The 56,691-nt window shown below is 65.7% G+C and carries 54 protein-coding genes (2 of these 54 cut by a window edge); 12 read left to right on the plus strand and 42 right to left on the minus strand.

What is annotated here, in order from left to right:
• The 3 genes from VK98_RS08130 to dsdA all read right to left on the minus strand — a co-directional run.
• On the minus strand, positions 1–24 hold the start of the coding sequence (locus VK98_RS08130) for a glutathione S-transferase family protein (RefSeq protein WP_048413556.1). Its footprint begins 675 nt before the window's first position; the window shows 24 of its 699 coding nt (coding positions 1–24); the start codon lies at positions 22–24; its stop codon lies off the left edge, out of view.
• A 98-nt stretch (positions 25–122) separates the two neighbouring features.
• Positions 123–1,049, minus strand: a complete 927-nt coding sequence (dsdC, locus tag VK98_RS08135; RefSeq protein ID WP_048413682.1) for a DNA-binding transcriptional regulator DsdC — start codon at positions 1,047–1,049, stop codon at positions 123–125.
• A 14-nt stretch (positions 1,050–1,063) separates the two neighbouring features.
• Positions 1,064–2,422, minus strand: coding sequence for a D-serine ammonia-lyase (dsdA, locus tag VK98_RS08140; RefSeq protein WP_048413557.1), 1,359 nt, complete (start codon positions 2,420–2,422; stop codon positions 1,064–1,066).
• Between the two features lie 171 nt (positions 2,423–2,593).
• On the opposite strand from dsdA, the gene VK98_RS08145 reads away from it, so the two are divergent.
• On the plus strand, positions 2,594–3,547 hold the full coding sequence (locus tag VK98_RS08145; RefSeq protein ID WP_048413558.1) for a bile acid:sodium symporter family protein: 954 nt from the start codon (positions 2,594–2,596) through the stop codon (positions 3,545–3,547).
• A 21-nt stretch (positions 3,548–3,568) separates the two neighbouring features.
• On the opposite strand, the gene VK98_RS08150 is transcribed toward VK98_RS08145, so the two are convergent.
• The 23 genes from VK98_RS08150 to gatC all read right to left on the minus strand — a co-directional run bounded on the left by VK98_RS08150 (position 3,569) and on the right by gatC (position 26,548).
• Complete coding sequence (locus tag VK98_RS08150; RefSeq protein WP_048413559.1) at positions 3,569–3,853, minus strand: type II toxin-antitoxin system RelE/ParE family toxin; 285 nt, start codon at positions 3,851–3,853, stop codon at positions 3,569–3,571.
• Complete coding sequence (locus VK98_RS08155) at positions 3,854–4,084, minus strand: CopG family ribbon-helix-helix protein (protein WP_048413560.1); 231 nt, start codon at positions 4,082–4,084, stop codon at positions 3,854–3,856.
• A 75-nt stretch (positions 4,085–4,159) separates the two neighbouring features.
• The gene (gene moaC / locus VK98_RS08160; RefSeq protein WP_048413561.1) at positions 4,160–4,639 is read right to left on the minus strand and encodes a cyclic pyranopterin monophosphate synthase MoaC; all 480 of its coding nucleotides are present in this window, start codon (positions 4,637–4,639) and stop codon (positions 4,160–4,162) included.
• Between the two features lie 170 nt (positions 4,640–4,809).
• Positions 4,810–4,992 carry a hypothetical protein gene (locus VK98_RS08165; protein ID WP_048413562.1) on the minus strand — a complete coding sequence of 61 codons (183 nt, stop codon included), beginning with the start codon at positions 4,990–4,992 and terminating at the stop codon, positions 4,810–4,812.
• Positions 4,993–4,995: 3 nt separating this feature from the next.
• Complete coding sequence (gene lpxC / locus VK98_RS08170; protein ID WP_048413683.1) at positions 4,996–5,907, minus strand: UDP-3-O-acyl-N-acetylglucosamine deacetylase; 912 nt, start codon at positions 5,905–5,907, stop codon at positions 4,996–4,998.
• A gap of 111 nt (positions 5,908–6,018) precedes the next feature.
• Positions 6,019–7,209 carry a cell division protein FtsZ gene (gene ftsZ / locus VK98_RS08175; protein WP_048413563.1) on the minus strand — a complete coding sequence of 397 codons (1,191 nt, stop codon included), beginning with the start codon at positions 7,207–7,209 and terminating at the stop codon, positions 6,019–6,021.
• Between the two features lie 88 nt (positions 7,210–7,297).
• Positions 7,298–8,509: a cell division protein FtsA gene (gene ftsA / locus VK98_RS08180; RefSeq protein ID WP_197081372.1), complete on the minus strand. Its 1,212-nt coding sequence runs from the start codon at positions 8,507–8,509 to the stop codon at positions 7,298–7,300.
• Positions 8,510–8,555: 46 nt separating this feature from the next.
• On the minus strand, positions 8,556–9,281 hold the full coding sequence (locus VK98_RS08185; RefSeq protein WP_048413564.1) for a cell division protein FtsQ/DivIB: 726 nt from the start codon (positions 9,279–9,281) through the stop codon (positions 8,556–8,558).
• Positions 9,271–10,182 carry a D-alanine--D-alanine ligase gene (locus tag VK98_RS08190; protein ID WP_048413684.1) on the minus strand — a complete coding sequence of 304 codons (912 nt, stop codon included), beginning with the start codon at positions 10,180–10,182 and terminating at the stop codon, positions 9,271–9,273. The genes VK98_RS08185 and VK98_RS08190 overlap by 11 nt, the downstream gene beginning before the upstream one ends.
• Before the next feature lie 23 nt (positions 10,183–10,205).
• Complete coding sequence (gene murC / locus VK98_RS08195; RefSeq protein WP_048413565.1) at positions 10,206–11,597, minus strand: UDP-N-acetylmuramate--L-alanine ligase; 1,392 nt, start codon at positions 11,595–11,597, stop codon at positions 10,206–10,208.
• A gap of 37 nt (positions 11,598–11,634) precedes the next feature.
• Entirely contained in the window at positions 11,635–12,717 is a 1,083-nt protein-coding gene (gene murG / locus VK98_RS08200; protein WP_048413566.1) for an undecaprenyldiphospho-muramoylpentapeptide beta-N-acetylglucosaminyltransferase, read from the minus strand.
• Positions 12,718–12,846: 129 nt separating this feature from the next.
• The gene (gene ftsW / locus VK98_RS08205; protein ID WP_048413567.1) at positions 12,847–14,004 is read right to left on the minus strand and encodes a putative lipid II flippase FtsW; all 1,158 of its coding nucleotides are present in this window, start codon (positions 14,002–14,004) and stop codon (positions 12,847–12,849) included.
• On the minus strand, positions 14,001–15,380 hold the full coding sequence (murD, locus tag VK98_RS08210) for a UDP-N-acetylmuramoyl-L-alanine--D-glutamate ligase (RefSeq protein WP_048413568.1): 1,380 nt from the start codon (positions 15,378–15,380) through the stop codon (positions 14,001–14,003). Before murD ends, ftsW begins: the two co-directional genes overlap by 4 nt.
• 8 nt (positions 15,381–15,388) lie before the next feature.
• Complete coding sequence (mraY, locus tag VK98_RS08215) at positions 15,389–16,474, minus strand: phospho-N-acetylmuramoyl-pentapeptide-transferase (RefSeq protein ID WP_048413569.1); 1,086 nt, start codon at positions 16,472–16,474, stop codon at positions 15,389–15,391.
• Between the two features lies 1 nt (position 16,475).
• The gene (gene murF / locus VK98_RS08220; RefSeq protein WP_048413570.1) at positions 16,476–17,837 is read right to left on the minus strand and encodes a UDP-N-acetylmuramoyl-tripeptide--D-alanyl-D-alanine ligase; all 1,362 of its coding nucleotides are present in this window, start codon (positions 17,835–17,837) and stop codon (positions 16,476–16,478) included.
• Positions 17,834–19,312: a UDP-N-acetylmuramoyl-L-alanyl-D-glutamate--2,6-diaminopimelate ligase gene (locus VK98_RS08225; RefSeq protein ID WP_048413571.1), complete on the minus strand. Its 1,479-nt coding sequence runs from the start codon at positions 19,310–19,312 to the stop codon at positions 17,834–17,836. Before VK98_RS08225 ends, murF begins: the two co-directional genes overlap by 4 nt.
• A gap of 7 nt (positions 19,313–19,319) precedes the next feature.
• Positions 19,320–21,068 carry a penicillin-binding protein 2 gene (locus VK98_RS08230; protein ID WP_048413572.1) on the minus strand — a complete coding sequence of 583 codons (1,749 nt, stop codon included), beginning with the start codon at positions 21,066–21,068 and terminating at the stop codon, positions 19,320–19,322.
• On the minus strand, positions 21,068–21,340 hold the full coding sequence (gene ftsL / locus VK98_RS08235) for a cell division protein FtsL (RefSeq protein WP_019102080.1): 273 nt from the start codon (positions 21,338–21,340) through the stop codon (positions 21,068–21,070). The genes VK98_RS08230 and ftsL overlap by 1 nt, the downstream gene beginning before the upstream one ends.
• Positions 21,337–22,299 carry a 16S rRNA (cytosine(1402)-N(4))-methyltransferase RsmH gene (rsmH, locus tag VK98_RS08240; protein WP_048413573.1) on the minus strand — a complete coding sequence of 321 codons (963 nt, stop codon included), beginning with the start codon at positions 22,297–22,299 and terminating at the stop codon, positions 21,337–21,339. The genes ftsL and rsmH overlap by 4 nt, the downstream gene beginning before the upstream one ends.
• Entirely contained in the window at positions 22,296–22,742 is a 447-nt protein-coding gene (gene mraZ / locus VK98_RS08245; RefSeq protein ID WP_048413574.1) for a division/cell wall cluster transcriptional repressor MraZ, read from the minus strand. Before mraZ ends, rsmH begins: the two co-directional genes overlap by 4 nt.
• A 375-nt stretch (positions 22,743–23,117) precedes the next feature.
• The gene (gene gatB / locus VK98_RS08250; protein WP_048413575.1) at positions 23,118–24,545 is read right to left on the minus strand and encodes an Asp-tRNA(Asn)/Glu-tRNA(Gln) amidotransferase subunit GatB; all 1,428 of its coding nucleotides are present in this window, start codon (positions 24,543–24,545) and stop codon (positions 23,118–23,120) included.
• A 151-nt stretch (positions 24,546–24,696) separates the two neighbouring features.
• A complete protein-coding gene (gene gatA, locus VK98_RS08255; protein ID WP_048413576.1) occupies positions 24,697–26,148 on the minus strand; it encodes an Asp-tRNA(Asn)/Glu-tRNA(Gln) amidotransferase subunit GatA in 1,452 nt (483 codons plus the stop codon).
• 112 nt (positions 26,149–26,260) lie between these two features.
• On the minus strand, positions 26,261–26,548 hold the full coding sequence (gatC, locus tag VK98_RS08260) for an Asp-tRNA(Asn)/Glu-tRNA(Gln) amidotransferase subunit GatC (protein ID WP_048408435.1): 288 nt from the start codon (positions 26,546–26,548) through the stop codon (positions 26,261–26,263).
• A gap of 365 nt (positions 26,549–26,913) precedes the next feature.
• Between gatC and VK98_RS08265 the strand changes: the two genes are divergently transcribed.
• The 6 genes from VK98_RS08265 (at position 26,914) to VK98_RS08290 (ending at position 35,598) form a co-directional block, all read left to right on the plus strand.
• Positions 26,914–27,957, plus strand: coding sequence for a rod shape-determining protein (locus VK98_RS08265; RefSeq protein ID WP_043592385.1), 1,044 nt, complete (start codon positions 26,914–26,916; stop codon positions 27,955–27,957).
• A gap of 139 nt (positions 27,958–28,096) precedes the next feature.
• On the plus strand, positions 28,097–29,002 hold the full coding sequence (gene mreC / locus VK98_RS08270) for a rod shape-determining protein MreC (protein WP_048413577.1): 906 nt from the start codon (positions 28,097–28,099) through the stop codon (positions 29,000–29,002).
• 7 nt (positions 29,003–29,009) lie between these two features.
• On the plus strand, positions 29,010–29,513 hold the full coding sequence (gene mreD, locus VK98_RS08275) for a rod shape-determining protein MreD (protein ID WP_048413578.1): 504 nt from the start codon (positions 29,010–29,012) through the stop codon (positions 29,511–29,513).
• A 15-nt stretch (positions 29,514–29,528) separates the two neighbouring features.
• The gene (gene mrdA / locus VK98_RS08280) at positions 29,529–31,469 is read left to right on the plus strand and encodes a penicillin-binding protein 2 (RefSeq protein ID WP_048413579.1); all 1,941 of its coding nucleotides are present in this window, start codon (positions 29,529–29,531) and stop codon (positions 31,467–31,469) included.
• On the plus strand, positions 31,450–32,544 hold the full coding sequence (rodA, locus tag VK98_RS08285; protein WP_048413685.1) for a rod shape-determining protein RodA: 1,095 nt from the start codon (positions 31,450–31,452) through the stop codon (positions 32,542–32,544). Before mrdA ends, rodA begins: the two co-directional genes overlap by 20 nt.
• Positions 32,545–32,862: 318 nt before the next feature.
• Positions 32,863–35,598, plus strand: a complete 2,736-nt coding sequence (locus VK98_RS08290; protein ID WP_048413580.1) for a pitrilysin family protein — start codon at positions 32,863–32,865, stop codon at positions 35,596–35,598.
• A gap of 22 nt (positions 35,599–35,620) precedes the next feature.
• On the opposite strand, the gene dinB is transcribed toward VK98_RS08290, so the two are convergent.
• The 3 genes from dinB to VK98_RS08305 form a co-directional block, all read right to left on the minus strand.
• Complete coding sequence (dinB, locus tag VK98_RS08295; protein WP_048413581.1) at positions 35,621–36,760, minus strand: DNA polymerase IV; 1,140 nt, start codon at positions 36,758–36,760, stop codon at positions 35,621–35,623.
• 13 nt (positions 36,761–36,773) lie between these two features.
• On the minus strand, positions 36,774–37,079 hold the full coding sequence (locus VK98_RS08300; protein WP_048413582.1) for a SelT/SelW/SelH family protein: 306 nt from the start codon (positions 37,077–37,079) through the stop codon (positions 36,774–36,776).
• A gap of 336 nt (positions 37,080–37,415) precedes the next feature.
• The gene (locus VK98_RS08305) at positions 37,416–37,889 is read right to left on the minus strand and encodes a copper chaperone PCu(A)C (RefSeq protein WP_048413583.1); all 474 of its coding nucleotides are present in this window, start codon (positions 37,887–37,889) and stop codon (positions 37,416–37,418) included.
• Positions 37,890–38,065: 176 nt separating this feature from the next.
• On the opposite strand from VK98_RS08305, the gene VK98_RS08310 reads away from it, so the two are divergent.
• The 4 genes from VK98_RS08310 to VK98_RS08325 all read left to right on the plus strand — a co-directional run bounded on the left by VK98_RS08310 (position 38,066) and on the right by VK98_RS08325 (position 40,706).
• On the plus strand, positions 38,066–38,710 hold the full coding sequence (locus VK98_RS08310) for a MarC family NAAT transporter (protein WP_048413584.1): 645 nt from the start codon (positions 38,066–38,068) through the stop codon (positions 38,708–38,710).
• 21 nt (positions 38,711–38,731) lie between these two features.
• Positions 38,732–39,565, plus strand: a complete 834-nt coding sequence (locus tag VK98_RS08315; protein ID WP_048413585.1) for an AraC family transcriptional regulator — start codon at positions 38,732–38,734, stop codon at positions 39,563–39,565.
• 128 nt (positions 39,566–39,693) lie between these two features.
• Positions 39,694–40,398: an AzlC family ABC transporter permease gene (locus tag VK98_RS08320; protein WP_048413586.1), complete on the plus strand. Its 705-nt coding sequence runs from the start codon at positions 39,694–39,696 to the stop codon at positions 40,396–40,398.
• Positions 40,395–40,706, plus strand: coding sequence for an AzlD domain-containing protein (locus VK98_RS08325; RefSeq protein ID WP_048413587.1), 312 nt, complete (start codon positions 40,395–40,397; stop codon positions 40,704–40,706). The genes VK98_RS08320 and VK98_RS08325 overlap by 4 nt, the downstream gene beginning before the upstream one ends.
• A gap of 215 nt (positions 40,707–40,921) precedes the next feature.
• On the opposite strand, the gene VK98_RS08330 is transcribed toward VK98_RS08325, so the two are convergent.
• The 3 genes from VK98_RS08330 to VK98_RS08340 all read right to left on the minus strand — a co-directional run bounded on the left by VK98_RS08330 (position 40,922) and on the right by VK98_RS08340 (position 45,554).
• Positions 40,922–42,235: a sodium-dependent transporter gene (locus tag VK98_RS08330; RefSeq protein WP_048413588.1), complete on the minus strand. Its 1,314-nt coding sequence runs from the start codon at positions 42,233–42,235 to the stop codon at positions 40,922–40,924.
• 216 nt (positions 42,236–42,451) lie between these two features.
• Positions 42,452–43,828, minus strand: coding sequence for an amino acid permease (locus VK98_RS08335; RefSeq protein WP_048413589.1), 1,377 nt, complete (start codon positions 43,826–43,828; stop codon positions 42,452–42,454).
• Positions 43,829–44,177: 349 nt separating this feature from the next.
• Positions 44,178–45,554, minus strand: coding sequence for an amino acid permease (locus VK98_RS08340; RefSeq protein ID WP_231589231.1), 1,377 nt, complete (start codon positions 45,552–45,554; stop codon positions 44,178–44,180).
• A 512-nt stretch (positions 45,555–46,066) separates the two neighbouring features.
• Here VK98_RS08340 and VK98_RS23270 point away from each other — a divergent pair.
• Positions 46,067–46,795 (plus strand): glycine zipper 2TM domain-containing protein, encoded by a 729-nt coding sequence (locus VK98_RS23270; RefSeq protein WP_082158831.1) that lies wholly within the window; start codon positions 46,067–46,069, stop codon positions 46,793–46,795.
• Between the two features lie 121 nt (positions 46,796–46,916).
• Here the strand turns inward: VK98_RS23270 and VK98_RS08350 are convergent, their stop codons facing one another.
• The 10 genes from VK98_RS08350 to bioB all read right to left on the minus strand — a co-directional run.
• A complete protein-coding gene (locus VK98_RS08350; RefSeq protein ID WP_048413591.1) occupies positions 46,917–47,774 on the minus strand; it encodes a sterol desaturase family protein in 858 nt (285 codons plus the stop codon).
• Positions 47,775–47,881: 107 nt separating this feature from the next.
• Positions 47,882–48,535: a glutathione S-transferase family protein gene (locus VK98_RS08355; protein ID WP_048413592.1), complete on the minus strand. Its 654-nt coding sequence runs from the start codon at positions 48,533–48,535 to the stop codon at positions 47,882–47,884.
• A 170-nt stretch (positions 48,536–48,705) separates the two neighbouring features.
• Entirely contained in the window at positions 48,706–49,605 is a 900-nt protein-coding gene (locus tag VK98_RS08360) for a patatin-like phospholipase family protein (RefSeq protein WP_048413593.1), read from the minus strand.
• A complete protein-coding gene (locus tag VK98_RS08365; protein ID WP_048413594.1) occupies positions 49,602–50,165 on the minus strand; it encodes a GNAT family N-acetyltransferase in 564 nt (187 codons plus the stop codon). The genes VK98_RS08360 and VK98_RS08365 overlap by 4 nt, the downstream gene beginning before the upstream one ends.
• 4 nt (positions 50,166–50,169) lie before the next feature.
• Positions 50,170–51,072 carry a malonyl-ACP O-methyltransferase BioC gene (gene bioC / locus VK98_RS08370; RefSeq protein ID WP_048413595.1) on the minus strand — a complete coding sequence of 301 codons (903 nt, stop codon included), beginning with the start codon at positions 51,070–51,072 and terminating at the stop codon, positions 50,170–50,172.
• Positions 51,069–51,833 carry a pimeloyl-ACP methyl ester esterase BioH gene (bioH, locus tag VK98_RS08375; RefSeq protein WP_048413596.1) on the minus strand — a complete coding sequence of 255 codons (765 nt, stop codon included), beginning with the start codon at positions 51,831–51,833 and terminating at the stop codon, positions 51,069–51,071. Before bioH ends, bioC begins: the two co-directional genes overlap by 4 nt.
• Positions 51,834–51,857: 24 nt before the next feature.
• Positions 51,858–52,487, minus strand: a complete 630-nt coding sequence (locus tag VK98_RS08380) for a class I SAM-dependent methyltransferase (RefSeq protein ID WP_048413597.1) — start codon at positions 52,485–52,487, stop codon at positions 51,858–51,860.
• The gene (locus VK98_RS08385; protein ID WP_082158833.1) at positions 52,477–55,326 is read right to left on the minus strand and encodes an EAL domain-containing protein; all 2,850 of its coding nucleotides are present in this window, start codon (positions 55,324–55,326) and stop codon (positions 52,477–52,479) included. The genes VK98_RS08380 and VK98_RS08385 overlap by 11 nt, the downstream gene beginning before the upstream one ends.
• Positions 55,327–55,398: 72 nt before the next feature.
• Positions 55,399–56,553 (minus strand): 8-amino-7-oxononanoate synthase, encoded by a 1,155-nt coding sequence (gene bioF, locus VK98_RS08390; protein WP_048413599.1) that lies wholly within the window; start codon positions 56,551–56,553, stop codon positions 55,399–55,401.
• A 116-nt stretch (positions 56,554–56,669) separates the two neighbouring features.
• Positions 56,670–56,691: the 3' end of a biotin synthase BioB gene (bioB, locus tag VK98_RS08395; RefSeq protein WP_048413600.1), read on the minus strand. It continues 962 nt past the right edge of the window; the window shows 22 of its 984 coding nt (coding positions 963–984); its start codon lies off the right edge, out of view; it ends in the stop codon at positions 56,670–56,672.

Below are 56,691 nucleotides of genomic sequence, written 5' to 3' on the forward strand. Positions count from 1 at the left end.
GCCGAACTGATACAGGGTGATCATCAAGCGCCTCCCGCGGTCGACATGACATTGAACTTGAGCAGACTAGCACGCCGCCGGGAAGGCGCGCGAGGGGGCGGGCGCGAAAAGGGGAAGGACGCCTAATCCGCCGCGCAAACCCGCAGCCAGTCCATCACCGCCCGTACCCGCGGCGACGGCGCTTGCGACGCGCGCACCAGGTAATACGCCTGCGGCCCCAGCGGCTCGAACGGCCCCAGCGGCAGAATCAGTTCGCCGCGCTCCAACTGCCTTTGCACCAGTCGCCGCCGGCCCAGCGCCACGCCGGCATGATGCGCGGCCGCCTGCGCGCATAGGTCGGAACGGTCGAAGCTGATGCCCCGCGGCGGCAAGGCCACGTTCTGCCGCCGCGCCCACTCGCGCCATTCTGCGTCGTGCGCCGCCCGCTCCCAGGCCTGGGCGTCGTGCAGCAGCAGGCATGCGGCCAGGGCCGCCGGATTGCCGCGCAGCTTATGCCGGTCCGCGTACTCCGGGCTGCACACCGGCGCCACTTGCTCGTCCATCAGGCATTGCGCGTCCAGTCCGGGAAAATCGCCGGCTGTGTAGTACAGCGCCAGGTCTATGTTCCAGGCGCGGAAATCCACCATCTCGTTGCCGCTGCGAACGTCCAGCGCGATGCGCGGGTGGCGCTCGGCGAAATCCGCCAGCCGCGGCGCCAGCCAGCATTGCGCCAGCGACGGCCGCGCGTACAGCGCCACCGCGCCGGCCGGCTCGGCGTCGTCCCGTGGATTCAGGGCCGCCTCCAATTGCGTCTGGCCGGCCAGCCAGGCCTGGTGGATGCGCTCGCCGTCCTCGCTCAGCCTCAGGCTGCGGGTCAGCCGCAGAAACAAGCGGGTGCCCAACGCCCGTTCCAGCCGGGCGATGCGATGACTGACCGCGCTGGCGCTCAGGCACAGTTCCTCGGCGGCGCGGGCGAAGCTCAGATGCCGCGCCGCCGCCGCGAAGGTGTGCAGATTGGACCATTGCGCGCCGTCCAGCCGGACGCCGGCGCGCGGGGGAAGATTCAGCATGCCGCCATTATCGTTCACGTCGACAGCCGCCGCCGGCCTTCCGCCAGATAGGCGTCCATTTCCGCCGGCGGCACCATGCCGCCGCCGGTGCCCCATACCAGATGCGCGGCGCGCGCCAGCCGCTCCGGGCTCAAGCCCATGCGCTGGCGATAACCCTGGGATTCGCTCAGCACCCGCAGCGGGCCCGGCATGCCGGCCAGCGCCGACGGCTCCAGCCGCAATCCCTGCTCGCGCTCCAGCAAGGCCAGCAAGCGGTACAGCTCGCCGTCGTCCACCGTGTAATAACCGTCGATCAGCCGCTGCATCGCGCGGCCGACGAAGCCGGACGGACGGCCCACCGCCAGGCCGTCGGCGGCGGTCAGATTGTCGATGCTGAAGTCCTGCACCGCCACCGCGTCATGCAGCCCGGTGTAGACGCCCAGCAGCATGCAGGGCGCGTGGGTGGGTTCGGCGAACAGGCAATGCACCGCGTCGCCGAACGCCAGCTTGAGGCCGAAGGCCACCCCGCCCGGCCCGCCGCCGACGCCGCAAGGCAGGTACACCAGCAGCGGATGCTCGGCGTCCACCCGAACGCCCTGTGCCGCCAACTGACCACGCAGGCGCTCCGCCGCCACCGCGTAACCCAGGAACAGATTCTTCGAATTCTCGTCGTCGACGAAGTGACAGCGCGGGTCGGACGCCGCCTGCTTGCGGCCCTCGGCCACCGCCACGCTGTAATCGGACGGATACTCGACCACCTCGACGCCATGGCTGCGTAACAAATCCTTCTTCCATTGCCGCGCGTCCGCCGACATATGCACGCTGGCCTGGAAGCCCAGCTTGGCGCTGATGATGCCGATGGACAGACCCAGATTGCCGGTGGAGCCCACCGCCACCCGGTAGCCGCCGAAAAAGGCGCGCGCCTCGGCGCTGTCCAGCCCGGCATAATCGTCGCCCATCCGCAGCAGGCCATGACTCAGCGCCAAGTCTTCCGCGTGCTTCAGCACCTCGTAGATGCCGCCGCGCGCCTTGATGGAGCCGGAAATCGGCAGCAGATTGTCCGCCTTCAGCCACAGGCTGCCGCTCGCCTCCAGCCCAGCCTGGGCCCATAAGGCCGCGCGCATTTCCGGCAGCGGCAGCAGCGGCGATTCGATGATGCCGCCGCTGGCGGCCGCGTCCGGGAACACCCGCGCCAGATAGGGCGCGAAGCGGCGCAGCCGCGCGTCGGCGTCCTCAACGTCGGCCCGGCTCAAGCCCACGTCGGCCAACGCTTCCGCCGCCGGCGCCAGCGCCGGGTTGAACCACGCCAAGGGCCGCAAGGCCATCAAGGGCGTCAATAAGGGGTGGCTGGCCTGCCAATCGGCCACGGTCTTGCCGGCAATCGTCGCTTGCATCGCGAGCTCCAAGGAATCGAAGCCCTGATTAAACCGCGCCTCGCCGCCGCTGGCAAAAGACGATTACGCAGCCGACGGCTGACGTCAGATCAGCCATGCGAGCGCGTGGACTTGCCAGATACCGGGCCGCATCGCCTATGATGGGCGCATCATCCGCCATCAGGAGCCACCGTGCTCGCCAAAATCACCCGCCTATTCCCGCTATGGGCCGTGCTGCTGTCCGCCGTCGCCTACCGACAACCCGCCGCCTTCACCCCCTTGCTGCCACATACCGGCCTGCTGCTGGCGGTGATCATGTTCGCCATGGGGCTCACCTTGACGCTGGACGATTTCAAACGGGTGCTGAGCCGGCCGGCGCCGGTGCTGGCCGGCCTGGGCCTGCATTACCTAGTAATGCCGCTGGCGGCCTGGGCGCTGGCGCGGCTGTTCCAGATGCCGGCGCAGCTGGCCATAGGCATGATTCTGGTCGGCAGCGTCGCCAGCGGCACCGCGTCCAATGTGATCATCTATCTGTCGCGCGGCGATGTGGCGCTGTCGGTCACCATCTCTTCGCTGTCCACGCTGGTCGGAGTGTTGGCCACGCCGCTGCTGACCCGGCTGTACGTGGACGCGGCAATCAAGGTGGAAGTGGCGGCGATGCTGCTGAGCATTCTGCAGATCGTGATCCTGCCGATAGGCCTGGGCCTGCTGGCCCACCGTTTCTTCGCATCCCTGGTCCGCCGGCTGGAACCGCTGCTGCCGCTATTGTCGATGCTGGCCATCGTCGCGCTGATCGCCGCCATCGTCGCCGGCAGCAAGAACCACATCGCCACCGTGGGCGCGCTGACCATTCTGGCGGTGATGCTGCACAACGCCATCGGCCTGTTGGGCGGGTATTGGGGGGGACGCTTGCTGGGCTTCGACGAATCGGTGTGCCGCACGCTGGCGATCGAGGTAGGCATGCAGAACTCCGGCCTGGCCGCCCAGCTGGGCAAGGCCTATTTCAGCCCGCTGGCGGCGCTGCCGGGCGCGCTGTTCTCGGTCTGGCACAATATTTCCGGCTCGCTCTTGGCCGGCTATTGGCGGGACAAGCCGGTCGAGCGCCGGCATCAGGAGGCGCGGGCCGGCGCAAAACAAACGTCGTAAATTTCAGGCCAGCGTCAATGCTTACCAACGTTTGGGCGGCCGACGGCGAGTATGAAAAATACGGAGAATTTGCACCTGGTCGTCCTTGACGCGATACGGGATCAGGTAGGGGAAGCCCTCCAACACCAGCTCACGCGTGCCGGGCACTCGTCCAGGCCGGCCAGTTGAGGGGAAATCCATCAGATGGTTGGTTGCGACCCTGACCGCTTTCACCAAAGCGACGGCCGCTGCGGGGTTTTCCTCGGCGAGATACTCAGTCTCTTGCTGAAGGTTTTGCAGCGCGCTCCGCAACCAGACGAGCCGCACTTATGCTCCGTGCTTGGCGAAGAATGCCCCCACTTCGTCGGAAGAGGCGAAATCTCCGGCATCCGCCTCCTTCAGTCCCTCCTCTATGGCCTGTACTTGCCAAGCCTCACGCTCCAGATAATCGCCTATGGCTTCCGCCACCAGGAAGGATTTGCTGCGCCCGGTAGCGTGCGCCAAGGCTTCGAGTTGCTGGGCAAGCTCATCGGCCACCCGCACGGACATGACGCTCATGGCTGTTCCTCCAGAAACCACGATGTATACACAGCATACAGGGTAAGACCCCGGCTTGCCGCACTGCGTGGAAAATCAGACGTCAAGCCGCCAATGCCCGCTCTTGCCGCCCTCTTTCTCCAGCAGCCGCACGCCGTCGATGACCATGCCGCGGTCCACCGCCTTGCACATATCGTAAATGGTCAGCAGGCCGACGTTGGCGGCGGTCAGCGCCTCCATTTCCACCCCGGTCTGGCCGCTGCATTCGGCGGTGACTTCGATGCGCACCGCGCTGTCGGCCTCCAGCAGCTCGAACTCCACCGCCACGCGGGTCAACGCGATCGGGTGGCAGAGCGGGATCAGATCCGCGGCCTTCTTGGACGCCATGATGGCGGCGATGCGGGCGATGCCCAGCACGTCGCCTTTTTTATGGCCGCCGCCCTTCACCAGCGCGAAGGTGGCGGGCAGCATGCGGATGCGGCCTTCCGCCACCGCGCGGCGGCGGGTGTGGGCCTTGGCGCCGACGTCGACCATATGGGCCTGGCCGCCGGCATCGAAATGAGTCAATTTGGACATGGGTTCATTACTCCTCCGGCCCGCTTGGAACCTGTTCGAAGTCTGCTGCGCTTCGTGAAACGTTGCACGGTGAGTACCAGCTCAAAATGCTCATGTACCCCTCGTACATTCCGCTTTTTCGCTAGTTTTCGCCTTGTCTCGCCCTTGCTCGCAAGACCTTGAACAGGCCCTTAGGACAGCAGCCGGTAAATCAGCCAGAAGACGCTGACCAGCACCACCAGGCCGCCGCTCCAGCGGACGATGCGGCCGAGGTAGCGCAGGTAGAGCGGATTGCGGGTCAACAGATAACAGACGCCTGCCCAGCCCAGCAGCAGGATGGTGACGAGCAGCCACAGGCGCCAGAAGCCGAACACCGCTTAGGCCACCTCCGGCAGCCGGTGGAAGCTGGACGGCGCGTCCAGCGGGTCGTCGTAGCTGACGTATTCCCAGGCGTCCGGCGTCTCCAGCAGCTTGCGCAGCAGCTTGTTGTTCATCGCGTGGCCGGACTTGTGGCCGGAGAAGGCGGCGATCAGCGGATGACCGATGATGTAGAGGTCGCCGATGGCGTCCAGGATCTTGTGGCGGACGAACTCGTCCGGGAAGCGCAGGCCTTCCGGATTCAGCACGTATTCGTCGTCGATGACGATGGCGTTGTCCAGGCTGCCGCCGCGGCCCAGGCCGTGGTTGCGCATGTATTCCACCTCGTGCATGAAGCCGAAGGTGCGCGCGCGGCTGATCTCGTCGGTATAGGAATGCCGCGCGAAGTCCACCGCCACGGTTTGCGGCGCCAGATTGAAGGCGGGATGGTTGAAGTCGATGGACAGGGTGACCTTGAAACCATCGTGCGGCTCCAGCTTCACCCACACGCCGCGCTCTTCCACTTCCACCGTTTTGGTGACGCGGATGAAGCGCTTCCTGGCGTGCTGCTCGGCCACGCCCGCGGTCTGCAGCAGGTAAATGAAAGGGGCGGCGGATCCGTCCATGATGGGGATTTCCGCCGCCGTGACCTCAATCACGAGGTTGTCGATGCCAAAGCCCGCCAGGGCCGACATCAAATGCTCGATCGTGCCGACACGCACGCCGGCGTCAGTCACCAGCGTGGAGGAGAGTCGCGTGTCGTTGACGAGCGATGGATCCGCTTTCACCTCCACCGGCTCGGGCAAGTCGGTGCGGCGAAAGACGATCCCGGTGTCGGGCGCAGCCGGCAGCAGGGTGAGCTTCACCCGCTCGCCGGAGTGCAAACCCACACCCGTGGCGCTTATCGCTTGTTTCAGCGTGCGCTGCAATATCATGTCGGGCTTCTCAAACAGATGGGAATGCCCGATTCTAGCACAGTCAAAAACCGCACTTTATTGATTGATTTGCAGTATTAAATAGCTTTCTTCTATAGCGGCTCCGCCTCAGTCCGCCTGCTTGCGCAGGAAGGCCGGGATGTCGTAGCTTTCGCTCACTTCCGGGTTGGAGAAGTCCATGGACGGCGCCGCGCGGCGACGGCCCTGGCGCATGATGGCCGGGGTGTCGAAGTCGTCGTAGCTGACCACTTCCACCGCGCGGTCGTCGGTGCCGGTCTTGACGATCTTGATGTATTCCGGACGCTCCTCGGTGTTGCGCGCGGTTTTCTTCTGGCCCAGGCCGGTGGCGATCAAGGTCACGCGGATGGTGTCTTCCGGCATGTCTTCCACTTCGGCGGTGCCGAACTTGATCTGCGCGTCTTCGTCCGCGTACTGGCGCACGATGCCCATGATTTCGCGGTACTCGCTCATCTTCAGGCAACCCGGCGCGGTGGAGATGTTGACCAGCACGCCGCGCGCGCCTTCCAGGGTGATGTTGTCCAGCAGCGGGCTGGCCACGGCCTGTTCGGCGGCCACGCGGGCGCGGTCGATGCCGGAGGCGTAGGCGGAACCCATCATCGCCAGGCCCATTTCGCACATCACGGTGCGCACGTCGGCGAAGTCGACGTTGATCAGGCCCGGGCAAGTGATCACTTCGGCGATGCCGGCCACCGCGCCCTTGAGCACGTCGTCGGCGGCGCGGAAGGCTTCGCGCATGGTCACGTCGTCGCCCAGCACTTCCATCAGTTTTTCATTGGGGATCACGATCAGCGAATCGACGTGCTTTTTCAGATCCTCGATGCCGTTCTGCGCCACTTTCATGCGCTTGCCTTCGTGCTCGAACGGACGGGTGACCACGCCCACGGTCAGGATGCCCATTTCCTTGGCCACTTCGGCCACCACCGGCGCCGCGCCGGTGCCGGTGCCGCCGCCCATGCCGGCGGTGACGAACACCATATTGGAGCCGCGCAGCATCTCGGCGATGCGCTCGCGGTCTTCCAGCGCCGCGCTGCGGCCCACTTCCGGATTGGCGCCCGCGCCCAGGCCGCGAGTCAGGTTGTTGCCCAACTGCAGCTTCTGCGGCGACTTGTTGCGCAGCAGCGACTGAGCGTCGGTGTTGGCGCAGATGAATTCCACGCCGTGGACATTGCCGTCGATCATATTGTCGATGGCGTTGCAACCGCCGCCGCCAACGCCGATGACTTTGATGATCGCCACATTGGCGGTTTCTTGCATAACTTCAAAGACCATTCCGCTCATTTTCCTCTCCTCAATAAAGATGAGCTAACTACCCGTTACATCTGCCCGATCGCTATCGTGGCCAGCGAGTGCGCCGGCCGCGTAGCGCTTAGAAATTGCCAGCGAACCACGCCTTCATGCGCGTGAACATCTGGCCTACACCCGCCGTCTCCACCTTGGGGCCGGCATGCGTTTGAATCTGATCCTTGCCGTACAACAGCAGGCCGACGCCGGTGGAGAAGCGCGGGGTCTTCACCACTTCCGCCAGGCCGCCCACATACTTGGGCACGCCGACGCGCACCGGCATGTGGAACACTTCTTCCGCCAGCTCCACCATGCCCGGCATCAGGCTGGCGCCGCCGGTCAGCACGATGCCGGAGGACAGCAGGTCCTCGAAGCCGCTGCGGCGCAATTCCTGCTGCACCAGCTGGAACAGCTCTTCCACCCGCGGCTCCACCACTTCGGCCAGCGTGGCGCGCGACATCTGCCGCGGCCCGCGCTCGCCCACGCCCGGCACTTCTATCATCTGGCTGGGGTCGGCCATCGCCACCAGCGCCACCGCGTGCTGGATCTTGATGTCCTCGGCCTCCTTGGTCGGGGTGCGCAAGGCCATGGCGATGTCGTTGGTGATCTGGTCGCCGGCGATCGGAATCACCGCGGTGTGACGAATCGCGCCGTTGGCGTACACCGCGATGTCGGTGGTGCCGCCGCCGATGTCGATCAGGCACACGCCCAGGTCTTTTTCGTCTTCCGACAGCACCGCGATGGCGGAGGCCATCGGCTGCAGCACCAGGTCGGACACTTCCAGACCGCAGCGGCGCACGCACTTGGTCACGTTCTGGGCGGCGGACACCGCGCCGGTGACGATGTGCACCTTGGCCTCCAGCCGCACGCCGCTCATGCCCAGCGGTTCGCGCACGCCTTCCTGGCCGTCGATGCTGTATTCCTGAGTCAGGATGTGCAGCACCTGATGGTCGGGCGGGATGGTCACCGCGCGCGCGGTTTCAATCACGCGGTCGATGTCCATCTTGGTGACTTCGCGATCCTTGATCGCCACCATGCCGTGCGAGTTCACGCTCTTGATGTGGCTGCCGGCGATGCCGGCGAACACTTCGTGAATCTTGCAGTCGGCCATCAGCTCGGCCTCTTCCAGCGCGCGCTGGATCGCCTGCACCGTGGATTCGATGTTCACCACCATGCCGCGCTTCAAACCGCGCGACGGGGTGTGGCCCATGCCGACGATATTGAGTTGGCCGTCCTCCAGGACTTCTGCGACGATCGCCACGATCTTGGATGTGCCGATGTCGAGGCCAACCAGCATGTTCTTGCTTTCCTTTGGTTTGCTCACCTGTCGCTCCAACTGCTAATTACTTGTTTCCCTTGGCCGGCGGCGCCTTGTAATCGGGCATCCGCACGGCGAATCCATTCGGGTAGCGCATATCCACGTATTCCACGTGGTATGGCAACGCCGCCAATTTGCTCTTCCAGTACTGGGCGAAGCGGCGGGCGCGCGGACTCACGTCGTTGCGTCCCAGCTCCAGCTGCACCTGGTTGTCCAGCCCCACTTTCCAGGCGCGGCGGCTGGACAGCCACAGCGCCGCGGGCTTGACGCCCGCCGGAGCCAGATCCTGGCGCAGCCCGCCCAGCATTTCGCTCATGTCCTTCTCTGCCCCCGCCGGCCCGTAAAACACCGGCAGGTCCTGGTCGCTGGCGGCGTCGAACCGCTCTCCTCGGGTATTGACCAGGCCGTTCTCTCCCCAGCGCGCAAGCGCCACATGCTCTTCCACCGAAATATCCAGCGCGTCCGGCCAGCGCCGCCGCACCTGGGCATCCCGCACCCACGGCAATTTGCCGAAGGCCGCCCGCGTCTTGTCGATGTCCAGCGTGAAGAAGGTGCCGGACAGCTCGTGCTCGGCAATGAACTTCAGCTGTTCCGGCGTCACCCGTTTCATGTCGCCGCGAATCTGGATCTTCTTCACCGGAAACACCGGCGCGTGCGTCAACCAGAACCCTCCTGCATACAGCAACATCAGCGCTGTGGCGGCCAGCATCAGATTGGCCAGGCCTCTTAGCAGCCGATGGTTATCCCACATGCACCATATCCAGCACCTTGAGGCACAAATCCTCGTAACTGATGCCCATCGCCCGCGCCGCCATCGGCACCAGGCTGTGGCTGGTCATGCCCGGATTGGTGTTGGCTTCCAGCAGGTAAATGCCGCCGGCCTCGTCCATCAGGAAATCCACCCGGCCCCAGCCGCGGCCGCCCAGCACGCGGAAGGCCGCCAGCGACAGTTCGCGCGCGCGCCGCTCCAGCTCTTCGCTCAGGCCGGACGGGCAGCGGTAGACGGTGTCGTCGCGGAAATACTTGGCGTCGTAGTCGTAGAACTCGGTCGCCGGCTCGATCTTGATGGTCGGATAGGCGGTGTCGCCTATCACCGCGCAGGTGTATTCGCCGCCGCCGATGAAACGCTCGGCGATCACGATGCTGTCGTACTTGCGCGCTTCTTCGAACGCCGCCTTCAATTCGCCCGGCTGCTTGACCTTGGTCACGCCTATGCTGGAGCCCTCGGTGGCCGGCTTGACGAAGATGGGCAGGTCCAGCTTGGCTTCCACCGCGGCGAAGTCGCTGTTCTCGTCCAGCAGCTCGAATTCCGGGATAGGCAGGCCGGCGCCCTGCCACAGCAGCTTGGTGCGCCATTTGTCCATGCAGATCGCCGACGCCATCACGCCGCAGCCGGTATAGGGCAGGCCCATGCTTTCCAGCACGCCCTGCAAGGTGCCGTCTTCGCCGAAGGGGCCGTGCAGGATGTTGAACACGCGGTCGAAGCCTTCTTCCTTCAGCGCCGTCAGCGGCTGTTCCGACGGGTCGAATTTGTGCGCGTCCACGCCGCGGGACTGCAGGGCCTTGAGCACGCCGGCGCCGCTCATCAGCGACACTTCGCGCTCGGAGGAACTGCCGCCCATCATCACCGCCACCTTGCCGTACTGCTTCATTGCCTTGTCCTTGTCATTCATCATCACGCGCCCGCCGCCACTTTGGCCGGCACCGCGCCGATGGAGCCCGCGCCCATGGTCACCACCACGTCGCCGTCGCGAGCTTGATCGAAAATGGTCTGCTGCATCTCGGCGATGTCCTCGACGAACACCGGCTCCACCTTGCCCAGCACCCGCACCGCGCGCGCTAGCGCGCGGCCGTCGGCGGCCACGATGGGCGCTTCGCCGGCGGCGTAGACTTCGGACAACAGCAGCGCGTCCACGCCGGACAGCACTTTGACGAAGTCCTCGAACAGGTCCCGGGTGCGGGTGTAGCGGTGCGGCTGGAAGGCCAACACCAGACGCTTGTCCGGGAAGGCGCCGCGCACCGCGGCCAGCGTGGCGGCCATTTCCACCGGATGGTGGCCGTAGTCGTCCACCAGGGTGAAACTGCCGCCGTCCTTGGCCGGCACTTCGCCGTAACGCTGGAAGCGGCGGCCTACGCCGGCGAACTCGGCCAGGCCTTGCTGGATCGCCTCAACGCTGGCGCCGCACTCCAGGCCGATGGCGATGGCGGACAGCGCGTTGAGCACGTTGTGGCGGCCCGGCATGTTCAGCACCACCGGGAAGCGCACTTCCTTGCCGTTCTTCACCACCACGTCGAAATGCATCTGGCCGGCGGCGGCGCGCACGTTCTCGGCGTAGATGTCGGCGGAATCGTCTAGGCCGTAGGTGGTCACCGGCTTGGTGATGCGGCCGCGGATCTCGCGCACATTGGGGTCGTCCACGCACAGCACCGCGCGGCCGTAGAACGGCAGCCGCTGCAGGAAATCGACGAAAGCCTGCTTGAGCTTGTCGAAGCTGTGGTCGTAGGTGTCCATGTGGTCGGCGTCGATATTGGTCACCACCGCCATCACCGGAGTCAGGTGCAGGAAGGAAGCGTCCGATTCGTCGGCCTCGGCCACCAGGAATTCGCCGGAGCCCAGCCGCGCGTTGGTGCCGGCCGCGGTCAGCTTGCCGCCGATGACGAAGGTGGGGTCCAGGCCGGCCGCGCCCAGCACCGAAGCGGTCAGGCTGGTGGTGGTGGTCTTGCCGTGGGTGCCGGCGATGGCGATGCCCTGCTTGAAGCGCATCAGTTCGGCCAGCATCAGCGCGCGCGGGATCACCGGGATCTTGCTGGCGCGCGCTTCCTGCACTTCCGGGTTGTCGGCCTTGACCGCGGTGGAGGTCACCACCACGTCGGCGCCGTGCATATAGGTGGCGTCGTGGCCGTAGAACACGCGAATGCCCTGATCGATCAGCCGCTTGCTGGTGGCGCTCTCCGCCATGTCGGAACCGGACACGGTAAAGCCCAGGCCGTGCAGCACCTCGGCGATGCCGCACATGCCGACGCCGCCTATGCCTACGAAATGTATGTGTTTGACCCTGTGTTTCATGTCTGTGTCTCTGCTTGAGCGCTCGTTTGACGCCCTGTCATTCCTTGGCCAGCTGCTGGCACAGGTCGGCCACCCGGCCGGCCGCGCCGGAACGGGCCAGCGCGCGCGCGCGCTCGGCCTTGTCCAGCAACTGTTCTCTGTCCAAACCCGCCAACAGGCCCGCAAGCCCGTCGGCGTTCAATTCCTTCTGCGGCAGATGCCAGGCCGCGCCGGCCTGCGCCATCCACTCGGCGTTGTCGCGCTGATGACCGGTGGTGGACACCACCAGCGGCACCAGCACGCTGGGCACGCCGGCCGCGCACAATTCGCTGACCGTGATCGCGCCGGCGCGGCAGATCACCAGGTCGCATTCGGCCAGGCGCTTCGGCATGTCGTCGACGAAAGGCAGCAACTCCACTTGCTCGCGCAGGCCCGCCGCCTGATAAGCGGCCTCGACCGCGGCGAAATTCGCCTCGCCGGTCTGGTGCGTCAGCCGCGGCCGCTGCTCGGCCGGCAATTTGGCCATCGCCTGCGGCAAGGTTTCGTTCAAAACCTTGGCGCCCAGGCTGCCGCCCACCACCAGCACCTTCAGCGGTCCGCCGCGGCCGGCGAAGCGCTCCGCCGGCGCGGCGATGCCCTCGATCTCGCCTCGCACCGGATTGCCGGTGACCAGCGCCTTGCCGTTGCGCGCCGCGTCCCCATCGAAACCGCAGACCAGTTTCTTGGCGAAGGGCAGCAAAGCCTTATTGCTCAACAACAGGCCGGCGTCGGCGTTGACCAACACCAGCGGCTTCCACAGCAGGCCCGCCATCACGCCGCCGGGCAGGCAGACGTAACCGCCCATTCCCAGCACCACGTCCGGGCGGTGACGGAAAATCTGCGCCGCGCTGCTGAAGAAGGCGCCGATCAGCTGCAACGCACCCTTGGCCGAGCCCAGCAGGCCCTTGCCGCGCACGCCGTGAAAGTTCAGCCGCTCCAGCGGAATGCCGGTCGGCGGCACCAATTTGTTCTCCATGCCGCGGCGGGTGCCCAGCCACACCACCTTCCAGCCCCGGCTTTGCAACTCTTTGGCCACGGCAAGGCCGGGGACGATGTGTCCACCCGTGCCAGCCGCCATCACCATGACCGTGCGATTCGCCATCTCTATCCGTTCCGTTAACTCTCGTTGCCGCGCATCATGCGCCGGTTTTTGCTTCGCCCTTCGGGCTCGCAGAAACCGCCACCTACGGGCTTACGCCCTAACGCGCCTGACAGCGCTGCTCATGCGCGGCTACACTTTGTAGCCGCGCATGATGCGGCGGTTTTCATAATCAACCCGCAGCAGCACCGCCACCGCGATCAAATTCATCAACATCGCCGAGCCGCCGAAGGACATCAGCGGCAAGGTCAAACCCTTGGTCGGCAGCAGGCCCATATTCACCCCGATGTTGAAAAACACCTGGATGCCGAGCCAGATGCCCAGGCCCTGCGCCACCAGCGACTGGTAGTAACGTTCCAGCTTTTTCGACTCCACGCCGATGTGGAAGGCGCGGCGCACGATCCAGGCGTACAGGCCGATCACCACGCAGATGCCGGCGAAACCGAACTCTTCCGAAATCACCGCCATGATGAAGTCGGTATGCGCTTCCGGCAGGTAAAACAGTTTCTCTATGCTGCCGCCCAGGCCGACGCCGAACCACTCGCCGCGACCGATGGCGATCAATGAATGCGACAGCTGGTAACCCTTGCCGTAGGGGTCGTCCCACGGGTCCATGAAGCCCAGCACCCGCTTCAAGCGATACGGCGAGGAGATGATCAGCACCACGATGGCGCCCACCGCCATCACCGCCAGCCCGCTGAAGATGCGCATATTGATGCCGCCGAGGAAGAGCACGCCCATCGCGATGCTCATCACCACCATCAGCGCGCCGAAGTCCGGCTCGCGCAGCAGCAGGAAGGCCACCACCACCATGGCGGCGAACATCGGCGCGAAGCCTTCTTTCAGGCTGTGCAGCAGATGGCTCTTGCGCACGGTGTAATCCGCCGCGTACAGCACGGTGGCGAACTTCATCACCTCCGACGGCTGCAGGTTCAGCACGATCAGATTGATCCAGCGCCGCGAGCCGTTGACCATCTTGCCGATGCCGGGAATCAGCACCAGCACCAGCAACACCAGTCCGATCAGGAAAATCTTGCCGGAGTACTTCTGCCAGAACGCCGTCGGGATTTGGAAAGCGATATAGGCCGCGCTCAGCCCTATCGTCATGAAGATCATGTGACGGATCAGGTAGAAGTAGCGGTTGTGCGTGGCCGCGTCGGCCTCGGCGTAGGCGATGGACGCCGAGTACACCATCACCAGGCTGATCGACAACAGCAGGGCCAGCGCCCAGGACAGCGCTTCGTCGAACGGCTTGATGGCGGCGTAGCGCCGGGCTCCGTGCACGATCATGGCCGCGTCGCCTCCGCTTGCCGCGCCTTCAGCTCGCGCACGGCGTCGATGAACACCTGGGCGCGATGCGCGTAGTTGCGGAACATGTCCAGGCTGGCGCAGGCCGGCGACAGCAGCACCACGTCGCCCGGCTGCGCCAGTTCCGCCGCGCGGCGGGTGGCTTCTTCCAGCGTCGCGCAGTCGTGCAGCGGCAGGCCGGTGGCGGCCAGCGCGGCGCGGATCTTGCCGGCGTCGCGGCCGATCAGCAGCACCGCGCGGGCGATGCGGCCGCAAGCCGGCGCCAGCGGCGCGAAGTCCTGGCCCTTGCCGTCGCCGCCGGCGATCAACACCACCGGACGGGTCATGCCGTTCAGCGCCGCCTCGGTGGCGCCGACATTGGTGCCCTTGGAATCATCGATAAACGCCACCGCGCCGATTTCGTCTACCAGCTCGACGCGATGCTCCAGGCCCTGGAAGGTTTTCAGCCCTTGCAGCAAGGCGGCGCGCGGCGCGCCCACCGCTTCGCACAAGGCCAGCGCGGCCAGCGCGTTGGCGGCGTTGTGCAGGCCCTGCAAGCTCATCTCGGCGCAATCGAAGGCCGGCTCGCCGTCCAGGCTCAGCCAGTAACGGCCGTCATCCTGCCGCAACGCGTATCCGGCATTCTCTGTCAGCGAGAACCATTTGACCGCGCGGCCGGGCCGCACCATCGCGCGCACCAGCGCGTCGTCGCGGTTCAGCACCTGGACGCCGGCGCCGTGGAACACCCGGGTCTTGGTGTGGGCGTAGTCCAGCAGGTCGTCGTAGCGATCGAGGTGGTCCTCGGAAATGTTCAGCACCGTGGCCGCGTCGGCCTCCAGGCTGTAAGTGGATTCCAGCTGAAAGCTGGACAGCTCCAGCACCCACACGTCCGGGCGCTTGCCGCTTCGCTCGCGTTCCAGCTGCGCCTCCAGCACCGCCAGGCCGATATTGCCGGCCACCACCGCGTCCAGGCCGGCGGCGGCGCACAGATGGCCGGCCAGGCTGGTGACGGTGCTCTTGCCGTTGGAGCCGGTGATGGCGATCACCTTGCTGCCGTCGCCGCGGATCGCGCGCGCCAGCACTTCGATATCGCCTATCACCTCGCCGCCGGCTTGGCGGAAGGCGGCGACGGCCGGGTGCTTCAGCGGCACGCCCGGGCTCAGCACCAGCAGGTCGGCGTCGGCGAAGGTCTGCGCGCTGAAGTCGCCGCTGCGCACTTCCGCCTCAGGCAGGAAGGCGCGCAGTTCGGCCACGCGCTCGGCCGACGGCTTGGCGTCGGCCACGCTCACGCGCGCGCCGTGCGCGGCCAGGTAGCGCGCGGCCGCCAGGCCCGAGCCTCCCAAGCCCACCACCACGACGTGACGATTCGCGTAGTCCATAGTCTTCCTCAACGCAGCTTGATGGTGGACAGGCCGGCCAACACCAGCATCATGGTGATGATCCAGAAACGCACCACCACTTGCGTTTCCTTCCAGCCCTTCAACTCATAGTGGTGATGCAGCGGCGCCATGCGGAACACCCGCTTGCCGGTGAGCTTGAACGAAGCCACCTGGATCATCACCGACAGCGCTTCCACCACGAACAGGCCGCCCATGATCAAGAGCACGATTTCCTGACGCACGATCACCGCCACGGTGCCCAGCGCCGCGCCCAGCGCCAGCGCGCCGACGTCGCCCATGAAGACCTGGGCCGGATAGGCGTTGAACCATAAAAATCCCAAGCAAGCGCCGCACATCGCCGCGCAGAACACCACCACCTCGTGCGCGCCGGGAATGAAGGGCAGGCCCAGGTATTTGGAAAACACCGCGTGGCCGGCGACGTAGGCGAAGATGGACAGGCCGGCCGCCACCATCACGGTGGGCAGGGCCGCCAGGCCGTCCAGGCCGTCGGTCAGGTTCACCGCGTTGGAAGTGCCTACGATGACGAAATAGGTGAGGATGCAAAAACCGATCGCGCCCAGCGGATAGGAAATGGTCTTGACGAAGGGCACGATCAGCTCGGTGGACGCCGGCAGCTTGGCGGTGGCGATCAGGAACACGCCGGCGCCGATGGCGATGGCGGACTGCCAGGCCATCTTGAACTTGGCGGACACGCCTTTCGGGTCCTTGTACACCACCTTGCGCCAGTCGTCGTAAAAGCCCAGCGCGCCGGTGCCGAACATCACCGCCAGCAGCAGCCACACGTATTTGTTGGACAGGTCCGCCCACAGCAGCGTGGTCAGGCCGATGGCCAGCAGGATCAGCGAGCCGCCCATGGTCGGGGTGCCGGCCTTGACCAGATGGGTTTGCGGGCCGTCGTTGCGCACCGCCTGGCCCACTTTGAGCTCGGTCAGTTTGCGGATCACCCACGGCCCCAGCAGCAGCGAGATCGCCAGCGCGGTCAGCGCCGCCATCACCGCGCGCAGCGTGATGTAGTTGAAGACGTTGAAGGCCCGGATGTGGGAGCCCAGCATTTCAGCCAGCCAGAGCAGCACGTTATTGTTCCTCTCTAAATTGTTGCATCAGGTGTTCCACCACCCGTTCCATGCGCATGAAGCGCGACCCCTTGACCAGAACGGAGGCACCCGACGGCAACTGCCGGTCGAGAAACTCGTACAACTCGTCAATCGAATCAAAATGTTTGCCGCTCGCGCCGCAGGCGACGGCGGCGTGGCGCGAAGCCTCGCCCAGCGTCAGCAGCAGGTCGACGCCGCGCGCCCGCGCGTACTCGCCCACTTCCGCGTGCAGCGCGTCGGCGGCCTCGCCCAGCTCGCCGATGTCGCCCATCACGAAGCAGCGCGGCGCCGGCAGGCGGATCAGCACGTCTATCCCGGCCTTCATCGAATCCGGGTTGGCGTTGTAGCTGTCGTCGATCACGCTCAGGCCGCGCGGGCTTTGCTTCAGTTGCAAACGGCCCTTGGCGCCGCCGAAAGCCGCCAGGCCGGCGGCGATGTCGTCCAGCGGCACGCCGGCGGCCAGCGCCAGGCTGGCGGCGGCCAGCGCGTTGCGCACATTGTGTTCGCCCGGCGCCGGCAGTTCTATCCGCCGCTCGCCGTCGGCGCAGCGCAGCGTAAAGCGGCTGTTCAAGGCGCCCAGCTCGATGTCGGCGGCGTGAACATCGGCTTCGGGGTTCAGACCGAAGGCGATCTGGCGATGGCCGTCCGCCGCGCGGCGGAACAGCTCCAGATTGGCGTCGTCGGCGTTCAACACAGCCACGCCGTCCTCGTCCAGGCCTTCGAAGATTTCCGCCTTGGCGCGCGCCACCTCCTCGGTGGAGCCGAAATAGCCGAAATGGGCGCGCATCGCGTTGTTGACCAGGGCGACGCGCGGCCGGGCCAGGCCGGTCAGATAGCTAAGCTCGCCGTGATGGTTCATGCCCATCTCCAGCACCGCGTAGCGATGCGCCGGCGTCAGCCGCAGCAGGGTCAGCGGCAGGCCGATGTCGTTGTTGAAGTTGCCGGCGGTGGCCAGCACCGCGTCCGCGCCCGCATGCTGGCGCAAGATCGCCGCCAGCATTTCCTTGACCGTGGTCTTGCCGTTGGAGCCGGTGACGCCGATGCGCAGCGCCGCTTGGCGCAGCGCCCAGCCGGAAGCCAGCCGGCCCAGGGCCAGCCGGGTGTCGTCGACGCGGATCAAGCTGGCGCCGGGCAAGGCGTAATCCGCGCGCACCAGCGCGGCAGCGCCCTTGGCCGCCACCTCGGCGACGAAGTCGTGGGCGTCGAAACGCTCGCCCTTCAGCGCGACGAACAGATCGCCGGGACCGGCCTCGCGGCTGTCGGTCACCACGCGCAGGATGTCGCCGTCCGGGCCGCTCAATGCGCCCCGGGCCAGTTCGGCGGCCTGCAGCAGCGTCATCATGCGCGCTCTCCCCAGGCGGTCAGCGCCTCTTCCGCCACGCGGAAGTCGGAGAACGGCCGCTTGACGCCGGCGATGTCCTGGTATTCCTCATGCCCCTTGCCGGCCACTAGCACCACGTCGCCGGCGCGCGCCTGGCTCACCGCCCAATGGATGGCGGCTTCGCGGTCGACTTCGACATGGCCGGGCCGCTGCATGCCGGCAAGCACGTCGCGCAGAATGGCTTGCGGGTCTTCGGTGCGCGGGTTGTCGCTGGTCAGCACCGCCACGTCGGCGATTTTCTCGGCGATGGCGCCCATCATCGGGCGTTTGCCTGGATCGCGGTCGCCGCCGCAGCCGAACACGCAAAACAGGCGGCCGCCTTCCGGGCGGATCTCGGCCAGCGTGGACAAGGCTTTTTCCAGCGCGTCCGGGGTGTGGGCGTAGTCGATCACCACCAGCGGCTCATGCGCGCCGCCGACGCTCTGCATGCGGCCGCGCGCCGGCTGGATGCGCGCCATCACCGCGGCGGCGTCGCGCAGGCTGACGCCGTTGACGCACAGCGTGGCCAGACAGGCCAGCAGGTTGGCGGCGTTGAAACGGCCCACCAGGCCGGTGCGCACGTCGGCGACGCCCCAGGGCGTGGTCACCGTCAGCTGCAGGCCGTCCAGCGTGGCGGCCAGCGCCAGCGGACGCACATCGCCCTGTTCCAGGCCGTAAGTCACCACCTGGGTCTGCGCCGGGTCGATCTCGGCGGCCAGCTGGCGGCCGAAAGCGTCGTCGGCGTTGATCACCGCGTGTTTCAGGCCCTCCCAGAAGAACAGCTTCTTCTTGGATTCGCCGTAGGCTTCCATCGAACCGTGATAATCCAGGTGGTCCCGGGTCAGGTTGGTCAGCACCGCGGTGGCGAAGTCCACGCCGTTGACGCGGCTTTGATCCAGGCTGTGGCTGGATACTTCCATGGTCACCACGTGCGCGCCCTGGCGACGGTATTCGGCCAGCTTTTGCTGAATGGTCACCGGGTCCGGCGTGGTGTGGGTGGTTTCGGTCAGTTCGCCGTAAAAGCCGTTGCCTACGGTGCCGATCAGCGCCGCCTTCTGGCCCAGCAGCGAGAAGGCCTGCGCCAGCCAGTGGGAAATCGAGGTCTTGCCGTTGGTGCCGGTGATGCCGATCACGCGCAGCGCGCGGCTGGGATAGCCGTAAACCTCGGCCGCCAGCATGCCGATGCGGTCGCGCAGATGCGGCACCGGCAGATTGGGCGCCTGCCACAGCGGATTCCAGGCGAAGCCGCCTGCGTCGTCCCACAACACCGCGGCCGCGCCTTTCGCCAGCGCGGCCTGGATGTAGTCGCGGCCGTCGGAATGCAGGCCGGGGCACGCCAGGAACACGTCGCCGGGCAGCACGCGGCGGCTGTCGGTCTCCACCCGCTTGACGGGCAGTCCCAATTGTTTGATGTCGGCCGGATTCCAGTCCGGCATGGGGGTCAAACGGCTTTTCATGATCTGATCAAAAATCCACCGGCACCGGGGTGGATTCCGGCAATAAAGTGTTGTTGGAGGGCTCGTCCGGCTGCACGTTCAGCACTCGCAGCGCGCCGCCGGCGATCTGCGAGAACACCGGCGCAGCCACCGCGCCGCCGTAATATTTGCCCGCTGAGGGCTCGTCTATCATCACCGACACGATCACCCGCGGCGATTTGCCCGGCGCGAAGCCCATGAACAGCGCGCGGTGCTTGTTGGCCACATAGGCGCGGCCTTCCAGCTTGCGCGCGGTGCCGCTCTTGCCGCCTATGCTGTAGCCGATGATGCGGCCGCCGACGGCGCCGCCGCCCGGCTGGCTGTTGGCGATCAGCAGATCGCGCATCTCGTGCGCGGTCTTTTCCGCCAGCACGCGCTTGCCCGGCATCGGCGTATTGGTCTTGTACAGCGAGATGGGCAGCATCACGCCGTCGTTGGCGAACACGGTGTAGGCGCGCGCCATCTGGATCAGGCTGACCGAGATGCCGTAGCCGAAGGACATCGTCGCCTGCTCGATCGGCCGCCAGTTGTGCCAGTCGCGCAGCCGGCCGCCGGCCTCGCCGGGGAAGCCGGTTTCCGGCGCGCGGCCGAAGCCCAGCGCGTCGTAATGCTTCCAGGTTTGCTCCGGCGAGCTCATCAGCGCCAGCTTGCTGGTGCCGACGTTGGACGATTTCTGGATGATGCCGAGGATGTCCAGGCTGGGGCGCGGCGCCACGTCGCGGATGGTGGCCGGGCCTATCATGTAAGTGTGGGTGTCCAGCACCGTGTTGAGGCCGGCCTTGCCGTTTTCCAGCGCCAGCGCGATGGACAGCGGCTTCATCGTCGAACCCGGCTCGAACAGGTCGATCACGCCGCGGTTGCGCATCATTTCCGGCGTCACGCCGCTGCGGTTGTTGGGGTTGAACGACGGATAGTTGGCCAGCGCCAGCAGTTCGCCGGTGTGCGCGTCCACCACCACCACGCTGCCGGCCTTGGCCTTGTTCAACTCCACCGCCGCCTTCAGCTCGCGGTAAGCCAGGTACTGGATGCGGTGATCCACCGCCAGCGCCAGCTTCTGGCCGTCGCGCGGCGGCTCGATGGCGGCGATGTCTTCGATGATGTGGCCGCGGCGGTCCTTCAGCACCACGCGGCGGCCGTCCTTGCCGGCCAGCATCTTCTCGCGCGCCAGTTCCACGCCTTCCTGGCCCTTGCCGTCCACGCCGGTGAAACCGATGATGTGGGACACGATTTCCCCGGCCGGGTAGAAGCGGCGGAATTCCTGCTGCTTGGCGATGCCGGGCACGCCCAGCGCCATCACCTTGTCGGCCAGCTCCGGGCTGATCTGGCGCTTGATGTAGACGAATTCCTTCTTGCGGTCGGACAGCTTGGCCGACAGCTCTTCCGGCGACAGGTCCAGCATCGCCGCCAGTTCGCGCAGCTTGGCCGGCGGCACCGGCTCCATGTCCGCCGGGCTGGCCCAGATGGTCTGCACCGGCGAGCTGATCGCCAGCGGTTCGCCGTTGCGGTCGGTGATCACGCCGCGGTTGGCTTCCAGCGTCAGCGCGCGGCGGAAACGGGCCTCGCCTTGGTTCTGCAGGAAGTCCTGCTGCACCACTTGCAGATAGACCGCGCGGCCGATCAGCGCCAGGAACAGCAGCGCCAGCATCAGCAGCACGAAACGCACGCGGCCCGGCTTCATGCGCAGCGCGGGGCTGGCGTCCGGGATGCGTTGCTGGTGGCGCGGGGAGTAAGTGCGCATCACATCCCCTTTCCAGGCGAGACCACCTGGATCTGGCGCGGATCCGGGGTATGCATGTCGAGGCGGCTGGACGCGGCTTTCTCAATCACCGCGTGCGCGCCCCAGGTGCTCTGCTCCAACTGCAGCTGGCCGAACTCGATCTCCAGCTGCTGGGCGGATTTGCGCTCTTTCTGCAAATCGCTGTAGAGCTTGCGCGACACGTGGGTCGAGGTGACCACCGACCAGGCGGACAGCACCACGATGACCAGCAGTATCGCGTTGAGCTTGTTCATGCGTCGATCTCCCGCCACGGCGCGGCGGTGCGCTCGGCCACGCGCATGATGGCGCTGCGGGAGCGCGCGTTGGCGCGTACCTCCTCATCGCCCGCGCGCACCGGCTTGCCCACGGTGGACATCGGCGGCTGCGCCATGTCGGAGGCGCGCACCATCGCCCAGGCCGGCAGTTTTTCCTCGCTGCTGGCGTCGCGCAGGTATTGCTTGACGATGCGGTCTTCCAGCGAATGGAAGCTGATCACCGCCAGGCGGCCGTTTTCCGCCAGGCGGCGCGCCGCCTGCGGCAGCACCGCCTTGAGCTCGTCCAGCTCGCGGTTCACAAAGATCCGGATCGCTTGGAAGGTACGCGTTGCGGGGTCCTGACCCGGTTCCCGAGTACGGACGTTTTGCCCAACGAGCAAGGCGAGCTCACGCGTGGTCTGGAGGGGGGCGTCAGCCCTTTGCGCAACAATGGCTGCTGCGATCTTGCGAGCAAACCGCTCTTCACCATAAGTCTTGATGACCTCTCTGATATCGGCCTCGTCTGCCGTCGCCAACCATTCGGCCGCGGTGATGCCGCGGGTGGTATCCATACGCATGTCCAAGGGCGCGTCGAAACGGAAGCTGAAACCGCGCCGTCCGTCGTCGATCTGCGGCGAGGACACGCCCAGATCCATCAACACGCCGTCCACCCGGGGCACGCCCAGGCGGTCCAGTTCCTGCCCCAGCGTTTCAAAACCGTTGTGCACGATCTGAAAACGCGGGTCTTCCTCCGCCAGCCGCGTGGCCACGGCGATGGCTTCGGGATCCTTGTCGAAGGCAATCAGGCGGCCTTGCGGCCCCAGTCGCGACAGGATCAAGCGGCTGTGGCCACCTCGACCGAACGTGCAATCGACATAGACGCCATCCGGCCGGATGGCGAGCGCGTCGACCGCTTCGGTCAAGAGCACCGTCAGGTGCACAAAAGGGGTGGTGCTCACAGCGTAAAGTCTCCAAGGTGTTGGGCCAGATCGGCTTGATCGATGGCCAGGGCGTCAGCGGTCTGGCTGTCCCATTCCTCGGCATTCCACAGCTCGAAGCGGTTGCCCATGCCCACCAGCGCGACGTCCTTGTCGAGTCCGGTGAGATCGCGCAGGCGCGCGGGCAGCAGAATGCGTCCGGCACTGTCCATTTCCAGCGTTTCCGCGTGGCCGAGCACGAGGCGCTGGTAACGTTTCAGAGTGGGATTGCCGGTGGGAAGGGCTAACAGACGGGCTTCGACCGGACGCCAGTTGGGTTCGGGGTAGATCAGCAAGTGGTCTTGGGACTCGAGGGTGACGACCAGTTTGTGCCCGAAAGCGGACAGCAGTGTCTCGCGGTGTTTGGCCGGAATAGCCAAACGCCCCTTGCTATCGAGAGACAAGATGCTGACACCACCAATCATGATTTCGAGCCCGCTGACCGAATAAACCTAAGGGGCCGTCGCCCCCTGGGGCAAATGCCCCACTTTCACCCACTTCGCCCCACTTTCCGCCACTATAAGAAAGAACTTCTCCACGGTCAACATCGAGAAGTTCTAATTCACCTTTTGAGACAATGACTTAGCGGACAGCGCGAAAAGCGGATTCCTTGTCAAATCAGAGGCTTAAAAACATCAGTCAAAGTGAGCTGTTAACACTCGAACTATTCCCGAAACACCACACCCCGGGCCTGGGAATATTTCCAAGGACAGTCCAATGCAAGACCACTTGCCGCGCCGCAGCACAAAAACAGGACGGCGGCGCCGCATTCGGCGCCGCCGTCCCGGAGTCCCGCAGGATCAGGCCAGTTTTTGACGCAGGATGTCCTGCACCTGGGCCGGATTCGCCTTGCCCTTGGAAGCCTTCATCACCTGGCCGGCCAAGGCGTTGAGCGCCTTCTCCTTGCCGGCGCGGTATTCCTCCACCGCCTTGGGATTGGCGGCGATCGCCTCTTCCACCATCTTCTCGATGGCGCCGACGTCGGACACCTGCTTCAGGCCGTCGCGCTCGATGATGGCGTCGGCGGACAGCTCGCTGTCCCACAAGGCGTCGAACACCTGCTTGGCCAGCTTGCTGGACAGGGTGTTGTCGGCGATGCGCGCGACCAGACCAGACAGACGCTCCGCCGAGATCGGGCAATCGACGATGTCCTTGCCGTCGCGATTCAGCCGCGCGGCGATCTCGCCGTTGATCCAGTTGGCGGCCAGCTTGCCCTGGCCGGAAGCCTTGGCCGCGGCCTCGAAGTACTGCGCCTGCGCCAGGCTGGAGGTCAGCAGCGCCGCGTCGTAGGCGGACACGCCATAGGCCTCCGCCAGACGGACTTGCATCGCCGCCGGCAGTTCCGGCATCTCGCCGCGGATGCGGGCGATCTGCTCATCGGAAATGCGCACCGGCAGCAGATCCGGATCCGGGAAGTAGCGGTAGTCGTGCGCGTCTTCCTTGCTGCGCATCATCCGGGTCTCGCCGGTGTCCGGGTCGAACAGCACGGTGGCCTGCTGCACCTTGCCGCCGTCTTCCAGGGTGTCGATCTGCCACTGGATTTCGTACTTGGCGGCCTGCTCCAGGAAGCGGAAGGAGTTGAGGTTCTTGATCTCGCGGCGGGTGCCGAAGGCCTGCTGGCCTTCCGGGCGCACCGACACGTTGACGTCCATGCGGAAGCTGCCTTCCTGCATATTGCCGTCGCAGATGCCCAGCCAGGTCACCAGCGCGTACAAGGCTTTGACATAGGCCAGCGCCTCGTCCACCGAGCGCATGTCCGGTTCGGACACCACTTCCAGCAGCGGCGTGCCGGCGCGGTTGAGGTCGATGCCGGACAGGCCGTGGAAGTCTTCATGCAGGCTCTTGCCGGCGTCCTCTTCCATATGGGCGCGGGTCACGCCTATCACCTTCTCCTGCTCGCCCACCAGGATCTTCAGCTGGCCGTGCTCGACGATGGGCAGGTCCATCTGGCTGATCTGGTAGCCCTTGGGGAGATCCGGATAGAAGTAGTTCTTGCGCGCGAACACGTTCTTCTGGTTGATCTTGGCGTCCAGCGCCAGGCCCAGACGAATGGCCTTGTCCACCACCGCCTTGTTCAATACCGGCAGCACGCCGGGAAAGGCCAGCTCCACCGCGGAGGCCTGGGTGTTCGGCTCCGCGCCGAAGGCGGTGCTGGAGCCGGAGAAAATCTTGGAGACGGTATTGAGCTGCACATGCACCTCGATGCCGATGACGACTTCCCATTTCATGGTTGGAAAATCCTTCTATTATTTTTGCCGCGGAAGCACACGGAAAACACGGAAGAAAAACGGCTGACACTACCCCCATCAGCTAATCCGCCCCTTGGAAGCCAGGGTTTGCCTGTGTCCTTCCGTGTGCTTCCGTGGCTAATTCATTCAATTACAAAACCGGCGCGCGGCTGTGCCAATCGGTAGCCAACTGGAACTGATGCGCGACGTTCAACATCTTCGCTTCGCCGAAGTAGTTGCCGATGATCTGCAAGCCGATCGGGCGGCCATTGGCGCTGAAGCCGGCCGGCACGCTCATGCCCGGCAAGCCGGCCAGGTTCACCGACAGCGTGTAGATGTCGGACAGATACATCTGCACCGGGTCGTCGTTCATCGAGCCGATGTCGAAGGCGGCGGTCGGCGCCACCGGCCCCAGGATCACGTCGCACTGTTCGAAGGCGGCCTTGAAATCGTTGGCGATCAGGCGGCGAATTTTCTGAGCCTTCAGATAGTAAGCGTCGTAATAGCCGTGCGACAGCACATAGCTGCCCACCAGGATGCGGCGCTTGACCTCGCTGCCGAAGCCTTCGGCGCGGGTCTTCTCGTACATGTCCACCAGGTCTTTGTACTCGGCGGCGCGGTGACCGTAACGCACGCCGTCGTAGCGCGACAGATTGGTCGAGGCCTCGGCCGGCGCGATCACATAGTAGGCTGGGATGGACAGCTCGGTGTTGGGCAGACTGATTTCCACCACCTGCGCGCCCTGCTTCTTCAGCACCGCCACCGCCTCGTCCACCGCGCGCGCCACGTCGGCGCTCAGGCCCGCGGCGAAGTACTCGCGCGGCAGGCCCACTTTCAGGCCGGCCAGCGGCTGGTTCAGATCACGGGCGTAGTCTTCGCCGGCGCGCTCCAGGCTGGTGGAGTCGCGCGGATCGAAGCCGGCCATCACGTTCAGCATCAGCGCGCAGTCCTCGGCGGTCTGCGCGATCGGGCCGCCCTGATCCAGCGAGGAGGCGAAGGCCACCATGCCGTAGCGCGACACCACGCCGTAAGTCGGCTTGATGCCGGTGACGCCGCAATGGGAGGCCGGCTGGCGGATGGAGCCGCCGGTGTCGGTGGCGGTGGCCACCGGCGTCAGCCGCGCGGCCACGGCGGCGGCGGAACCGCCGGAGCTGCCGCCCGGCACCGCCTTCTGGTCCCAGGGGTTTTTCACCGCGCCGTAGAAGGAGTTCTCGTTGGACGAGCCCATCGCGAACTCGTCCATATTGGCGCGGCCCAGCGTCACCAGGCCGGCGGCCTGGCATTGTTCGACCACGTGGGCGCTGTACGGCGACACGAAATTGTCCAGCATCTTGGAGCCGCAGCTGGTTTTCCAGCCCTGCTGGCAGAACAGATCCTTGTGGATGATGGGCACGCCGGTCAGCGCATGGGCGTTGCCGGCGGCGATGCGCGCGTCGGCGGCCGCGGCTTCGGCCAGGGTCTTGGCGCGGTCGACGGTGACCAGCGCGTTGAGCGCCGGGTTCAGCGCTTCGATGCGGTCCAGGTATTGGGTGGCCAACTCAAGGCTGGAGACTTCCTTGGCCGCCAGCTGCCGCGACAGTTGCTTTAAAGTAGGCTGTGTCATTTCAAATGGAATCTTTAGCTATCCGGGAAGGGCGCCGCCGTCCTTTCAGACAGCGGCCGGCGCCGGCCTCCCGCGCGGGCGGGAACCTAAACCGGCGCAGGCAATCAGAGCATCACTCGATGACCTTGGGGACCAGGAACAAGCCCTTTTCCACTTGCGGGGCCACGGCCTGGAAAGCTTCGCGCTGATTGGTTTCGGTAACGACATCTTCGCGCAAACGCAAAGAGACATCCTGCGGATGGGCCATCGGCTCGATGCCGTCGGTGTTCACCGCCTGCATCTGTTCGATCAGGCCGAAAATATTATTGAGTTGCTTGCTTGTCGCGGCAATTTCCGCTTCATTGACATTGATGCGGGCAAGCTTGGCAATTCGTGCGACATCCTGATGCGTCAGCGACATGGTGTCCTCGTTCAAAACCTTTAATATTTCAAGCGTTATAGGGTATCATAGCCCGCTTGATTCTCCCAAGATCGACATCGCGCCACGGCGTAATTTCGGCAGCGCTTTCACCGCGCGGCCGACAGGCGGCAAGCCGCCGCGCCGGGGCCGGATCGTGCAGGCCTCGTCGAACCGACACGGCGTCGGAAAACGATGCGCAAGGCCAGCCGGGCGAAGCCGCTTAGCCGGCGTCGCCCAGTGGGCGCCAAGCGTCGTTTGCCACGCGGCGGCTAGACTCGGGTCGTACGAGTAGACAACAAACAACAGATTAAAAGCGGACGCGACGGCGCGTCCGCCACATGACGAAAACTGACCAGGATCGCCCAATGTTTCGTTCGCTGACCGGATACTTCTCCAACGACCTCGCCATTGACCTTGGCACAGCCAACACCCTCATCTACATGCGCGCCAAAGGCATCGTGCTGGACGAGCCCTCGGTAGTCGCCATTCACAGCGACGCGCCCACCAATAAGAAATCCATTCTGGCCGTGGGTCTGGAAGCCAAGCGCATGCTGGGCCGCACCCCGGGCAGCATCCAGGCGATCCGCCCGATGAAGGACGGCGTGATCGCCGACTTCACCGTCACCGAACAGATGCTCAAGCAGTTCATCAAGAAGGTGAACCCCAACCGCTTCTTCGCCGCCAGCCCGCGCATCGTGATCTGCGTGCCCTGCGGCTCCACCCAGGTGGAGCGCAAGGCGATCCGCGACTCGGCGCTGGCCGCCGGCGCGCGCCGCGTGGAACTGATCGAAGAGCCGATGGCGGCCGCCATCGGCGCCGGCCTGCCGGTTGAGGAGCCCACCGGCTCCATGGTGGTGGACATCGGCGGCGGCACCACCGAAGTCGGCGTGATTTCGCTGGGCGGCGTGGTGTACTCCAACTCCGTCCGCGTCGGCGGCGACAAGTTCGACGAAGCCATCATCAACTACATCCGCCGCAACTACGGCATGCTGATCGGCGAAACCACCGCCGAGGAAATCAAGAAGACCATCGGCTCCGCCTTCCCGGGCGCCGAGGTGCGCGAAATGGAAGTCAAGGGCCGCAACCTGGCCGAAGGCATTCCGCGCGCCTTCACCGTGTCGTCCAACGAAATCCTGGAAGCGCTGACCGAGCCCTTGAACCAGATCGTGTCCGCGGTGAAGATCGCGCTGGAACAGACTCCGCCGGAACTGGGCGCCGACATCGCCGACAAGGGCATGGTGCTGACCGGCGGCGGCGCGCTGCTGAAAGACATCGACCGCCTGCTGGCCGAAGAAACCGGCCTGCCGGTGTTCGTGGCCGAGGAACCGCTGACCTGCGTGGTGCGCGGCTCCGGCAAGGCGCTGGAGAAAATGGACAAGATTGGCACCATTTTCACCAACGTCCCTTAAACCGGAACGGCCGCCGTCCGCCTGAGCCCGGCTCCGGCGGCGGCGGCCGCTCGTAAAGCAAGCGATGATGGCGGGCGCGCGGCAAGCGTGCCCGTTTTTGAAGCACAGCGCCCCGCGTCAAGGGGCGAGGTCTGAGCCGATGGACTTTGCCAACACCCCCAGCTTTTTCCGCTCCGGGCCGCCGCCCGGCGCGCGCTTGGCCATGGCCGTGGCCGCCTCGGTGGCGCTCCTGGTCGGCGACAGCTATTTCGGCCTGATGGAACAGGCGCGCGAAGCCACCTCGCTGGCGCTGTACCCGGTGCAGCGCGCGGTCAACATGCCGGCGCAGGCGATGCGCCACGTCAGCGACTTTCTCAGCTCCCAAACCGAACTGAAGCAGGAAAACACCGCCTTGCGCACGCGCCAGCTGGAAATGTCGGCGCAGTTGTCGCGGCTGCAAACCCTGCAGCGCGAGCTGGACGAAGTGCGCAAGCTCAACGGCATCAAGTCCAGCTACCACCAGCAGGCGCAGATGGCCGAAACCCTGTACACCGGCCGCGATCCGTTTTCCTACAAGATCATCATCGACAAGGGCAGCGACGCCAACCTGAAAGCCGGACAGCCGGTGGTGGACGCCAGCGGCCTCTTGGGCCAGGTCACCCGGGTGCAGCCGCTGACCGCGGAAGTGACCCTGGTCATAGACAAGAACCAGATGGTGCCGGTGATGGTGGCCCGCACCGGCCAGCGCGCCATTCTGTACGGCTACGGCGGCGGCGTGGAAATCCGTTATCTGCCACAAAGCGCCGACATCAAGGACGGCGACCACATCGTCACCTCCGGCGTGGACGGCGTTTATCCGGCCGGCATCCCGGTGGCTCGCGTGACCCGGGTGGAGCGCAATCAGGGCGCCACCTTCGCCCGCATCGCCACCGCGCCGCTGGCCGGCGTGCAGCAAACCCGCTACATGCTGGTGCTGGGCGACAAGCAGGCGCCGCCGCGTCCGCCGGAACCGGCCCCCATCGTCAAAAAGAGCAGGGGCGGCAAGAAAGCCGCCGCCGAGGAGTAAGCCCCCGATGACGTTCGAGCGCCCCAAGGAACTGCTCAAACCGGTGAAGCGCCGCTTCATCCTGTTCACCTTCGTCTTCGCCGTTCTGATCGAACTGATCCCGCTGCCGCACGGCAGCACGCGCTGGCTGCCGGACTTCATCGGCATGCTGATCCTGTACTGGGTGATCAACCAGCCGCGCCGGGTCAATATCGGCACCGCCTTCCTGCTGGGCCTGGTGGCCGACATCTCCACCGCGGGACTGTTCGGCCAGCACGCGCTGGCCTATTCGATCACCGCTTACCTGGCGCTGGCGCGCCAGCGCCAGGTGGTGATGTTCAACCTGGGCCAGCAGACGCTGGTGGTGCTGGGCCTGCTGCTGACCAACCAGCTGATCATGGTGGTGGTGCGCATGCTGACCGGCTCCGCCTTCGTCGGCTGGGGCTATTTCCTGCCGCCCTTGATCGGCGCGCTGCTGTGGCCGCTGCTGACCAAGCTGATGCTGATGCCCTACCGCCACAACGCGGTGTAGCGCCGCGGACCATCCATGCCTCAACCGACCCGCTTCAAGAACCCGCAGGCCGAAGACAGCCAGTTCCAGCTGCGCCTGATCGTCGCTTACGCGCTGATCGTGCTGATGTTCCTGGTGCTGCTCACCCGCTTCATCTGGCTGCAAGTGCTGCAGCACGAACACTTTTCCACGCTGGCGCAGAACAACCGCATCTCGCTGGTGCCCATCCTGCCCAACCGCGGCCTGATCCTGGACCGCAACGGCGTGGTGCTGGCGCAGAACTACTCGGCCTACACGCTGGAGCTGACGCCCAGCAAGATCGCCGACCTGGCCGCCACCGAGGCCGAACTGCGCAAGCTGGTGGACATCACCCCGCGCGACGAGCGCCAGTTCAAGCGCCTGCTGATCGAGAGCAAGAACTTCGAATCCATCCCGCTGAAAACCAAGCTCAGCGAGGAAGAGGCCGCGCGCGTCGCCGCCCAGTCCTGGCGCTTCCCCGGCGTGGAGGTCAAGGCGCGGCTGTTCCGCGACTATCCGTTCAAGGAAATGACCAGCCATGTGCTCGGCTACATCGGCCGCATCAACCAGCGCGACAAGGAGCGGCTGGAAGAGGAAGAAAAAACCGCCAATTACAAGGGCTCCAACTACATAGGCAAGACCGGTCTGGAAGCGGTGTACGAGGACGACCTGCACGGCAAGGTCGGCTTCGAGGAGGTGGAAACCGACTCCGGCGGCCGCGCGGTGCGTTCGCTGCGCCGCACGCCGCCGGTCAACGGCAATACCCTGAAGCTGGCGCTGGACATCCGCCTGCAGGAAATGGCGGACAAGCTGTTCGGCAACCGCCGCGGCGCGCTGGTGGCGATAGAGCCGTCCACCGGCGGCGTGCTCGCCTTCCTGTCCAAACCAGGCTTCGACCCCAATCTGTTCATCGACGGCATCGACACCCAGACCTGGACCAATCTGAACAACGACTGGCAGAAGCCGATGATCAACCGCGCGCTGCGCGGCACCTACCCGCCCGGCTCCACCTTCAAACCCTTCATGGCGATGGCGGCGCTGGAGAACCACGCCATCGGCATGCGCGACATCCGCCCGGCGCCCGGCTACTTCACCCTGCCCGGCTCCAGCCACCAGTTCCGCGACAGCAAGAAGGCCGGCAACGGCATGATCAATCTACAACGCGCGATCGAAGTCTCCAGCGACACCTTCTTCTACAAGCTGGCCTGGGACATGGGCATAGACAAGATCCACCCGGCGCTGGCGCAGTTCGGCCTGGGCAGCAAGAGCGGCATCGATCTGGACGGCGAGTCCATAGGCGTGCTGCCGTCCAAGGAATGGAAGGCGCGCCGCTTCTCCCGCTACAAAGAGGAATTCCGCCGCTGGTATCCGGCCGATGTGGTCAGCATCGGCATCGGCCAGGGCTTCAACGCCTACACCCCGCTGCAAATGGCCAACGCCACCGCCATCCTCGCCAACGACGGCCAGGTGTTCAAGCCGCACCTGGTGCAGCAGGTGGTGGACACCCGCAGCGGCAAGGCGCGCATCATCGAACCGATGCCCATCCGCCAGATTCCGTTCAAGCAGGAAAACTTCGAATACGTGAAGCGCGGCATGGAAGGCGTGATGACGCGCGGCACCGGCGCGCGGCTGGGCGTGGGCCTGCAATACCCGATGGCCGGCAAGACCGGCACCGCCCAGGTGGTGCAGATCAAGCAGGGCGCCAAGTACAACGCCGCCGCGCTGGCCGAGCAATACCGCGACCACAGCTGGTTCATCGCCTTCGCCCCGGTGGACAAGCCGCGCATCGCGGTGGCGGTGATCGTGGAGAACGCCGGCTTCGGCGCCGCCGCCGCCGCCCCCATCGTGCGCGCGCTGTTCGACTACTATTTGCTGGGCAAGGTGCCGAAAGACATCGAAGGCACGCTGAAAACCATGCCCACCGACACCGCCAACGACAATGCAGACCTCCCTAATTAAACGCGTCTGGCAGCAGATCAAAGAACCGCTGGACGGCTGGCTGATGCTGTTCCTCGGCCTGATCTTCGTGCTCAGCATGGTGCTGCTGTACTCGGCCAACAACCAGTCCTTCGACAAGATAGACAACAAGCTGATCTACACCAGCCTGTCGCTGATCATCATGTGGATCATCGCCCGGATGCGGCCGCAAAGCATCATGAACTTCGCGCCGCCCATCTACGGCCTGGGCGTGCTGCTGCTGCTGGCCGTCCACTTCAAGGGCGTCACCGTCAACGGCTCCACCCGCTGGCTGGAACTGGGCATCACCCGCATCCAGCCGTCCGAGATCATGAAGATCGCGCTGCCGATGATGCTGGCCTGGTTCTTCCAGAAATACGAACTGTCAATGCGCTGGTGGCACTACCTGGTGGCCGCCTTGCTGATGGCGGTGCCCAGCGCGCTGGTGCTGAAGCAGCCGGACTTGGGCACCACGCTGCTGATCGCCGCCGCCGGCCTGTTCGTGCTGTTCTTCGCCGGCCTGCCGTGGAAGGTGATCTTCGCCGGCATCGGCCTGGGCGCCGCCAGCCTGCCCATCGTCTGGAACCTGCTGCACGACTACCAGCGCCGCCGGGTGCTGACCATGATAGACCCCACCACCGACCCGCTGGGCGACGGCTACCACATCATCCAGTCCATGATCGCCATCGGCTCCGGCGGCCCCTGGGGCAAGGGCTGGCTCAACGGCACCCAGACCCACCTCGATTACATCCCGGAACGGACCACCGACTTCATCTTCGCCGTGTATTCCGAGGAATTCGGCCTGGCCGGCAATGTGCTGCTGCTGGTGCTCTACCTGCTGGTGCTCAGCCGCGCGATGATGATCACCGCCAGCGCCCAGACGCTGTACGGCCGGCTGATGGCCGGCTCCATCACCCTGTCCTTCTTCGTCTACGCCTTCGTCAATATGGGCATGGTGTCCGGCATCCTGCCGGTGGTGGGCGTGCCGCTACCCTTCATGTCCTATGGCGGCACCGCCACCGTCACCCTGTTCGTCGGCATGGGCATGCTGATGAGCATCAGCAATCTAAAACGCTGAGAGCCTGTTTACGATCTGCTGCGCTTCGGCGATACGGCGTTGAAAATGACCTCAGAATGCTCATGTACCGTATGTACATTCCGCTTCTTCGGTCATTTCCGCCTTGTCTCGCTCTTGCTCGCGAGATCGTAAACAGGCTCTAAGTTCCATGGCGGGAACCAATTGCCCGCCGCGCCGGCCTACCCCTGTTTGCCCCAGACTTACGTCATGCCCGGAATGTTTCCGACTTGACGAAGGCAAGCAAAATCGCAAGCCTATAGCATTCCGGCGCCATCGCACGCCGCCATCCCGCACTCATGCCAGAGGAAACGCCACCGCATGCGCATCAAGACCCTGAGCCTGCTACTCGCCCTGTCCCTGGGCCACGCCCTGCCGGCCATCGCCGCCGAACCCGCCGCCGCCAGCCAAAGCCAGCTGCAAGCCTACACCAGCGTGGAAGGCGTCACCGAATACCGGCTGCCCAACGGCCTGCGCGTCCTGCTGGCGCCGGACGCCTCCAAGCCCACCACCACCGTCAACGTCACCTATCTGGTGGGCAGCCGTCACGAAAGCTACGGCGAGACCGGCATGGCCCACTTGCTGGAGCACATGCTGTTCAAGGGCACGCCCAGCAGCGGCAATCTGATGCAGGAGCTGGGCAAGCGCGGCATGCAGTTCAACGGCACCACCTTCCTGGACCGCACCAACTACTACGAAACCTTCCCCGCCAACGACGACAATCTGCGCTGGGCGCTGGAAATGGAAGCCGACCGCATGGTCAACAGCAAGATCGCCAAGAGCGATCTGGACACCGAGTTCTCGGTGGTGCGCAATGAAATGGAAATGGGGGAGAACAATCCCCACCGCGTGCTGTGGAAGCAGATGACCGCGGTCAGCTACGACTGGCACAACTACGGCCACAACACCATAGGCGCGCGCTCGGACGTGGAAAAGGTCCGCATCGACAATCTGCAGGCCTTCTACCGCAAGTACTACCAGCCGGACAACGCGGTGCTGATGATCAGCGGCAAGTTCGACCCGGCGGCGACGCTGGCCGTCGTCCGGCAGGCCTTCGGCAAGATCGCCAAGCCGCAGCGCCAGCTGACGCCCACCTGGACCGAGGAGCCGCAGCGCGACGGCGCGCGCGAGCTGACCGTGGAGCGCGTCGGCGACACCCAGCTGGCCGCGGTGCTGTATCCGATCTCCGCCGGCAGCCACCCGGACGCGGCGGCCATCCTCGTGCTGGCCGACATCCTGGCCAGCACGCCCAACGGCCGGCTGTACCAGGCGCTGGTGGGCGGCAAGAAAGCCGTCGGCGTCGAGGCCTGGCCGTTCGCGCTGGCCGAACCCGGCTACATCATCTTCTGGGCGGAGCTGAACAAGGGCCAAAAACTGGCCGACGCGCGCCAGGCGCTGCTCGCCGCCATCGAAGGCTTCAAGAGCAAACCTGTGACCGAGGCCGAACTCAAGCGCGCCAAGACCAGCCTGCTCAACGACATCGACAAGACCCTGAACGATCCGCAGCAGCTGGCGGTGGAGATGTCCGAGGCCATCGCCAAGGGCGACTGGCGCCTGTTCTTCCTGACCCGCGACCGCATCGAGGCGCTGAGCGTCAAGGACGTGGAGCGGGCGGCCGAAAACTACTTCAAGCCGTCCAACCGCACCTACGGCCAGTTCGTGCCCACCGCCAAGCCGGACCGCAGTGTGATCCCGGCCACGCCGGACGTGGCCAAGCTGGTGGACGGCTACAAGGGCCGCGCCGCGATCAGCCAGGGCGAGGCCTTCGATCCCAGCCCGGCCAATATCGACGCCCGCACCGAGAAAACCACGCTCGCCAACGGCGCCAAGCTGGCGCTGCTGTCCAAGAAGACCCGCGGCGAAACCGTCAACGGCAGTTTCAGCTTCGCCTTCGGCGACGAGAAAAGCCTGTTCGGCCGCGGCGCCGTGCCCAGCCTCGCCGCCGACATGCTGGAGCGCGGCAGCGGCAAGCTCAGCCGCGCCGAAATCAGCAATCGTCTGGATCAGCTGAAAGCCAAGCTCAGCGTTTCCGGCTCCGGTCAGGAAGTCAGCGTGGATTTTGAAACCACCCGCGCTCATCTGCCGGCGCTGCTGGACCTGATCGCCGGCCTGCTCAAGCAGCCCAGCTTCCCGGAACAGGAGTTCGAGCTGCTGCGCAAGGAAGAGCTGACCGCCATCGACGCCCAGCGCAACGAGCCGCAGGCCATGGCCACTCAGGCCGTGGGCCAGGCGCTCAACATCTATCGCAAGGGCGATCTGCGCTACCGCCCGACGCTGGACGAGGCCGCCGCCGAGCTGAAAGCCGCCAAGCTGGACGAGCTCAAGCGCTTCCACCGCCAGTTCTACGGCGCCAACCACGCCCGCTTCGCCCTGGTCGGCGACTTCGACGCCAAGGCCGCGCAAAGCCAGCTGCAAAAGCTGTTCGGCGGCTGGAACAGCCCCGTGGCGTACCGCCGCGCGCCCAGCCAGCTGCCGCCGGCCAAGCCTGGCCAGCAACAGCTGCAGGCCAAGGACAAGGCCAACGCCTTCTACCTGGCCACCGCGCCGCTGGCGATGCGGGACAGCGACGCCGACTACCCGGCGATGCTGGTCGCCAACAAGATCCTGGGCGGCGGCGTCAAATCGCGGCTGCTGGACCGCCTGCGCCAGAAGGACGGCATCAGCTACTACGCCGGCAGCCAGTTCAAGGCCGGCAGCTTCGAGTCGGTGGCCAGCCTGAGCCTGGTGGCCATCTACGCGCCGCAGAACCTGGACAAGCTGAAACAGGGGGTGGCCGAGGAGCTGACGCGCTTCATCCGCGACGGCGTCAACGCCACCGAACTGGCCGACGCCAAGAAAGCGCTGCAGCAGGAAAGGGAAATCGCCCGCGCCCAGGACGGCGCGCTGAGCGCGGCGCTGGACGGCCAATTGCAGATCGGCCGCGGCATGGACTTCAACGCCAAGGTGGACACCGCCATCGCCACGCTGACGGTGGAGCAGGTCAACGCCGCGCTGCGCAAGCATATAGATCCGGCCCAGTTACTCCAGGTCTACGCCGGCGACTTCAAGCGCCCCTGAGCCGGCCCGGCGCCGACGGGCCTCAGCCCTCCCGCGGGGGCGGCTCCGCCTCGGCCGCTGCGGCGTCCGCCGCCGGCAGGTCCGGCAGCGGGCGGCCGTCGCGGCCGAACAGGCGCAGCTGGCGAGGCAGGTCGTGCTCGTCCGCCAGCTTGACGCCGACGCCGACCAGGCGCACCGGCCGCCGGCCACGCTCGAAGCCCACCCGCAGCAACTCCCCGAAACGCGCCGGCGACAACTGTCCGCCGGCGTGCTCCACCGTGGTCTGGCTGAAATCGTCGAACTTGAGCTTGACCGACAAGCCCTTGAACGCGGGATTGCCGCTGCGCGCGATGCGCGCGCTCAGCCGGTCTATCAGTTCCGGCAGCTTGGACAGGCAGGCGCCGGCGTCGGGCAGATCGACGGCGTAAGTCTCCTCGACGCTGATCGATTTGCGGCTGCGGTCAGTGGACACCGGCCGCGGGTCGACGCCGCGCGCCAGTTCGTAAAGACGCTCGCCGAACCGGCCGAAGTGACGCAGCAGATCGGCCAGCTCCCAGGCCAGCATGTCGCCGCAGCGCCGGATGCCCAGCTCGTTCAGCCGCTGCGCGGTGACCCGGCCCACGCCGTGTATCTTCTCCACCGGCAGCGCGGCGACGAAGCCGGCCACATCCTGCGGCCGGATCAGGAACTGCCCGTCCGGCTTGTTCCAGTCGCTGGCCACCTTGGCCAGGAATTTATTCGGCGCGATGCCGGCCGAGGCGGTGATGCCCACCTCCTCGCGAATCTGGCGGCGAATCGCCTCCGCCATCCGCGTGGCGCTGCCCTGCTCGTGCGGCTGGCCGCTCACATCCAGATAGGCCTCGTCCAGCGACAAGGGCTCGATCAAGGGCGTGTAGCGCTCGTAGATGCGCATGATCTGCTGGCTGGCCTCGCGGTAGCGCGCCATGTCCGGCGGCAGGATCAGCAGATCGGGGCACAGGCGCAGCGCGCGCGCCGACGACATCGCCGAGCGCACGCCGTAGCGGCGCGCGATGTAATTGCAGGTGGCGATCACGCCGCGGCTCTCCGGCCGGCCGCCCACCGCCAGCGGCAAGGGCCGCAAGGCGGGGTCGTCGCGCATCTCGATGGCGGCGTAGAAACAATCGCAATCGACGTGGATGATTTTGCGCTGCGGCTCGCTCATGGCGATGCTTGAATCAGGAGACGGCGCCGTCGCTATGGCCCAGCGAACGCTGCGGCGCCACCCGGTCGCGCACCCGCTGCTTCAGCAGCTTGATGTCGGGGAAACCGCCGTCGGCCTTGCGGTCCCACAGCAGCTCGCCGTCCAGCTCGACGCGGAACACGCCGCCGCTGCCGGGCTGCAAGGCCACCTCCGCCAACTCCTTCTCGAAGGTGGTCAACAGCTCCTGCGCCATCCAGGCGGCGCGCAGCAGCCAGCGGCAGCCGGTGCAGTATTCAATGCTCAGGCGCGGAGATCTGGCGGGGGGGATAGAAGATGTCATGCGGGAAAACGCGGTCGGCTACGGGATGGCTGACAGCATAACAGTATAGAAGGGGGCATGGAGGGGAAAGGAACTGCCGGCGTCCCTGGATTTTGTTGTGCGCGGCCGCAAGCGGCCGCTCCTCCATCGTTTCTCTCTTTGTGCAGACTTGGCGTTTGACCTTGTCAGGGCGCCGGCAGTGGCAATGACGTCTTGTTCGCAACACATTCCCGACGCCAAGTCTGCCCAGTCGCCGGCCCCGGGTAAAGCATTTACTCCAGGCCGCGCCGATTGCTGCGCTGCACGATGTAACTTCGGCGCAACGTTACCGGTAGCAAACGGCCGCGGCCACGCGGCTCAATGCGCGTGTTCGGCCGGCGCGGCGGCGGCGACGCCGTCTTCCACCACCACGTCCACGGTCACGCTGCCGGCCTTCTCGAAGCGCAGGGTCAGCGGAAAACGGTCGCCGACGCGCAAGGGTTGCTTCAGGCCCATCAGCATCACGTGATAGCTGCCCGGAGCGAACTTGACTTCCTGGCCCGCGGCCACGGCCACGCCGCCGGCCACTTCGCGCATGCGCATCACGCCGTTGTCGTTGATGTGGGTGTGCAGCTCGGCCTTGGCCGCGCGCGGCGTGCTGGCCGACAACAGCTTGTCGGCGGTCTTGCCGCGATTGCTCAGCGACAGGTAGACGCCGCCGGTCGGGCTGCTTTCCGGCATCGCCCGGCTCCACGGATGGCCGATCTTCAGATCGCCCAGCTTGAATTCGTGCGCCATCGCGCCGGCGCTCAGCAGGCACAGGCACAGCAACGCGCTCAATGTCTTTCGCATAATGGACTCCTTGGGTTTGGGGCACTCTAGCACAGCCCTTATGGACCGCCGTGCGGCATAATGCCACAGCCAATGTCATGCCGCGCGCGCGCCGTGGAATTTCCCTTGTCACCGGCCCGCGGCCTCAGGCAGACTGCGTCCATTCCTTGTAATGTTCGCTTCATCAGCGTAGTGCCATGCTCAAGACGTTGTCGCTCCAATTCCTGTTCGGCGGGTTGCTCAGCCTGCTCACCATCACCAACCCGCTGTCCAAAATTCCGCTGTTCATCACCCTGACCCGCGAAATGAGCGACTCCGCGCGCGACAACCAGGCGCGGCGCGCCTGCGTGTTCGCCGCCGCCATCATGGTGGTCAGCCTGCTGGCCGGCAACCTGATCATGTCGGCCTTCGGCATCTCCTACGGCGCGCTGCGCATTTCCGGCGGCTTCGTCGTCGCCGTGCTCGGCTACCGCATGCTGTTCCTGTCGCAAGACCCGGGCAACGCGCCCAAGACCGGAGAGCGCGAGGACTACGCCTTCTTCCCGCTGGCCATGCCCGGCATCAGCGGGCCCGGCACCATCGCCGTGGTCATCGGCATTTCCACCGAGATCGCCGAACTGACCACGCTGCCGGCCAAGGCGCTGGCCTTCGCGATGACCTTCGCCGCCATCGGCGGCACTTGCTTCGGCATGTGGCTGACGCTGAAATCCTCGCAGCTGATCGCCCAGCGCCTGGGCCGCGGCGGCCGCGAGGTGATGACGCGGCTGATGGGCTTTTTGCTGATCTGCATCGGCGTGCAGTTCGTCGGTTCCGGCATCCGCACCTTCATGGCCGGTTCCTGAGGCCGGCCGCGACGCCCCGCCATGTCCCCCCAGGCGTCCGACCGTTCCGACTTTTTCCGCGCCGACGACATCGGCGCTCTGGAATGCCTGGACGCCAGCTACGCCCAACGGGTGTTTCCGCCGCATTTTCATGAAGAGTACGTGGTCAACGCGCTGACTCTGGGCGCGCAATCCTACCATCACCGCGGCGGCACCCACCGCGCCGGCGTCGGCGCGCTGGTGCTGATCAACCCCGGCGAAGTGCACACCGGCGAGACCGCCGACGCGCGCGGCTGGGCCTACCGCGGCTTCTACCCGTCCGCCGATTTCCTGCAGCGGCTGGCCGCCGACATCAGCGGCGACGCCCACGCCCGGCCTTATTTTCGCGACACCGTGGTGCTGGACGCGCCGCTGGCCGCCGGCATGGACCAGTTGCATCGCCTGCTGCGCGACAGCCAGGACCGGCTGCTGCGCGAATCGGCGCTGCAGCGGATGTTCGGCGCGGTGCTGCAACGCCATATGCAGGTGCGCGACCAGACCCAGGCCGCCGCGCCGCGCGCGGTGGAGCTGGCGCGGCAGATGCTGGCCGACGCCATCAGCGACAATCTGTCGCTGCAGGCGCTGGCGGCGGCGGCCCAGCTCTCCCCCTGGCAGCTGTGCCGCCAGTTTCGCCAGCACTTCGGCCTGCCGCCGGTGGCCTGGCGCAATCAGCTGCGCGTCAATCGCGCGCGCCAGCTGCTGGCCCAGGGCCAGACGCCGGGCGCGGTAGCGCTCAGCCTGGGCTTCGCCGACCAGGCCCACCTGACCCGTGCCTTCCGCCACACCGTGGGCCTGGCGCCGGCGGCCTATCAGCGCGCGCTGGGCCTGCGCCGCTGAGCGCCTGTTCCCGCTGACTCGCGCAAGCGCCCTGCCGCACGGCAAGCCCCCCCTGCAAAATCGTTCAAGACGCCGGACGCTTTCGCCTGCATGATGAATGCACCTCATCCTCGCAAGGCCCCGTTCCGATGACTCGCCCCACCCCCGCCGCCTGGGCGCTGCAAGGCGCGCGCGACAGCCTGCCGATGCTGATAGGCGCCGCGCCCTTCGGCCTGATCTTCGGCACCCTGGCCATCGCCGCCGGACTCAGCCCCTTGACGACCCAGGCCATGTCCTTGCTGGTGTTCGCCGGTTCTTCCCAATTCATCGCCGTCAGCCTGGTGGCGGCCGGCGCCGCGCTGCCGGTGCTGTGGCTGACCACCTTCGTGGTCAATCTGCGCCACGCGCTGTACAGCGCCACCCTGCTGCCTTACGCGCGGCAATGGCCGCTGGCCTGGCGCTGGCCGCTGGCCTTCTGGCTCACCGACGAAACCTTCGCCGTGGTCGAACACCGCTTCCGCACCCAGGGCGCGGCCGGCGGCCAGTGGTATTGGCTGGGCTCCTCGCTGGCGATGTACGGCAACTGGCAGGCGTGGACGCTGGCCGGCGTGCTGCTGGGACGCTCGGTACCGGGGCTGGCGCAACTGGGACTGGACTTCGCCATGGTGGCGACCTTCGCCGCCATCGTCGCGCCGCAATTGAAAAAACGGCCCACGCTGGCGGCGGCGGCGGTGGCCGGCCTGACCGCGCTGTTGGCGCGCGGCCTGCCCTACAAACTGGACCTGATGCTGGCGGCGCTGCTCGGCGTCGGCGCCGGACTCTTGCTGGAAGGCAAGCGCAAGGAGGCGGCATGAACCATTGGTGGATGATACTCGGCATGCTGGCGGCCACCCTGCTGATCCGCGCCAGCTTCCTGGTGTTCGGCCAGCGGCTGGCCTTCCCGGACTGGTTGAACCGCGCGCTGCACTATGTGCCAGCGGCGGTATTGTCGGCGCTGGTGGTGCCGATGGCGCTGGCCCCGGCCGGACATATTGATCTGTCGCTGGGCAACGCCTACCTGATCGGCACCCTGGTCGCCGTCGCGGTGGCGTGGAAGAACGGCAAGACCCTGCTCGCCATTGTGGTCAGCTTCATCGTCTACGGCTTGCTGCGCTGGCTCTAAGAACCTGTTTACGATCTGCTGCGCGTCGGCGATACGGCGTTGAAACCAAGCTCAAAATGCTCATGTACCACTTGTACATTCCGCTTTTTCGCTCGTTTTCGCCTTGTCTCGCCTTAGCTCGCGAGATCGTAAACACATTCTAAGAACCCGTTCGGAGCCAGCGTGAGCCGCTTTGCGGCGCGCGGCCGGCAAAGGGCCGCGCGCAGAACCTGGGCTCAGATATTGTAAACCAGCACCAGGCCGATCAAGACCGGCGCCGCCCAGCAATAGATGAAGCGCACGCCGGCGCTCAAGGCCGCCGGCAGTTGCAGCTCGGCGCGCATCGTCGGCCAGATCACCCAGCCGGCGAAGCAGGCGGTGCCGATGCCGCCCAGCGGCAGCAGGATGTTGGACGCGGTGTAGTCCATCAACTCGAACACATTGCGGCCAAACAGCTTCCAGTCCGCCAGCGGGCCGAAGGACAGCGCCGCCGGCACTCCGGCGCAAAACACCAGCAGGCAGATCAACAGCGTCGCCTTGCGGCGGCCGACGCCCCACTCGTCGATGGGAAACACCGCCACCAGCTCCAGCAAGGAGACCGACGAAGTCAGCGCCGCCATCAGCAGCAGCAGAAAGAAGGCCGCGGCCAGGCCTTGGCCGAAGGGCAGGTGGTTGAACACCACCGGCATGGTCATATAGGTCAGGCCCGGGCCGGCCTGCGGGTCCAGGCCGAAGGCGTAGATCGCCGGGAAGATCATCAGGCCGGCCAGCACCGAAGTCAGCGTGGTCAGGCCGGTCACCCACAGCGCGGCGCCCGCCAGTTTCGCGTCCCGGCCCAGGTAGGAGCCGTAGGCGATCATGCAGCCGGCGCCCACCGACAAGGAAAAGAAAGCCAGGCCCAAGGCCTCCACCAGCATGCCCGGCGTCACCTTGGAAAAGTCCGGCGTCAGCAGCGCCGCCACGCCGGCTTCCGCGCCGGGCAAGGTCAGCGAGCGGGCGATCAGGCCCAGCATCAACAGGAACAGCAGCGGCATCAGCACCTTGCCGGCGCGCTCAATCCCCTTCTGCACCCCGCACATCACCACCAACAGGGTCAGCCCGGTGAACAGGGCGTGAGTCAGCAGGGATTCGAAGGGGTCGGACACGTAATCGCCGAACAGGCGCGCCAGCGCCGCCGGGTCGTTGCTCATCACCCGGCCGTCGAGCGCGCGCAGCAGATAGCCCAGGGTCCAGCCGCCCACCACGCTGTAGAAGGAAAACACCAGAAAGCCGCACAGCACGCCGGCGTAGCCCACCAGCTTCCAGCGACGCGAACCCAGCCGCGCGAACGCGCTCACCGCGCCGCAGGCCGCCGCGCGGCCGATGGCGATCTCGGCCAGCAGCAAGGCGATGCCCAGGGTGAAGGTCAGCAATAGATAGATCAGCAGAAAGGCGCCGCCGCCGTTCATCGCGGTGACGTAGGGAAACTTCCAGATGGAGCCCAGACCCACCGTGGCGCCGGCCGAAGCCAGAATGAAACCGAGGCGGGAACCCCATTGCGTGCGAGACATGACAACTCCTGAGTCAGAACAATTTGCCGCCGCACGGGGTAAGGCTGGATACAACAAGGCCGCCCATGACGGCGGCCCGGAAAACAGATGCGAAAATCCCTGGCGCGCCGATTAGCTGCGCCACCACCACGTTTTGGTCTGGAAAGGGATGATCTGCTTCATAAGCGTGGAAGCATGCCGGTTTCCGCCCCTGCGCGTCAAGCCCGGCATGCGCGCTCACGCCTGGTCGACGGCCAAGCCGGCCTCATTCGGCCCCGTCCTTTTCAGACGGAAACCCAGCCACAGCGCCAGCAGCCACACCGGCAACACGTACACCGACACCGCGACGCCCGGGGTGAACAACATCACGCCCAGAATCATCAGCATGAAGGCCAGGCACAGCCAGTTGGCGAACGGATGCCACAGGGAAGCGAACACCAGCTTGCGGCCGCCCTGGGCGCGGCGGAACTTCAGATGCGTCAGGCTGATCAGCGCCCAGTTGATCACCAAGGCGGTGACCACCAGCGACATCAACAGCGCCAGCGCGCCGCTGGGCAGCAGATAGTTGAGCACCACGCCGGCGAAGGTCGCCAGCGCCGAGAGCAAGGTGGCGTTGACCGGCACCCCGCGCTTGTCCAGCTTGGCCATGCTCTTGGGCGCGTTGCCCTGCTGGGCCAGGCTGAACAGCATGCGGCTGGTGGCGTAGACGCCGCCGTTGTACACCGACAAGGCCGCGGTCAGCACCACGAAATTCAAACCGTGCGCGGCGAAGCCGGCGCCGATCTGCTCGAAGATCATCACAAAGGGGCTACCGCCGGCGGCCACCTTGCTCCACGGATACAAGGACAGCAGCACCAACAGCGAGCCGATGTAGAAGATCAGCACGCGGTAGATCACCTGGTTCACCGCCTTGGGAATGGTTTTCTGCGGATCCTGAGTCTCCGCCGCCGCCATGCCGATCAGCTCCAGCCCGCCGAAGGAGAACATGATCACCGCCATGGTCATGAACAGGCCGCCGACGCCGTGCGGGAAGAAGCCGCCGTCGCGCCAAAGATTGCTCACCGAGGCCTGCGGACCGCCGTTGCCGGACAAGAGCAGATAGCCGCCGAACACGATCATCGCGATCACCGCGCTTACCTTGATCAGCGCGAACCAGAACTCGGTCTCGCCGTAGTATTTGACGCTGCTCAGATTGACGCCGGTAATCGCCACGAAGAAGACCAGCGCGGTGACCCAGGTGGGAATTTCCGGCCACCAATAACGCACGTACTCGCCGGCGGCGGTCAGTTCGGCCATGCCGGCCAGCACGTACAGCGCCCAGTAGTTCCAGCCGGACAGGAAGGCGGGGAACTTGCCCCAGTAACGGCCGGCGAAATGGCTGAGCGAGCCGGCCACCGGCTCCTCGGCCAGCATCTCGCCCAATTGGCGCATGATCAGAAAGATGATGAAGCCGGCGACGGCGTAGCCGAGAATCATCGCCGGGCCGGCCGCTTTCAACACGCTGGCCGAACCCAGGAACAGACCGGTGCCGATCGCGCCGCCCAGCGCGATCAACTGGATATGGCGGTTTTTCAGCTCGCGCTTCAAACCGGTGGAAGTGGGGGTAACGCTCACCTTGGCGCCTCCTGCTGATTAGTGAATGGAACGGTATTGCTTCATCAATGCAGCAAGGCCCTCACCACTCGCAAATTAGACAATAAGTCTAATAAAAATCAGCAAGACATCCCTATTACATACATCAACTTCAAACAAACCATGACCAGATTAAACAAAACAAGACATAAGGTCAAAAAACATTTCAATACAATGGGCCAATAACAGCAGACCATTGCCATATCGCCTTGAATTTAGACATTTTGTCCAAAAACAGGCGCGCCGGTTGCGCATGGCCGGCGCAAAAAAAGCAGGGCCGCCCGGGGAGGCGGCCCTGCCGATTACGCTCGCCTGGCGAGCGCAAACATCCTCAAGGCGTCTGGCGCGCGGGTTCTTCTGCCGGGGCGCCCTTGGCGCGATAACCCACCCACAACAGGCCCAGCCATATCGGCAGCACATAGACCGATACCGCGGCGCCCGGGGTCAGCAGCAGGATCAACAGAATCATCGCCATGAAGGCCAGACAGATCCAGTTGGTCAGCGGGAACCAGAACGATTTGAACACCAGCTGCTCGCCGACTTCGTTCTTGGCGCGACGGAACTTCAAATGGGTCAGGCTGATCATCGCCCAGTTGGTCACCAGCGCGGCCACCACCAGCGACATCAGAATGCCCAGCGCCTCGCCCGGCAACACATAGTTCAGGATCACGCAGGCGAAGGTCGCCAGCGCCGAAACCAGGATCGCCGTCACCGGCACGCCACGCTTGTCCACCTGCATCAGCGTCTTGGGCGCGTTGCCCTGCTTGGCCAGGCCGTACAGCATGCGGCTATTGGCGTAGACGCTGCTGTTGTACACCGACAGCGCCGCGGTCAGCACCACGAAGTTGAGCAGATTGGCGGTGAGGCCGGAACCGATCTGCTGGAAGATCATCACGAAGGGGCTGCCGCCGGACGCCACCTTGCTCCACGGGTACAGCGACAACAGCACCACCAGCGAGCCGATGTAGAAGATCAGGATGCGGTAGATCACCTGATTCACCGCCTTGGGGATGGTGGTGCGCGGATTGTCCGCCTCGGCCGCGGTCAGGCCGATCAGTTCCAGGCCGCCGAAGGAGAACATGATCACCGCCATCATCATGAACAGGCCGCTGAAGCCGTGCGGGAAGAAGCCGCCGTCGTTCCACAGATTGCTGAACGAAGCCTGCGGGCCGCCGGTGCCGGTCAGCAGCAGGTAGCCGCCGAACAGAATCATCGCGATCACCGCCACCACCTTGATCAAGGCGAACCAGAACTCCGCCTCGCCGTAAACCTTGACGTTGGCCAGATTGATGCCGTTGATACAGATGAAGAACACCAGCGCGGACACCCAGGTGGGCACGTGCGGCCACCAGTACTGGACATAAGCGCCGACGGCGGTGAGTTCGGCCATGCTGACCAGGATGTACAGCACCCAGTAGTTCCAGCCGGACAGGAAGCCGGCGAAATCGCCCCAGTAACGGTAGGCGAAGTGGCTGAAGGAGCCGGCTACCGGCTCCTGCGCCACCATCTCGCCCAGCTGGCGCATGATCATGAAGGCGATCAGGCCGGCGATGGCGTAGCCCAGAATCATGGCCGGGCCGGCGGCTTTCAGCACGCTGGCCGAACCGAGGAACAGGCCGGTGCCCACCGCGCCGCCCAGCGCGATCAATTGGATGTGGCGGTTTTTCAAACCGCGCTTCAAACCGGCTTCGTTTGAAATATCAGTCAAGGCTGCCCCCTCAATCATCATTTTCCAGCAACATTAATACCAACAGCATGACAATTCAGGCAAGCCGCGTCGTTTCTGTTGCAAACATCGACAAGCTGGACATTAAGCACCCAAGCAAGCCCCGCGTCAAACGACGACATTGGCTTTTTATGCCTTGAACGCGTCATATATTGAATACAATGAAATTAAATTCGATTATTTAAACAAATACTTTGCTCTAATTGCTCAATTACCTGCAGACTACTGCAAATTTCTGCCACAGCGCCCGTCTTGCGCGCCTATCAGCCGACTCGCATATAAGCAAGCGTTCGCTCGCTGATATCTTGATTTAAATCAAATCGCTAGCGCCCCCGGAGCACGGCTACCGCCGCCGCAAACGCTAACGATTCGCCACTTTTAGTAACAAATGGAAAACATTTGATTTGCAACTGTCTGCCACCATGAAGTGTCTGAATTTCATCTCACTCATCATGATTACGGCCGCATAGACGGCCTCGTTTTGGAGACGAACCATGAAACAATCCTTATTGATCGCCAGCGTGCTGGGCGGCGGCATCGCTCTCGGCGGCCTGGGCGTGGCCGGCTATCAGGCGGTGAAGTCCAATCCGCAAACCGCGGCCGCGCCGCAGCAAACCGCCAGCGCGCCGGCGGCCGCTTCCGCCGCCGCGGCGGCGCTGCCTCCCGCCGTGGCCTCCGCTCCGGCCGTACTTGCGGCGGCGGCGCCCGCCGCCGCGGTGCAAACGGCGCAAGCGGCGAGCAAGCCCGCCGAACCCAGCGCGCCGGCCAAGCCGGCGGCGCCGGTTCACGCCACTCACGCCCGCATCCTGGCGGTGACGCCGATCAAGGAAACCGTCAACGCGCCCAAGCAGGTCTGCCATCAGCAGCAAGTGACTCACCAGGCGCCGGTGCAGGATGAAAACCGCATCGCCGGCTCGGTGATAGGCGGCGTGATCGGCGGCGTGCTGGGCAATCAGGTGGGCGGCGGCAACGGCAAGAAGGCCGCTACCGTGATCGGCGCGCTGGCCGGCGGCCTGGCCGGCAACAAGGTGCAGGAAGGCATGCAGCAGCGCGACCAGGTCAACAGCACCCAGACCATCTGCAACGAGGTGAACGAGAGCAGCGAAAAAGTCGTCGGCTACGACGTCAAGTACTCGCTGGACGGCAAGACCGGCACCGTGCGCATGGACCGCAAGCCCAAGGGCAAGACCCTGCCGGCCAAGAACGGCAAGGTGCTGGTTTAGCATCCTGCTGTAGAGTTGCGCCGACTGGCTCAGCGCTGACGCTGATGCTTGCTAGCCACGCAAGCTGGCTCAAGACCATGCTACGCAAAAGCGGACCTCCCGGTCCGCTTTTTTCATGCCCTCAGCGCCAGCGCGCCGCCGCCGCCTCGGCGGCTTCCGGCGGGCCGAACAGCACCGTCCAGCGGTCTTTCCAATTGGGCGCGCGCCAGGCTTCGCGCAGCATGTCCCGCCATTCCACCACGCTGACCCACAGCGGATTGAAGCTGTTCACCGGCTTGACGGTGCCGTAGTCGCAAGGATCGTCGGCGCTCTCTTCGACATAGGTGCCGAACAGGCGGTCCCAGACCACCAGCACGCCGGCGTAGTTGTGGTCGATGTAGCGCGGATTCTTGGCGTGGTGGCCGCGATGGATGGACGGGGTGTTGAGCACGTACTCCAGCCAGCCCAGCTTGGGGCAGGCCTGGGTGTGCACGAAGAACTGGAAGGCCAGGTTCAGCAGCACCACGCCCACCACCTGTTCCGGCGGGAAGCCCAGCCAGGCCAGCGGCAGCCAGAACGCCCACATGCCGGCCAGCGGATACATCAGGCTCTGGCGGAAGGCGGTGGTGAAGTTCATGCGGGTGGAGCTGTGATGCACGCTGTGCGCCGCCCACAACCAGCGCACGCGGTGGCTGACGCGATGGAACCAGTAGTAGAGAAAGTCCTGGCCGATGAACAGCAGCAGGAAGCTGAGCCAGGAATCGGAAAACTGAAACAAGCGGTGTTGCTGGTAAATCCACGCGTACAAGGGCAACACCAGCACCCAGGCCAGCTTGTCCGCGCCCTGGTGCAGCAAGCCCAGGCAGGCGCTGCACACCGAATCGCGCCAATCGTAAAGGCTGAGCCGGCGCTGCCGGCGCAGATGCCACAACTCGCCGGCGACGAAGGCCAGAAACACCGGCGCCATCGCCAGCAGCAGCAGCTGTATGTCGAACTTCATCACCGCCTCCCGCTTGGGAACCGTGTCCGCGCTAACGCAAACACTTGATTGGAGTTTGAACTCTATAATTGCTCAAACGCCGAATTCCGGCAAGCGGGACAGCGGTGTTACTGCTGTTGGCGCGCGCGGAAGGCGGTCAGCGCCGCCTCGCGCTCGCTCCAGGTGCGGCTCACGCTCTTGCGCGCGGCCAGGCGCTGCAGATAGGCGTCGCGCTCGGGGAAGGCGGCGGTCACGTCTTCGCCCAGCAAGGCCTTGCTCATCTGCGACAGCGCCGGCAGGATGCAGGCGGCGCCGATGTCGGCGCTGCTGAAGTCCTCGCCACAGGCCCAGGGGCCGTAATCCAGCAGTTGGGCGCAGGCGGCCACGCCGCGCGCGATCTGCTGGCGCGCCGCGTCAATGGCGCCCGCTTCCAGCGGGCTGCCGAACAGCCAATGCCGGTATAGCGGCAACGCCGGCATCAGCACGTACAAATCCAGCATCGCGCTCAGTTGGCGCGCGTGGGCGCGGCCGTTGGGCGTCGGCGGCAGCAGGGAGGCGGTGGGGTAAGCGTCTTCCAGCCATTCCAGGATCACCGCCGACTCCGCCATCGCGTGGCCGCCCACTTCGACGAAAGGAATCTTGCCCATCGGGCTCTTCGCCAGCAGTTCTTCCTGCTGCGAAGGGCCGGTGAGGATTTCTTGGAAGTTGACGCCCTTTTCCAGCAAGGCGATTTTGACCTTGTTGTAATAAGGGGACAGCGCAGCGCCGTAAAGCTTGATCATCCAGGTCTCCAGGCAGGCGGGGCCCGCGGTTGCTGATGGTGGGCGGCCGGTCATGTTGCGATGCAAGGCCGGCCCGGCAGCATTATGCCATTAATCCAATTTACATTTAAAACCGACCGCTTGTCGGCCTCGCGCGGGGCCTTGCCGGCCCCGCGTCCGAAGAAGCCGGCTCACTTGTTCATGGCCACGGCTTTTTGCTGCAGCAATTGCCGGATCTGCGGCAGCGCCGCCTGCGCGGCGCGCTCCCCCTCCAGAATAGCCTGATGGCGCGCGTCGAATTGGGCGGAGCCGATATTCTGCACTTGCGGGCGGATCACCACGTCGGCCTGCTTCAGTTCCTGCGCCAGCGCCGGCCCGTTCATGATGTTCAGGCTCTGGTCCAGCATGGACAGGAAGCCGGTGGCCGCGCCCTTGCGCGGCCGCGCCGAGATGTCGACGGCGATGACGAAGTCGGCGCCCATCTCGCGCGCGGCGCTGACCGGCACCGGGCTGACCAGGCCGCCGTCGACATAGCTCTTATTGCCGATCTTCACCGGCAGGAAGACGTTGGGAATGCTGGCCGAGGCGCGCACCGCCTGGCCGGTGTTGCCCAGCCGGAACACCACCTTGCGGCCGCTGTCCAGTTCGGTGGCCACCGCGCCGAACGGCCGCGGCAGTTGTTCCATGGTCTTGTTGGCCACCTGGGCGTTGATCCAGCTCTGCAGCTTCTCGCCCTTGATCACGCCCTTGCTCGACAGCGTCCAGTCGGTGAGATTGGATTCGTCCAGCTGAATGGCGCGGCTCTGCAGCTGCATGCCGCTGAGGCCGGACGCGTACAGGCTGCCGACCACGCTGCCGGCGCTGGTGCCGGTCACCAGGTCCGGGGTGAGGCCGGCGGCTTCCAGCACCTTGATCACGCCGACATGGGCGAAGCCCTTGGCCGCGCCGCCGCCCAGCGCCAGGCCGATCTTGGGCTTGAGCGCCGGCTTGGGCGGCACCGCTGCGGGAGGGGTGGACAAGGTGGAACAAGCCGACAGCAGCGCGGCCATGCCCGCCAACAGCCAGGGGCGGAGTGTGTGTTTGCTAATCATGATTCCATCGGGCTTTCAGAGATCGGCGGCCGCCGGGCCGCCCCAACGGACGCGGAGTCCAGCATCACGTAATTCAGATGCCGCGCGCCCTCCAATTCGAAATGGCATTCGCCGTGGACGCTCATGCCCAGCCGGCGGTAGAAGGCGATCGCGCGTTCGTTGCGGTGCCATACCGTCAACCACAAACGCGGCTGACCGGGCAGGCCGGACGCCCATTGCCGCGCCGCCTGCAGCAAGCGCCGGCCCAGGCCCGCCCCGGTGCGGCTCTCCACCAGATAGAGCCGCTCGACTTCCACGCTGGGGAAATCGCAGCCCTGGCATCGGCTGTCCAGCTTCATCAGCGCGTAGCCGAGCAGAAAGCCGTCTTGCTCCATCGCCAGCAGCTGATGCGAGGGGCTGGCGATCAGCGCCTCGAAGTTGGCCGGCGTGAACTCGCTCAGCACATAGTCGGCCATGTCCCGGCGGACGCCGTCGGTGACGTAGGTGCTCAGCCATACCTGAATCGACAGGGCGGCCAGGCAGCCGGCATCCTTGGCCGTGGCCGGGCGGATGGTCGGCATCGACTTATTCCGGCCGCTTCTTGACGAACTCGATCACCTGGCGGCCGTCCTCGCTGAATTTGGCCAGCTTCTTGTCGCCGCCCTTCCAGGCGTGGCCGTACACCACCTCGTAGGTGGCCGGCAATTTGCCGTCGCGGCGCAGCGCCTCGTACGCCGCCTCCACCCGCTGCCAGGCGTGCTTGCCCATCAGGCCGCGGCCGCGGCCGCTGGTGGCGTTGTGCGCGCCTATGGCTTTCAGGTCCGCCATCACTTCGCGGGCGCGGCCGTAGGTCAGCACGATTTTTTCCATGTCCATCACCGGCTCGGCGAAGCCGGCGCGCATCAGCGCGTCGCCCAGGTCGTGCATGTCGATGAACTGGTTGACGTGGGTGGCGCGGTCCACGCCGGCGAAGGCGCCGCGCAATTCGTGCAAGGTGTCCGGCCCCAGCGTGGAGAACATCAGCATGCCTTCGGGCTTCAGCACGCGGCGGAATTCGGCGAACACGCTGTCCGGCACGTTGACCCACTGGATGGTGAGGCTGGACCAGATCATGTCCACGCTGGCGTCGGCCAGCGGCAGGCGCTCGACATCGGCCACCACCTGCCACGGCTGGCTGGGACGGAACAGTTTTTTCAACAGGCCGTCGCCGCTTTGCTGCTTGGCGCGCGAGGCTTGCAGCATCGCCTGCGCCAGGTCCAGCTCCACCACGCGCGCGTCCGGATAGCGGGCGCGCAGCTGGGCCGAGCCGTAGCCGGTGCCGGCGCCGGCGTCCAGCACCACTTGCGGCTGAAACTTGATGTAGTCCAGCCGCTCGGACATCCGGTCGGAGACTTCGCGCTGCAGGACCGCGGCGGAGTCGTAGCTGGCGGCGGCCTTCTCGAACGAGGCGCGCACCCGCGCCTTGTCGGTGTAAAACGCTTCAGTCATGCATGGGTTTCCAAGTGCTGGGCAAGCGCGGCGACGAATTCGGCTTCGTGCGACAGAAACGGCGCGTGCGACGCTTGCGGAAATTCATAAAGCCGGGCGTCGCCCAGCGCGTCGGCCAGCCAACGGCCGGCGCCTATCGGGGTGATGGCGTCGCGGGCGCCGTAGAACAGGCCCGTCGGGCACTGGATGCGGCCGGCCAGCGCGCGCGCGTCGGCCGTCAGCAACAATTCCAGCGCCGGCAGCAGGCCTTGCGGCCGGCCATGGGCGAACAGCTCCGCGCGCAAGGCCTTCAGCGTGTCGCGCGCCGACGGCGCGCCCATCATCTGCAAGGCCAGGAAACGCTCCAGCGTCTGTTCGAAGGCGCCGTCCAGGCTGGCGGCCACCGCTTCGATGGACTTGCGCTCCTGCGCGTGCGGCCAGCTGTCGTCGCGCACGAAGCGCGGGCTGGTGGCCACCAAGGCCAGGCTCTTGATCTTGTCGGGATGACGGGCCGCCCAATGCTGGGCGATCAGGCCGCCCAGCGACCAGCCCACCAATTGCAGCGGCAGCGGAAAAGCCTGATCCAGCAGATCGGCCACCGCGTCGGCGTCGAAGGAGGCCAGCGGCGCGGAGGCGCCGTGACCGGGCAGATCGACCAGATGCACGCAATGGCCGGCGGCCAATTGCGCCGCCACGCGGCTGAACACGCCGCCATGCAGGCCCCAGCCGTGCAACAGGACCACGTCCGGGCCTTGGCCCAGCGTTTCAACAAACAGACTCATGGACGACCAGATGGGGTGAAACCTTCATTTTCGCAAGATCGCGATGCGAAAGAAACCACCCAGGCCGGCGTCTTCGTCATGAACCTTGCGCAAACGGCAGGCCGCCAGGATATCTTCCAGCCGGCGGTTGATGTCGGTGGCGATCACGCGCGACAGCAGGTTGCTGGCGCTGCGCAACAGGGACGGCCGCCGGCCGTCGGGCAGGAATTTGTCGAACACCGTCGCCCGGCCGCCGGGCTTGAGCACGCGCTCCACTTCGCGGATGCAGGCTTGCGGGTCCGGCACCACCGCCAGCGCCAGGTGCAGCACCACCGCGTCGAAGCTGGCGTCCGGGAAATCCAGCGCCTGCGCGTCCATCACCCTGGCGTCCACCGCCATGCCCAGCGCCGCGGCGTGGGCGCTCAGCCGCGCCAGCATGCCGTCCGAGATGTCGATGGCGGCCACATGGCGACAGCGCACCATGAAGTCCAGATCCAGGCCGGTGCCGGCGGCCACCAGCAAGACGCGCTCTTCCGGCTGCGGATTGAGCAGGGCGATGGAACGGCGCCGGCGCGCGGCGAAAGCTTGCGCCAGCCGGTCGTAGACCGGCGCGTACAGATTGTAGCGCCAGCGGTTGAAGGCCTGCGGCCAGCGCCGCCATCCGCTAGCGCTCATCCTGGAACTCCTGGCGGAAGCGCGCCAGCCGCTCCCAGTCCACGCTCTGGGCCGGCGCCGGGGCGGCGAAGTAAAAGCCCTGCAGCTTGCCGCAGCCCATCTTTTTGAGCATGGCCAGCTGGGCGGCGGTTTCCACGCCCTCGGCCACCACGTCCAGGTCCAGCGCCTTGGCCAGCGCCAGGATGGCGCGTACGATGGCCGCCGATTCCTGGGTGCGGTCCAGGTCGAAGACGAAGGACTGGTCTATCTTCAGCACGTCGAAGCGATAGCGGTGCAGATAGGACAAGGCCGAATAGCCGGTGCCGAAATCGTCCAGCGCCAGCCTCACCCCCAACTCATGCAGCGCGTGCATCACGGTGGCGGCGATTTCCGGCTGATCGATCAGCGCGCTTTCGGTGATTTCCAGGTGCAGCGTCGCCGGCGGCAGCCGGTAATGCCGAATGCGCTCGCCTATCCAGGCCGCCAGCTCCGGATCGTGGAAATGCGCCGACGACAGATTGATATGCAAGGCCACTTCCGGCCCCACCCTGTCCTGGACCCGCCAGGCGCTCAATTGGGCGCAGGCGGCGTTCAGCATGTAGCGGTCCAGCCGGGTGATCAGCCCGCTCTCCTCGGCGATGGGCAGGAACAGGCCGGGCGAGATCAGGCCGCGCTGCGGATGCTGCCAGCGGGCCAACGCCTCGAAGCCGACCAGTTCGCCGCTGTCGCCGTCGATGAAGGGCTGGAAATACGGCTGCAACTGCCCTTCCTCTTCTAGCGCGCGCCGCAGCTCGCTCTCCAGCGCCAGCTGGTCCGCCTGGTTGATGCGCAGTTCGTGGTTGAACAGGGTGTAGCCCTGCCGGCCCTGCTGCTTGGTGCAATACATCGCGTGGTCGGCGTCGCGCAGCAGATCGTCGGCCTTGTGGTAATGCTCGTGGTCCGCCAGCACCACGCCGACGCTGGCAGTGGAGAACACCTCGCGCCCGGCCAGGATCACCGGCCGCTCGAACTCGCTGACGATGCGCTGCGCGATGCGTTCGCAGTCGCCGCCGCCGTCCATGCCGAACATCAGCACCGCGAACTCGTCGCCGCCCAGCCGCGCCAGAAAATCGTAATGCCGCAGGCAGGAGCGGATGCGCGCGCCGGCCTCGAACAGCAGGTGGTCGCCGGCCAGGTGGCCCAGGGTGTCGTTGACCAGCTTGAAGCGGTCCAGGTCGATGAACAGCACCGCGAAGCGTTCGCCGCCGCCATGCGAATACGTCTCCCAGGCCCGGCGCAGCGCTTTGGAAAAATAACTGCGGTTGGGCAGCTTGGTCAGCGGATCGTGCAGGCTGTCGAACTCCAGCTGGGCGTTGACCGCGTCCAGTTCGCTGGTGCGCTCGCGCACCCGCTGCTCCAGCTCCACGTAAGAGGTTTGCAGGCTCTCCAGCGCCTTGACCCGGGTCAGCGCCGCGCCGATGTGGTTGGCGACGAACTCCAGCACTTCTTGATCGCGGAAGTTGTAGACCACGTCCTCTTCATAGCTTTGCACCGCCAGCACGCCCAACAGATCGGTGCCGCAATACAGGGGCACGCCCAGCCAGCTCTTGGGCCGGGGCAGCTCCTCGTCGGCCTCGGGCTGGCGGTTCTGCTGCGAGTAGGGATCGATCAGCAAAGGCCGGCCGCTGTGCAGCACCTGTTCGACGAAACCCTTGCCCGGCCGGTGCGGCTTGAGCGGCGGCGCGTATTCGTCGGCGCAATAGGGGAAAGTGATGCAGTCCTCGGACTGGTCGTACAAGGCCACCAGGCAGTTGCGCGCCGGCACCATCTCGGCCAGCAGCCGGTGCAGGCCGCCGAGGAAGGCCTCCAGCGACAGGCTGGTATTGGACAGCTCCGCGATCCGGAATAGCGCGCCCTGAAAGCGCTCGGCGCGCTTGCGCTCGGCCACTTCCGCGCGCAGCCGCGCGTTGGCGCCTTCCAGCTCGCTGGTGCGCAGCCACACCTGGCGCTCCAGCTGGCTGCGGTGCAGTACCCGCTCCAGCACGAAGCCGACGTGGCGGGCGGCGAACAGGAACAACTGCTGCTCGGCCGAGGTCAGCGGCGTTTGATCCTCGTACAGCTGCAGCACCACCGCGCCGATCACATGGCCGCCGGCATTGGCCAGCGGCGCGCCCATCCAGCTGGCCGGCAACAGGCCCTGTCGGCTCAGGCCTTCCTGCTGGCACACTTCCAGCAGGCGCTCGCGGCTCAGCACCACCGGCTTGCCGCCGCGGATCAGCCAGGCGGTCAGCGACTGGGCGTGGCCGGCCAGCGGGAAGATGGCGTCGCTGGCGGGCGGCGCGGGGTCGCGCTGGTCGATGTAGAAGGGAAAGTGGATGACCTGGGCTTCGTCGTCGTACAGGGCGATGTAGAAATTGCTGGCGTCCATCAGCCGCATCATCTGGCGGTGCAGGCCGGGCAGCACCTGGTCGATGGTGCCGCATTCTTCGGCCAGTTGGGAAATGTCGAACAGGGCTTCATTGGCTTCGCGCGAGGCCACCTGCTCCGCGCCCAGCCGCGCGCACAGCAGATGGGCGCACAGCAGCGCGGCGGCCGGGTTCAGCGCCGGACCGGCGTCGCCGCGCCACACCAGCCAGCCCAGCACCTGTTCGCCGGCGCGCAAGGGCATCGCCTCGCAGCCGGCGTCCAGCCTGTCTCCGTCCGCCAGCGTCTCCGCGCCGGGCAAGGCGTCGGCGGCGCCCAAGGCCGCCAAGAGCTGCCAGGCCGCCCCCAGCTGCCGCCAGACCGCGGCAACGCGCACCCCTCCCTGCTCTTGCAGCAGAGACAGCGCCATCGCGGCGGCCTGCTCTGGCGTCGCCAGATATTCAGCCATGCTCTTCATGTGATTATCGTAGTATGAGTTAGCTGGAAAATCCGGCCATGCCGATGCGCCCCTCCCCATGGGCGCGTCGGCTCAGGACGCCGCGGCGCGCTGAATACAGGACAGCAGGCGCTGCAAGTGTTCCGGCTGGTGCATGGCCGACAAAGACAGGCGCAAGCGCGCGGTCCCGGCCGCCACCGTGGGCGGGCGGATCGCCGGCACCCACAAGCCCTGGTCGCGCAGACGGGCGGCCAAGGCCAACGCCTGTTCATCGCCGCCTATGATAAGTGGCTGAATCGGCGTTCGGGAAGCCCCTGCAGAGTATTTGAATTCAGATAGTCCGGATTTGAGGATTTCTATCGATTCGCGCAGCCGCGCGCGCCGCTCGCCAGCCTCGGCGATCAGACGCAGGCTGGCCAGGATTGCACAGGCCAGCGCCGGCGGCTGGGAGGTGGTGTAAATATAGCTGCGCGCGGAATTGATCAGCCATTCCACCAGGTCGGCGCCGCCGGCGATGAAGGCGCCGGCCACGCCGGCGGCCTTGCCCAAGGTCGCCATGTAAATCAAACGCGGGCTGGACAGGCCGTGCTCGGCCAGCGCGCCGCGGCCGTCGCCCAGCACGCCGAAGCCGTGGGCGTCGTCCACGTACAGCCAGGCGTCGTGGCGCTCGGCCAAAGCCAGCAGCGCCGGCAGCGGAGCTTCGTCCCCGTCCATGCTGTACACCGCTTCCACCGCGATCAGCTTGGTCTTGGCGTCGGACTCGGCCAGCAGGCGTTCCAGCTGCGCCAGGTCGTTGTGATGGAAGCGCTTGAACTCGGCGCGGCTCAGTCTACAGGCGTCGTTCAGCGAGGCGTGGTTCAGCCGGTCGGCGAACACCGCGTCGCCGCGGTCCAGCAAGCTGCTGACAATCGCCAGATTGGCCGCGTAGCCGGAACCGAACAATAATGCCGCCGGCTGACCGACGAACTCCGCCAGCGCCTCCTCGGCTTCTTGCTGCACGCTGAAGTGGCCGGCCAGCAGATGCGACGAACCGCCGCCCACGCCCCAGCGTTCGAGGCCCTGCTGCGCGGCGCGCACCAGAGCCGGATGATCGGCTAATCCAAGGTAATCGTTGCTGGCGAAAGAGACGTAGGAACGTCCATCCACCACCACTTCGACGCCCTGCGGGCTGTCGACGACCGCGCGTTGGCGACGGCGATGGGTGGCGGAAAGATCCAGCAGGGCGGCAGGCAGGTCTTGAAGGCGCATATCGGCTCGAAATATCCCGTGAAAAGGGCTTGGCCGGAACCGGCTCCGCCGACCGCCCAAGCTATTCCTTATATATACATTTTTTACATCGCCCGCGAATCCGCCGCCCAAACCGCTCAAAGCGGCGTCAGATCAAGC

Origin of the sequence: Chromobacterium sp. LK11, from assembly GCF_001043705.1 — a bacterium.
In the GTDB taxonomy this organism is placed as follows: Bacteria; Pseudomonadota; Gammaproteobacteria; order Burkholderiales; family Chromobacteriaceae; genus Chromobacterium; species Chromobacterium alkanivorans.

Excerpts from the sequence above, each read along its gene's own strand:
- VK98_RS08185 (WP_048413564.1), bottom strand. The coding sequence starts at position 9,281 with ATGTGGGATAACCATCGGCTGCTAAGAGGCCTGGCCAATCTGATGCTG.
- VK98_RS08290 (WP_048413580.1), top strand. The coding sequence starts at position 32,863 with ATGCGCATCAAGACCCTGAGCCTGCTACTCGCCCTGTCCCTGGGCCAC.
- VK98_RS08315 (WP_048413585.1), top strand. The coding sequence starts at position 38,732 with ATGTCCCCCCAGGCGTCCGACCGTTCCGACTTTTTCCGCGCCGACGAC.
- VK98_RS08330 (WP_048413588.1), bottom strand. The coding sequence starts at position 42,235 with ATGTCTCGCACGCAATGGGGTTCCCGCCTCGGTTTCATTCTGGCTTCG.
- VK98_RS08300 (WP_048413582.1), bottom strand. The coding sequence starts at position 37,079 with ATGACATCTTCTATCCCCCCCGCCAGATCTCCGCGCCTGAGCATTGAA.
- VK98_RS08360 (WP_048413593.1), bottom strand. The coding sequence starts at position 49,605 with ATGATTAGCAAACACACACTCCGCCCCTGGCTGTTGGCGGGCATGGCC.
- gatB (WP_048413575.1), bottom strand. The coding sequence starts at position 24,545 with ATGAAATGGGAAGTCGTCATCGGCATCGAGGTGCATGTGCAGCTCAAT.
- rodA (WP_048413685.1), top strand. The coding sequence starts at position 31,450 with ATGCAGACCTCCCTAATTAAACGCGTCTGGCAGCAGATCAAAGAACCG.
- mreD (WP_048413578.1), top strand. The coding sequence starts at position 29,010 with ATGACGTTCGAGCGCCCCAAGGAACTGCTCAAACCGGTGAAGCGCCGC.
- murG (WP_048413566.1), bottom strand. The coding sequence starts at position 12,717 with ATGGCGAATCGCACGGTCATGGTGATGGCGGCTGGCACGGGTGGACAC.
- gatA (WP_048413576.1), bottom strand. The coding sequence starts at position 26,148 with ATGACACAGCCTACTTTAAAGCAACTGTCGCGGCAGCTGGCGGCCAAG.
- ftsW (WP_048413567.1), bottom strand. The coding sequence starts at position 14,004 with ATGATCGTGCACGGAGCCCGGCGCTACGCCGCCATCAAGCCGTTCGAC.
- bioF (WP_048413599.1), bottom strand. The coding sequence starts at position 56,553 with ATGCGCCTTCAAGACCTGCCTGCCGCCCTGCTGGATCTTTCCGCCACC.
- ftsL (WP_019102080.1), bottom strand. The coding sequence starts at position 21,340 with ATGAACAAGCTCAACGCGATACTGCTGGTCATCGTGGTGCTGTCCGCC.
- VK98_RS08350 (WP_048413591.1), bottom strand. The coding sequence starts at position 47,774 with ATGAAGTTCGACATACAGCTGCTGCTGCTGGCGATGGCGCCGGTGTTT.
- dinB (WP_048413581.1), bottom strand. The coding sequence starts at position 36,760 with ATGAGCGAGCCGCAGCGCAAAATCATCCACGTCGATTGCGATTGTTTC.
- murF (WP_048413570.1), bottom strand. The coding sequence starts at position 17,837 with ATGATGACGCTGCTGCAGGCCGCCGAACTGGCCCGGGGCGCATTGAGC.
- mraZ (WP_048413574.1), bottom strand. The coding sequence starts at position 22,742 with ATGATTGGTGGTGTCAGCATCTTGTCTCTCGATAGCAAGGGGCGTTTG.
- mreC (WP_048413577.1), top strand. The coding sequence starts at position 28,097 with ATGGACTTTGCCAACACCCCCAGCTTTTTCCGCTCCGGGCCGCCGCCC.
- bioC (WP_048413595.1), bottom strand. The coding sequence starts at position 51,072 with ATGACTGAAGCGTTTTACACCGACAAGGCGCGGGTGCGCGCCTCGTTC.
- dsdA (WP_048413557.1), bottom strand. The coding sequence starts at position 2,422 with ATGCAAGCGACGATTGCCGGCAAGACCGTGGCCGATTGGCAGGCCAGC.
- dsdC (WP_048413682.1), bottom strand. The coding sequence starts at position 1,049 with ATGCTGAATCTTCCCCCGCGCGCCGGCGTCCGGCTGGACGGCGCGCAA.
- murC (WP_048413565.1), bottom strand. The coding sequence starts at position 11,597 with ATGAAACACAGGGTCAAACACATACATTTCGTAGGCATAGGCGGCGTC.
- VK98_RS08380 (WP_048413597.1), bottom strand. The coding sequence starts at position 52,487 with ATGAGCGCTAGCGGATGGCGGCGCTGGCCGCAGGCCTTCAACCGCTGG.
- VK98_RS08190 (WP_048413684.1), bottom strand. The coding sequence starts at position 10,182 with ATGAAGCAGTACGGCAAGGTGGCGGTGATGATGGGCGGCAGTTCCTCC.
- gatC (WP_048408435.1), bottom strand. The coding sequence starts at position 26,548 with ATGTCGCTGACGCATCAGGATGTCGCACGAATTGCCAAGCTTGCCCGC.
- VK98_RS08155 (WP_048413560.1), bottom strand. The coding sequence starts at position 4,084 with ATGAGCGTCATGTCCGTGCGGGTGGCCGATGAGCTTGCCCAGCAACTC.
- VK98_RS08230 (WP_048413572.1), bottom strand. The coding sequence starts at position 21,068 with ATGCGCACTTACTCCCCGCGCCACCAGCAACGCATCCCGGACGCCAGC.
- bioH (WP_048413596.1), bottom strand. The coding sequence starts at position 51,833 with ATGAGTCTGTTTGTTGAAACGCTGGGCCAAGGCCCGGACGTGGTCCTG.
- mrdA (WP_048413579.1), top strand. The coding sequence starts at position 29,529 with ATGCCTCAACCGACCCGCTTCAAGAACCCGCAGGCCGAAGACAGCCAG.
- VK98_RS08225 (WP_048413571.1), bottom strand. The coding sequence starts at position 19,312 with ATGAAAAGCCGTTTGACCCCCATGCCGGACTGGAATCCGGCCGACATC.
- VK98_RS08305 (WP_048413583.1), bottom strand. The coding sequence starts at position 37,889 with ATGCGAAAGACATTGAGCGCGTTGCTGTGCCTGTGCCTGCTGAGCGCC.
- VK98_RS23270 (WP_082158831.1), top strand. The coding sequence starts at position 46,067 with ATGAAACAATCCTTATTGATCGCCAGCGTGCTGGGCGGCGGCATCGCT.
- VK98_RS08265 (WP_043592385.1), top strand. The coding sequence starts at position 26,914 with ATGTTTCGTTCGCTGACCGGATACTTCTCCAACGACCTCGCCATTGAC.
- moaC (WP_048413561.1), bottom strand. The coding sequence starts at position 4,639 with ATGTCCAAATTGACTCATTTCGATGCCGGCGGCCAGGCCCATATGGTC.
- VK98_RS08320 (WP_048413586.1), top strand. The coding sequence starts at position 39,694 with ATGACTCGCCCCACCCCCGCCGCCTGGGCGCTGCAAGGCGCGCGCGAC.
- VK98_RS08385 (WP_082158833.1), bottom strand. The coding sequence starts at position 55,326 with ATGAAGAGCATGGCTGAATATCTGGCGACGCCAGAGCAGGCCGCCGCG.
- VK98_RS08325 (WP_048413587.1), top strand. The coding sequence starts at position 40,395 with ATGAACCATTGGTGGATGATACTCGGCATGCTGGCGGCCACCCTGCTG.
- ftsA (WP_197081372.1), bottom strand. The coding sequence starts at position 8,509 with ATGCTGGTTGGCCTCGACATCGGCACATCCAAGATCGTGGCGATCGTC.
- VK98_RS08310 (WP_048413584.1), top strand. The coding sequence starts at position 38,066 with ATGCTCAAGACGTTGTCGCTCCAATTCCTGTTCGGCGGGTTGCTCAGC.
- VK98_RS08355 (WP_048413592.1), bottom strand. The coding sequence starts at position 48,535 with ATGATCAAGCTTTACGGCGCTGCGCTGTCCCCTTATTACAACAAGGTC.
- murD (WP_048413568.1), bottom strand. The coding sequence starts at position 15,380 with ATGGACTACGCGAATCGTCACGTCGTGGTGGTGGGCTTGGGAGGCTCG.
- VK98_RS08365 (WP_048413594.1), bottom strand. The coding sequence starts at position 50,165 with ATGCCGACCATCCGCCCGGCCACGGCCAAGGATGCCGGCTGCCTGGCC.
- ftsZ (WP_048413563.1), bottom strand. The coding sequence starts at position 7,209 with ATGAGCGGAATGGTCTTTGAAGTTATGCAAGAAACCGCCAATGTGGCG.